Source organism: Actinacidiphila alni (assembly GCF_900112845.1).
In the GTDB taxonomy this organism is placed as follows: domain Bacteria; phylum Actinomycetota; class Actinomycetes; order Streptomycetales; family Streptomycetaceae; genus Actinacidiphila; species Actinacidiphila alni.
In genome coordinates, this window is sequence record NZ_FONG01000010.1 from 1 (window position 1) to 56,946 (window position 56,946).

Consider the following 56,946-nt stretch of genomic DNA (forward strand, 5'->3'; position numbering starts at 1 on the left):
GGCGGCCGTACCGCCCGGGTCCGTACGGCAGTCCTCAGGGCCGCGGGCGACGCGCTCGTCGAGCACGGCTTCGACGCGCTCGACCTCACCGATGTCGCCCGCCGCGCGCAGGTCGGCAAGACCACCGTCTACCGCCGCTGGGGCACTCCCGGCGCTCTCGCCGCCGACCTGCTGGCCGACATGGCGGAGCAGTCCGTTTCGCGCGCCGACACCGGCGCCCTCGGCTCGGACCTCCGGGCCAACGCCCGCCTGGTCGTCACAACGCTCACCGACCCCCGGCAGGGCCGCCTCTTCACCGCGCTGATCGCCGCTTCACTCTGCAACGAACAAGCCGCCCAAGCACTGCACCGCTTCTACGCGGTCCGTATCGAGGAGTGGGCGGGCTGCGTACGGGACGCCGTCTCCCGCGGCGAGGTCCCGGCGGGCACCGACCCGCACGCGGTCATCGCCGCCGTGTCGGGGCCGCTCTACTACACCCTTCTCAACACCGGCGGCACCCTCGACGAGAGGGCGGCCGACCGCGCCGCCGACGCGGCGACGACCGCGGCACGGGCGGGCGTCTGGGCCGCACGCGCTACGGCGTGACCAGGTCGAATTCCTCCCACGGCCCGATCGCGTCACGGTTGGCGATCAGCGGCTGCGCGCCCGCCCCCTCGGCGGTCACGTACTTGTCGTTGACCGACGCCTTGAGCGAGAAGCTGTGGTCCGCGTTCTGGAGGAGCTGGAACGTTTCCCACGACCCGACCGCGGTGCGGTTGGCGACCAGTGGCGAGGCGCCCGCGTTCTCCGCTGTGACGAGCATCCCGTTCGCGTGCGCGCGCAGGGCGATCCGGCCGCCGCCGAGGTCGAGTTCGTCGAACAGTTCCGACATGCCCACTGTGCCCGCCGAGGCGATCAACGAGGACGCGCCGCCGCTCGGAGCCGTCACGAACTTGCTGTTGGCGTGCGACCGCAGAGCGATCCCGTTCCCGCCGGCCGGTCCGTTGTCGAAGAAGGCGGGATTCACCGCGCCGGCGATGGCCTGCAGCCCCGCCTCGTTCGGGTGGAGATGGTCGCCCGCGTCGTAGGCGGGCAGGTAGCGCGTCGGGTTGGCCGGGTCGTGCGTGGCGGTGTCCTGGTCGATCACACCGTCACATCCGCTGGACGCGCCGCGCACGAACGCGTTGATCTGCGCCCGGGCGTCCTCGCCCGCTTGCGACCAGCCGCCCGAGCCCTGGAAGGGGGTGAGCGTCGAACACAGGAAGGAGATCCCGGCCTGGTGCGCGCGGGAGATCAGTTGCTGCAGGCCGGAGATGAGCTGTGCGCCGCTCGGTCGGTTTCCGGCGCCGAGGTCGTTGATCGGGTCGTCGGAGAAGATCACCCAGCGCACCCCGGGCTGTCCCACGACATCCCGGTCGAAGCGGTTGAGGGCGCTCTGCCCGGCACCGTCGCTGAGCAGTTTGTTGCCGCTGATCCCCTGATTGAGCACGCCGACCGCGCGTCCGCTGTCCGCCAGCCGCCTGGCGAGGTCGTTGGGCCAGCGCCGGTTGGAGTCCTGTGAGGACGCGACACCATCGGTGATCGACGCGCCGAGGGTGACCACCGCACCTTTCGCGGCCGGATTCTGCACGTCCACATTGGTCAGAAAGGCGTAACTTCCGCTGGTCGACGCCACATTGATGCTGCCCGAGGCACTCACATCGCCGTTGGCGACGTAGTTCGTCTGCGTGCCTTGCTGGTGGTACGTCGCCGAGCCGGTCGACTGCGGCAGATAGAAACTGACGGCGACGTCCGACAACGCCGGCACCGCGAAGGCCACGCTGTCACTGACCGCGCTACCGCCGGCCGGCACGGTCACGATGCCCTGACCGCCGAACGTGACCGCCCGGTCGGTGCCGACGTTCACCGACGAACCGGCCGTGCGCTGCGCCATGTGCACGTCCGCGACCGTCAGCGGACCCGACCCGAAGACATTGGATATCCGCAGCCGAGCGGCGCTGCCACCGATGCTCGTGCGCACGATCTGCCGAAGCGTCTGCTGGTTGTACGACGGGCCGCCGCTCTGCGGTGACACCGACCACGTACCGGTGAAGCCGTCGGCGGCCGCCGCCTCGGGAGCGTGGGCGCCGGCCGGTGCGACCGGGGTGACGGCGGTCGCACCGGGCGGCGCCGCCAGGAACAGTCCGGCGGCCAGTGCGGCCACGGACGCCAGCACGGCGACGCCTCGCAGCGGACGCGCATGTCGCTCCACAAGAACCTCCTGTGGGTGGGGGGAATCGGACATGTCCTTCCCCGCGACGAACGCTCCAACACCCCGACACCGTACGGGAGTTCCGATGAATCCACCCATCTGGTGGCGCCAGGCAGGAATTCTCGCCGGCCACAGCCCTTTACATCGGACCTATTCCCCGCACCGGGATCACGGTCACCGCGAGCGGCTCACCGCCCCGCGGACGCCGTCATGTGGCTGGTGTGGTACGAATCGGTCGCGGCCGTCGAAGAGGTCGGGATGACATTCGGCCCAATTCGGCGCGAAGGCCGCGCTGATCCCGTCGACCGCGGGGCCCTGGACCCGTATGTGCGTGTCGCGCCATTCCTTTGGCAGCGGTGGTTCTGCTTCAGCGGGGACAGATACAAGGGCTTGCGGAACCAGGCGACCTGCACCCCAGCCCGGCCTCTCGGCCCCGCCTCGCGGGACACCGGCATTCGTATCCGCATTCCCGGGAAACGGCCGCACAAAAGAGGTTTCAAGCCCGCTCGTGGGCGCAGGCGGCTGTCAATAGAAACGTCGTCGGGCATCAGGAGGAAATCACCGTGGGAATTGTCGCCTGGATCTTGATCGGCCTGCTCGCTGGGGCCATTGCGAAAGCGCTCATGCCCGGAAAGGACCCTGGTGGCATCATCATCACGATGCTCATCGGCATTGCCGGCGGTCTCCTCGGCGGCTGGCTCGGGAAGGTCATTTTCGGTGTCGACTCCATCGACGGTTTCTTCGACCTCTCCACCTGGATAGCGGCGATCGTCGGATCCATGATCCTGCTCGCCCTCTACCGTGCCGTGAGCGGACGCAGGGTCCACGCCTGATACCGCGCGAATGCTCGGCGGCTCGTCGCACGACGGTCGCTGCCCACCCTGGGCAGCGACCGTCAACGCGTGTGCTCCGGCGCCCACGGCGTCCTCAACCGTCGCGGTCCCGTTCTTCCTCCAGGGCGGCGAGGCCGCTCTCCCAGCGTTCGCGCCGCTCCCCCGCGGACTGCTCCCACCACGGCGTCCCGCGTTCCCCGAGCGCGTGTTTGGCCGCGTCCACCCGCCGCCGGGCGGCCTTCTCGGCCGTCTGGTCCTGCCGGCGCCGGGCGGCACCCACGGCCCGTCGGGCAGACATCAGATGGTGCCGGAGCCGCGCGGCGGTATCGGCGGGCACCTCGGGATCGGTGGCACGCCACCGTCGGCCGTCGACGATGATGTAGCGCCCGTCGTCCGTCCGTTCCGGTTCCGGCTTCTTCTTCGGCTTCCCGCTGCTCACGGGCTTGTCCCTGCCCATGGGCGTCACCGGGCGCGGACCGACGTCACGTCGTAACGGGCGGCCGCATTCTTCGCCGGTCCACGGCACGTCAACTGCCGGGCGGGCTCGTGGCCGACGGTCACCTCGACGTCGATGACAGCGGGGTACGGGGGCCTGCCGGTGAGCCGGATGTGCCAGCCTTCGTCACTGCGGACGGACGCGCCGACCGCGTAGTCGTGTCTGCCGGCCGGGCCGAATCGCCGCAGAACGGCGATCAGCGCCGCCTGCTGGGGCGGGGCGAGGTTGGTGTAGCCGCGGAGGTGGTCGGGACGGATCCGGTCGGCCAGGTGGTCCTCGAGCACCGAAAGCGAGGTGTCCGCGTCCAGGCCGCCGTAGTACACGCCGTCGGGGACGACGACAAGATTGGGCGCGAAGCGGTCGCCGCCCACATGCGAACATTCCCACACCAGATCGGGCCAACGCTCGGCGAGAGCGGCGGCGACGGGACGTCCGCGTACCGCGCAGCAGGCGTCGTGGGTGCCGTGGGTACATACCAGTGCCACGGGCGGCAGACCGGATGCTCCGCCGGTGGTGAGTGCCTGCGCCACCTGGGCGAGGTCGGTGTCCAGGCACCAGGTGCCCCACTGCTGGAGCAGCGCTCCCGACGCGTCGTGACGCAGGACCGCCCACCGGCTCTCGGCCCCGGGCCGGCGGCGTCCGGTACGCCGGACCAGGAGGATCCGCGCCCGGGCCCGCTGGGCGGCCGCGTAGACGACGGCTTTCGTCGCGGGATCCAGCGCGAGGCCGTCGAAACCGTTGACGGGCCATCCCTGCCGGTACTCGATCAGGATCCAGACGGTTCCGTACGGCGCGGTTCCGGCGAGCTGGTCATTCCTGATCCTGGCCGCGTCGGCGCAGAAGAAGCGCCCGCCGCCGGTCATTGGTCCGCCGGTACCAGCACACCCGCCCGGAGCAGCCGTTCGGCCAGCGGGACGCCGAGGTCGCCGCCTGTGCAGCGCCGTTCCCCGAGAAGCCGGGACACGGCCGCCACGTCCGCCTCCGGGAAATCGAGCCATCCCACCCTCGTGAACAGCCGCGTTCCCTCCCACCGCGGTTCCAGAGCCTCCCGGAGCCGCAGCGGGGACGCTGCTCCCAGACGCCGCAGCGCGCTCAGCTGTGCGAGCGGGCCGAGGGGGGCGGCCCGCCGCTGGCCGCGACGGGCCAGGTGGTACAGCGGCCGCGGGTCCGCCTGGGTGACGGCCGCCAGCAGGCGGGCGCGGATGTCGTCCAGTTCGGCGTCGAGCTGCCGCGCTCCCAGCGGGAGGCTGCGGCGCGCGGCCGGGTCCTGCTGGAGCGTGGCGAGGGCCGCCCGGGTGAGCTGTTCGGCGAGCGCGTAGCGCGTCCAGGTGTGGACTCCCAGAGTCACGTGGATCGACACCTCGCCCTGGGCCTGTGCGGAGTGCAACCAGCCGCGGGGCAGATACAGCACGTCACCCGGTTCCAGGAGCGCGTCGAGGTGGGGCGGGTTCTCTGACGCCGCCGCGGCGACCGCCCCGCGGTGATCGGTCCAGGGCTGGTCCCGCAGCGGATCGGGCAGTACCGGTTCGTGGACGGTCCACCGTTTGGATCCCTCGATCTGGATCACGAAGACGTCGTGCACGTCGTAGTGGGCGTCGAAGCCGCGATTCTGCGGCGGTGTCACATACGCGTTGGCCTGCACGGGGTGGCCCAGTTCGTCGCCGAGGCCGGTCACCAGGTCCGCGATGGGCTCCCATGTGCGGTGCAGCGCTTGCAGGACGAGCGTGGCTCCGTCGGCGAAGTCGCGCCACAGCGCGGTGTCGTCCAGCTGATCGCCGATGGTGGCTCCGACCCCTGCGGGGGAAGTGAAGGAGGCTTCGGGAAGCGTCTCGCCGTCTTTCGCCACGCGCAGGAACGGCGTCCGCAGACCCCGGCGCGAGACCAGTTCGTCGACCGCCGCCGCGGAGAACAGGTCGGAGAAGTCGCTCGCGCCACGCGTCAGCAAGGCCGTGCGGCTCCATACGTCTCGGGCGAACGCGTCACTGCTCATTCGGATCAGACGGGACTCCAGCGGGCCGGCACGAAAGGCGCCGGCCCGCTGGGTTTCAGGTACTGCGGTCAAGACTGGTCCGCCCCGCCATCGGCGCCACCGTCGTGCACACCCGGCGTACCCGCGGCACCACCATCAGCAGGACCCTCCGCCCCACCGTCGGCGCCACCATCGTGCACACCCGGCGTACCCGCGGCACCACCGTCAGCAGGACCCTCGTTCTCGGGATGCGTCATCATTCCTCCTGATTTCGATTCACGGCTCTGCTTTTCGGATTCTGCTACCGCGCACCAATCGGCGCATGTGGGCAGCTGTCCCGTTGGCGCGGCCGCACCCGTCCGGGGGCGTCAGGCTTTGCGCTGCATGCTGGTACGCGCGCGATTCGCCTGCTCGTCGGCTTTGGGGTCGGTTTCTTCGGCCTTGGCGCGGACGCCTTCCTCGATGCGCTCGCCCAGGGCCTGATCGATGTTCTTCCAGTAGTCGAACGCCCGGCGGAGCACCGGTTCGGTCACACCGTTGAGCAGATGCCCGACGACATTGTCGGCAAGGCGGTCTCGCGCGTCGTCGTCGAGGACATCGCGGACCATTGTTCCCGCCTGGCCCCAATCGTCGTCCTCCGCGTGATCGACGTAGGCGGCACGGGTGATCTCGCCGTCGACGTACCACCCGGAAACCGTCCCGTGATCGCGGGTGTTCGCTGCCGGGCCACCCTTGGAATTGGGCGCGTAGACCGGATCGTGCGTGGTGCGATACGCCATGGCGCCGTCTTTGGAGTAGCTATGCACGGGCACGACCGGGGCGTTCACCGGGAGCTGCTGGTAATTCGCGCCGATCCGGTAGCGGTGCGCGTCCGCGTAGGCGAACAGCCGTCCCAGAAGCATGCGGTCGGGGCTGGGACCGATACCGGGTACGAAATTGTTCGGCTGGAAGGCCGCCTGCTCGATTTCCGCGTGGTTGTCCGTGGGGTTGCGGTCGAGCGTCATGGTCCCGACTTCGATCAGCGGGTAGTCGCTGTGCGGCCACACCTTCGTCAGATCGAACGGGTTGAAGCGGTAGTCGGCCGCGTCCTGGTAGGGCATGACCTGGACGTACAGCGTCCAGCTCGGAAATTCCCCGTCGCGGATGTGTTCGAACAGATCGCGGGTGTGGTAGTCGGTGTCGACGGCGCACATCTGGTCGCCCTCGTCCTGGGTGAAGAACTCAACACCCTGATCGGTCTTGAAGTGATACTTCACCCAGTACCGAACGCCGTCGGTGTTGGTCCACATATAGGTGTGGGAGCTGTAGCCGTTCATGTGCCGCCAGGAGCGCGGGATGCCGCGGTCGCCCATCAGCCACGTGACCTGGTGCGCCGACTCCGGCGAGAGCGTCCAGAAGTCCCACTGCATGTCGTGGTCGCGCAGATTGTTGTCGGCGCGCCGCTTCTGCGACCGTATGAAGTGCTGGAACTTCATCGGGTCCTTCACGAAGAACACCGGCGTGTTGTTGCCGACCATGTCGTAGTTGCCTTCGCTGCTGTAGAACTTCACCGCGAAGCCGCGCGGATCGCGCCATGTGTCCGGGCTGCCCCGCTCACCGGCGACGGTGGAGAACCGGATGACCAGGTCCGTCGTGACGTTCGGCTGGAACAGCGCCGCCTTGGTGAATCTGCTGACGTCATTGGTCACCTCGAACCGGCCGAACGCTCCGCTGCCTTTCGCATGCGGCTGCCGTTCGGGAATGCGCTCCCGGTTGAATTGAGCCATTTGTTCGATCAGGTAGGAGTCTTGGAGGAGGACAGGTCCCCCGGCTCCAGCCGTCAGCGAGTGCTCGTCACTTTCGACCGGCGCGCCCGAATCGCTCGTTGTGGCGTTGGTCTCGTCCGTCATCACTTTCCTTTCCAGACGGCTTCCCGGATGGCGGTACGGTCCGCGGTCGACACCACGCCGGCGCCCGGACCACGTCGGTCCGGAAGCACCGGCTGGACCGGCTCTCCGGACTCACCCGTTCCACGTCCCGCATGACCGTAAAACGGCTCATCAATCCGAAGTCGCCCCGGCACATCACTACAGATTCGGTCGGCTGTCGCGCCCATTTCAACCGTGTTCGATTTTCCCTCTCCCCGTGCTTACCATTCGGGCGCGCTTCTCCGGCAAGCCGGATGCGCGGCCGTCATCCCCCGGAAGCTGTGCGCGCCAGCGACTCACGTCGCCGGTGGCGACATGGCCCTGGTAGTCCTTGACCTGGTCCGGGGTCAGGCCGGAGAGCTTGCCGATCGCCTCGGTGGCGGTGCCCACCACCGCGGATTCGGTCGCCGCGCCCGCCAGGATGCCGGAGGCGGTGCCCACGTCCAGGTCGAACGCCTTCGCGAGCCCGTAGGCGATGCAGATGACCGTGACCATCTCGATCAGGGACAGCACCCCGAAGGTGAGGCCCCTGCGGTTGAAGTTGGCGAAGAACTGCGGACCCGCCATGTAGCCCAGGGCGAAGATGAACAGCGCGAGGAAGACGGTCTTGACGTCGTCTGCCACGGTGATCTTCTGGGTGCCGAGCAGCAGCGACACGATCAGCGTGCCGCAGATGCCGCCCAGAGTGATCGGCCCGACGCGGAGTTTGCCGACGAGGTAGCCGGCGGCCAGGCACAGGAACAAGGCCAGTTCCGGATGGTCGCGGAGAACACCCATCTCACACCCGCCCAACAAAAACGCATGAAAAACTCTTGTCGGACATAAGCGACGAGGTAACGGTGGAGGTGCGCGTCGCCGCACACCTCCGCCTCGCGTTCGCGCGTTTCGGCGCGGTCCTCGGGCCAGCCGATGACCGCCACCGGGCCGTCCCACAGCGCGTACCAGAGATTGCCGGGCAGAGATCGGAATCAGCTTCCAGCCCGCGGAGTTGACCGTCCGCGCCCACGAGGCGGTGATATCGGGCTGCGCGCACTCCCGGTTCCTGCCGCCGCACACGCCAGGACGGGACCCGCCTGGTCGGCGCCGCGTTCGGCGCCGACGGCGGCTACCGTACGCGGCGGACGGTGGCGCGTACCGGTGCCCGTAGCGCGTCGACGGCGATACGGGCGGCCGTACCGATGACGGAGTCGGCGGCCGGGAGCACGTGGGCCGTGTCCGCGGCGCGGGTGAAGACCGCGACCGCGTATCGGCCGCCGTCGGGGTACTCCACGACGCCGACCTCGGCGCGCAGCGTCGGCAACGTACCGGTCTTGCCCGCGAGACCGACGTCGTCGAAGGGGAATCCCGAGGCCAGGCGGTGCGGCCATACCTGGAGTGACATCAGGCGGCGCATGGCCTCACCGTGCTCCGGTGAACACAATTCGTCGTGCCAGAGCGCTCCGAGCAGGCGCGTCAGCTCACGGGGGGTGCTGCGGTTGCTGCGTGCCGGGTCGAGCGCGCGGAGGCGGGAGACGACAGCCGGGTCGGCGAGTGCTCCCGCCCCGGCGGGGCCCGCGTCGTCCCGCATGCCGGCCTGGGCCGCCGCGAAGTTCTCCACCGCCAGGGTGCGTTCGAGACCGAGCAGCCGGGTGGTGCGGTTGACCTCGTCGAGCCCGACGCGTTCGAGCAGCAGGTCGGCGGCGGCATTGTCGCTCACGGCCATCATCAGGTACGCGAGGTCGCGCGCCGACATGCGGACGTCGTCGAGCATGGCCGACAGGCCGGTCGACCCGACGGTACGGCCGGCGGCCCGGCAGTCGATCCGCTCGGTCAGCCTCAACCGGCCCTCGGCGGCGAGGCGATGGGCCGTGAGGAGCACGCAGACCTTGTGGACGCTCGCCGTGCAGACCAATTGGTCGGGCTCGTAGCCGATCTCGGGGAAGGGTGCCTCGCCGCTCGGATCGGGTGGGCCGGCCGCACCGGGCGACGGGCGGAGCGTGCGGGCGTGCAGGACGCCGCTGACTCCGGCGTCGGCGAAGGCGGACCCGAGCCGGTCCTGGATCTCGGTCACAGCCAGAACTCCGCGGTGGGACGGAGATGCGGGGTACGGGCCGGGGTGTCGGGATGTGCCCCGGCCGTGTCGCGCAGCGCGGCGCCGATCGCCTCGACGAAGGAGCCGACAGTGGCGCCGTCGCGGCCGGCCGGCCAGGCCACCGCGTACCGGCGGGCCAGCGGCGCTCCGACCAGCGGTCGCCACACAGGGCCGGCCTGCGGGGCGGCGCCTGCACCATCCGGTCCGCCTCCGCGCTCCGCTGCTTCCCGGTCTGTTCTCGGCGCGAAGGCGACGGCCCTGCCGGAAAGCACGAGTCCGTGGACGAAGCTCTCTCCCTGCCCGTGCCGTACGGCGTCCGGCACATAGCCTTCCCGGGCGCAGGAGTTGAGCAGGCCGTCGTATCGCGCGGGTTCGGCGGCCCGGGGGAAGAGGACCAGGTCGTACCCGGCGAGCGCGCACAGCGGCACCTCGTCGAGCGCGGCGGCGTCCGCATCGGGCGGCAGCAGTACACCCAGCTCGCGCCGCAGCACCGGACCGAGCTCGAGCCCCGATGCCTCGCACGGCAGATGAACCAGCCCGGCGTCGAGCTCGCCCGCCCGCAATCCCGCCAACTGCTCAGCCGTCGCCAGTTCGTGCAGCTCCAGCTCGACGCCCGTGTGCCGGCCCCGGAAACCGGCCAGCAGCGCGGCGACCGTGGGTCCCGCGAGGTCGGGCGGCAGCGCGGCACGCAGCAGGTCGCTGCGCCCGTCCCGGATCCTGCGGGCGCAGGCTTGCAGCGCTTGGGAACGTTCCAGCAGCGCCCTCACCTCCGGCAGGAGCAGCACCCCGGCGTTCGTCAGGCTCACCCGACGGCTCGACCGGTCGAACAGCCTGAGCCCGAATTCGCCCTCCAGCCGCTGAATGCGCTGTGACAACGGTGGCTGAGCCATGCCGAGGCGCGCCGCGGCCCTGCCGAAATGTGACTCTTCGGCAACAGCCACGAAGCACTCGAGATGCCGGATCATGTCCACGAGCAGGAATCATACTCGAACCACTATTGATCATGGACCGATATCCATATTGGACAGGACGGGTGAGCCGCTGATCTGCTCACTGCCATGAGACGCCCTCAGAAGCAGCCGCCGTCGTCGCCGTCCTGGTCCGCTCAGCAGTCCGTCGTGACCTCCGTGCCACCGATCGGACGCCTGCACCGGGCCGCCGCGCCACGCCGCCGCACGGCGGTCAGGACGGCCGCCGCGCTGGCCGTGGTCCTGGCGCTCGCCGCGGGCGGATCGCGATGGGCGGGCATCGGTCCGCTCGCCGGTCACACGTCCACGTCCTCCGACGCGCCAGCCGCGGACCCGGCCGCGGTGGCGCAGGCGCGGGCCTTTCTCGCGGACTGGTCGCGGAACCGCTACGCCGCGGCAGCCGCCCGCACCACCGCCCCCTCCGAGGCCGACCGGATTCTGGACAGTTTCACCTCAGGCCTCGACATCGAGCGGCCGCGCCTGTCCACCGGTCCGGCACAAGCGGGCAAGGACGGCGCCGTCGACGTCCCGTTCACCGCGCACATGCCGGTCAAGGGGCTCGGCACGTGGACATACTCCTCCGAACTGCCACTGCGCCGGGACACGTCAGGCACCTGGACGATCGACTGGGCGCTCTCGGTGGTCCACCCCCACCTGACCACCACGGCCAAGTTCAGCCTCGTCCGAGAGGACGGCCCGGCAGCGCCGAGGGTCAACGACCGTACGGGCAAACCGCTCACCGCCGACGACCACCCGGCGCTGGCACCGGTCCTCGAACGGTTCGCCGCCGCGGACGGCCCGGCAGGCCCGCGCGGCGCCGTCGAACTCGTCGACCGCGTCACTGGCGAGATCAAGGGCACCGAGGTACGTTTTGGCCCGGATCCCTCCGGCGAAGCGGTGGCGACCACGCTCGACGGCTCCTGGCAGTCGGCCGCGGAGAACGCTCTGCGCCACGACGCGGGGGGCAAGAACGCCTCTCTGGTCGTCCTGCGCGTCGACAACGGCGCGATCCTTGCCCTCGCCAACTCCCCCGCCGACGGCTTCAACCGCGCCGTGTCCGGTACGTACGCGCCCGGCTCCACGTGGAAGCTCGTCACCAGCAGTGCCCTGCTGCTCAAGAACGCCGTCACCCCGGCCACCGTCGTCGACTGTCCCCGGTACCTCACCGTGGGCAAGCAGTTCCACAATGTGGAAACCTCCGAATTCCATGGAGCCACCTTCGCCAAGGACTTCGCGGAATCCTGCAACACCGCCTTCATCAGCCTGCGCGACCGGCTCGGCAGCACCGAACTCGGCGACGTCGCCCGTACCTACTTCGGCGTGGGGCAGGACTGGCACATCGGCGTCCCGTCCTACGACGGCTCAGTTCCGGCCCCGAAGGACGAAACCGAGAAAGCCGCTTCGATGATCGGCCAGGCACGTCTCCAGGCGAATCCCCTGATCATGGCCTCCGTCACCGCCACCGCCGCCTCCGGCCACTTCCACCAGCCCCACCTCGTCCCCGGCACCCCCGACACCACCAGCACCCGCCCCCTTCCGGCCCGCATCACCACGGCCCTGCGCTCGATGATGCGCACCACCGTCACCGGCGGAACCGCGCGCCTCCTCGCCGACCTCCCGGGCTCCGTCGGCGCGAAGACCGGCACCGCCGAGGTCTCCGACACCGCTCCCAACAACGGCTGGCTCGTCGTCCACCGCGGCAACATCGCCATCGCCTGTGTCGTCGAGGCCGGCGTGACGGGCGGCGGCTCCGCGGGACCGATCGTCCACGACATCCTCCGGGCCATGCCGGACGATCCGTCCTGACGGCGTGCGCCGGGACGGGAACAGAGACAGGCCGACCGCGGGACATCCGAAGCGGTGCACGCATTGCACGGTCGGCACGACAGCGCCGGCCAACGACACGCACACCCCTGCCCGGCATGCTGACAGTCGAACGAGGAGTCACCATGGCAGGCAGTGGATCAACCGCCGGACGGGTGCTGCGGAGCTGTGAACCCGGATTCGGGCGTGCTCTTGTTCCTCGGAAGGGTCAAGGGAGATCCCAACTCCAAGATCGGCTAGAGCCGTCGCCCCTGCCCGGCGGCCCGACGCAGCGCGTGCCGACTTTCCCCCGCTTCTCAGTGGATGACGTCGAACACGTTCTTCTGCAGGCCGTTGGCGTACGCCTCGTGCTCGACCAGCCTCAGCTTCTGGGTGTCCTTGTCCGTGGCGCTGAACAGCCGCTTGCCCGCCCCGAGCAGGAGCGGGAAGACGAGCAGGTGGTAGCGGTCGATCAACCCAGCGTCCGACAGATGCTGGTTGAGCGCGGCACTGCCGTGGACGATGATCGGGCCGCCCTCGGTCTCCTTCAGCGCGGCGACGTCGTCCAGGGAGCGCAGGATCGTGGTCTCGCCCCAGTCCGCCACCAGATCGTCGTCGGTGAGGGTGGTGGAGACGACGTATTTCGGCATCGCCTTGTAGTCCGCGAACTCCGCCATGCCCGGCCACACCGGGCTGAACGCCTCGTAGCTGGTCCGGCCCATCAGCATCGCCGAAGCCTCCTCCTGCTCGCGGCCCTTGATCTCGAAGGCCTCGGGCAGGAATTCGACGTCCTTGAAGGTCCATCCGGCGTTCCGGTATCCGGGCTCACCGCCGGGGGCCTCCACAACGCCGTCGAGCGAAACGAAGGCCGTGCTGATCAGGGTACGCATCGCGGTTCCTCACTGTCGTGAATCCGGCACTCGGCAGGTCACACCGGTGGACGCGCCGACCGCGCCTGCGGCTGCTGTGCCAACCGTCATCTACGACCGCCGATCGTGCCGGAACTCATCGGCCGTCGCCCGGTCCTCTCACGGGAAACGGGGGAAAGCAGCGGGAGACGGACCCCGATCCGGTCGATCGCCCCTCGGTCCGCCGGGTCCGGACGCCGGAGGCGCTACAGCTGACGCAGTTCGTCAGCCGACCGCTCGGTGGCGTCGACGATGTCGTCCTCGGTGCCTCCTGCGGCCAGCACAGCGGCGCTCTCCGCCTTGACGTCAGCCGCTGCCGCCTCACGGGCTTCCTCGGCGTCGGCCAGGCGCTGAGCGGCAAGTTCAAGTTTCGCGGTGTTCACGCCGCCGAGTATTCCATCTCCGCCCCGACCTGACGCCCACTCACCTGTCCCCCGTTCGGGCGGATCGTCACGTACGCGCCTTGGCTGCGGCAGGAGGGTGCGGCGGGCCTCAGCCGAAGGTGTCGCAGCCGGACACGGTGCCCTTCGTGTAACCGGTGGAGAACCATTGCTGCCGCTGGGCCGAGGAGCCGTGCGTCCAGGTGTCCGGGGAGACACGCCCTTGGTACTGCTTCTGGATGCGGTCGTCACCGACGGCCGCGGCGGCGTCCAGGCCGAGATCGATGTCGCTCCGCGTCAGATCGGTGATGAGCGGTTTTCCGCTCGCCGGGTCGGGCGTGGTCGTGGCGTGATGGGCCCAGACACCGGCGTAGCAGTCGGCCTGGAGCTCCAGTTTCACCGAGCCGCTGTCCCGGCCCTGTCCCGATCCCTTGGAGATGGTGCCGCTGAGGTCCTGGATGTGGTGACCGTATTCGTGCGCGATGACGTACGCCTCGGCGAACGGACCCCCCTTCGCGCCGAACTTGCTGCGGAGGTCGTCGAAGAACCCCAGATCGAGATAGACCTTGTCGTCGGCGGAGCAGTAGAACGGACCGACGTCCGATGTCGCGTTGCCGCAGCCGGTGTTCACGCTGCCGCTGAACAGCCAGGTCGGGGCGGACGTGTAGCGCTTGCCCGCGGCTTCCTCGGTCTGCTTCCAGAACGCCTGGACGCTGTCGACGACTGCCACGATCCGGCAGTCCTCCTTGGTGTTGGCGTCGGCGCCCGTGCGGCATTCCGCCGCCAGATCCGCGGCGCTCGTTCCGGAGCTCTCACCGGTGCGTGACGATGTGGAGGTGTCGGAACCGCTGAGCAGGCCCGGATCGACTCCGAAGACCACTGAGGCAATCACGACGAGGAGTCCGACCACTCCCCCGCCGACGGTCTTCCCGCCGCCGGGGATTCCGCCCGAGCCGCCTCCCCTGTTGTCCTGCACCCCCGAGGTGTCCAGAGCGGCGTCGTCGTCGAACTGCATCGGCAGAGTCTCCCTCGTGCACGCGTTGCTGTTCCGCTGCTTCGCGGCGAACCGGATTCCTCCCGCGCCGTACCGCTCGCGTACCCCCGCGAAAGCCGGCCATCCACGCCGGGCGGTGCGACGCGCGGTGCGCCCGGCGGTCGGCGCACCGGGCGTGATCTTCGGGTTACGGTGGCCGGCATGAGTGCCGCGCGGTCACAGGACAAGGGCGACGCCGTCATTCGGTTGGTGGGAGCGTCCGTCAACAATCTCCGGAACGTTTCGCTGGACCTGCCGAAGCGCGCTCTGACCGTCGTGACAGGGCTGTCCGGCTCGGGGAAGTCGTCGCTGGTGCTCGAAACGATCGCCGCGGAGGCGCAGCGACTGGTGAACGACACCTATCCGTCGTTCGTGCGCAACCGGCTGCCGCACATGCCGGCGCCCGAGGTCCAGTCGACGAGCGGACTCACGTTCACCGCCATCGTCGATCAGCGGCGCTTCACCGGGAACTCGCGGTCGACGGTGTCCACGGCGTCGGACCTGGCTCCGCTGCTCAGGCTGATGTTCTCGCGGATCGGCGAGCCGTCCGCCGGGTATTCGCCCGCCTATTCCTTCAACGACCCGGCGGGGATGTGCCCCGAATGCGAAGGTCTCGGCACCGTCGTCGACATCGATGTGAACGAGCTGATCGACCCGGAGAAGAGCATCGACGAAGGGCCCGTGCGGTTCAGTCAGTTCCGGCCGGGGGTGTACCGCTGGAAGCGGTTTGCCTATTCGGGTCTTTTCGACCGCGGGAAACCGCTCAAGGATTTCACCGAGGAGGAGATCCGGCTCTTCCTGTACGCCGACAAGCTCAAGCTACCGAATCCCGATCCCCGTTTCCCGAAGACCGCTCGCTTCGACGGTGTCGTCACCCGGATGCGCGATGTGTACGTGAAGAACCGTCCGAGCAAGATGTCCCCGCTGGTCCATGCGGAGTTGGAGCGCCTCACCACTCGCCGGCTGTGTCCGGAGTGCGACGGTGCCCGGGTGAATGCCGCCGCGCGTGGCAGCCTCATCGGTGGCACCTCCATCGTGGACTGGTCGGCGATGTCCGTAAACAGGCTGCGCGAACACCTGGAATCGGTGAAGGACCCGCGGGTGGCCCCGGCGCTCGCCGGCATCCGCCACACCTTGGACGCCCTGCTGTCGGTCGGGCTGGGTTATCTCACGCTGGACCGCGAGTCGTCGACGCTCTCCGGAGGCGAGGCGCAGCGGGTGAAGATCGTCAGGCATCTGGGCAGTTCCCTCACCGACATCACCTATGTCTTCGACGAGCCCTCGGCCGGACTCCACCCCGCCGACGTGGAACGCCTCAACGAGCTTCTGCTGCGGCTTCGTGACGCCGGCAACACCGTTCTGGTCGTGGAGCATCATCCGGAGGTGATCCGCGTCGCCGACCATGTGGTCGACATGGGGCCCGGCGCGGGATCCGACGGCGGTCTCGTCCGGTTCGAGGGGACGCCGGAGGCGTTGCTCACGAGCGGCACCGTCACCGGTCAACTGCTGTCCACCCCACTGGAGTTGCGGCGTACCGTCCGCAAGCCGCGCGGACTGGTGCGGGTGGTGGCCGCGTCGGCGCACAATCTCGACGGCTTCGATGTCGATGTCCCGGTCGGGGTGCTGACCGCTGTCACCGGAGTCGCGGGATCGGGCAAGAGCTCGTTCGCCACCGGAGAACTGCCGCGGCAGCACCGTGACTTCACCGTGGTCGGCCAGGATCCGCTCCACGGTGGCGTGCGGTCGATGTCCCTGAGCGTGCTGGGCGTCGCCGACGGGGTGCGCCGTGCCTTCGCGGCGGCGTCGGGCCTCGGCCCTGAGTGGTTCAGCTTCAATTCCAAGGGTGCCTGCCCCAGTTGCCGGGGCAAGGGCTACATCACGACCGAACTCGCGTTCCTGGACGACGTGGCCACCCCGTGCGACGCGTGCGGCGGGGAGCGGTTCAACCCCACGACCCTCGAGGCGACGCTCGCCGGTCGCACCATCGCCGATGTGCTGCGGTCGACGGCACGCACCGTCGTGGAGGTCTTCACCGACCGTCCCGACGTCGCGGACCCGATCAGGTGGCTGGAGCGCGTCGGTCTCGGGTACACGCCCGTGGGCCAGTCCCTCGACACACTCTCCGGCGGGGAGAAGCAGCGGCTCCTGCTGGCCCGTCACCTCTCGGCGTCACGCGGCTTCGGTGAGGAGCGCATCGTCCTCGACGAACCGACGGCCGGCCTGCACCCCAGCGACGTCGAGCGACTGGACACGCTCTTCGACGAACTGGTCGACGCGGGGGCGACCTTGGTGGTCGTCGAGCACAATCTCCGGGTCATCGCCCACGCCGACCATGTGATCGACATCGGCCCGGGCGCCGGCGAGAACGGCGGCTCTCTGCTCTTCACCGGGTCACCGTCCCGGTTGACCCGCCACGGGAAGTCCCTCACCGGCAAGGCGTTGGCACGGGCGGTCAGCGGCTGAGCAGGAGCGACGGCGCCGGGTGCGCCGTGCGTCGACCGGAGCAGCCGGTCGGGCCGTCATTTCTGGCGTTTGCCTGGTTTGAGCACCGCGGTATCCCGGGATCCGGGTGCGCGAAGAGGCGGGACCGGCTGGGCTGTGCCTACTGCAAGGGATGACGCCGAACCGAGCAACGGTGCGGCCACTACCCGAGGAGGTGGGCACCATGACGGACAACACCGTGGAGTCCGACGCCCCACTGCCGTACGTCAACGTCGCCGGCAGCCCGTACAGCATCGACATCTCCATGACCCCGGCCACCGTCAACGCGCTGGCCAACGGCCGGTACCAGCTGTTCATGTTCAAGGCGGTGCAGAGCGCCGTCGGTGGCGGAATGCCGACCGTGTGGTCGGCCACCAGCCGTTACTCGGCCCTGACGAAGGTGAACTGGACCGAGCAGTACTACGCCTACGCCTCGACGCAGGAGATCCGCAACGGCGTCAACTTCCTGGGGAGCGACACCGCTCAGATCAACCTCGGACAGTACCTGGACGTCGCCGCGAACGCCCTGGTGTCGGTGAGCAACGGCGGCACCCCGCAGGGCATCACCTCGCGGAACCTGACCACCACGCCGTTCACGACGGGCCTGGCCCAGCCCGGGCCCGGCAGCACCGAGCCGGCGCCGATCTGTGCCTTTCCGCTGTACGGCAAGAACATGGACCTGATGATCCCGCTGCAGAAGGTGGCGCTGGTCTTCGCCGCGGCCCCGCTGGAGCAGGGCATGGTCATCGAGAGCTCCATCGGGCCGGCCGTCCTGGTCGATCTCACGCTGCGGAACTCGGCCTCCTTGCAGTACGACGTCAACAAGGGCTGGTCCTGGAGCGGAAACGTCGCCTCCGACATCCCGGCGGACCAGTTCGTCCAGACCCTGATCGTGCCCACCGCCGACAGCGCGGAGAGCCCGGCATCGGCGTTCGCCACCGAGCCGGTGCGGTCGGTCGGCATCTGGACACCGTCTCCGTCGCGCTGGTATGTGCCGCTCAACCTCATCGCGACGGCGTCCTCGGGCTACACCGACGCCAATTCGCTGGCCTGCCGGCTGACGCCCACCGCGCCCAACGCGGCACCGGTGGTCAGGGACGGCATCTACCTGGCCACCTACCGCAACGACGACAACACCTCGGAGACATGGCAGGTCCGGTGCACCTACGTGCCCGGGTCGCCGGACAACCCGTACGACTTCGCCAAGATCCAGCGGGCCGACGACCTCTGACGGCGTCACATGGTGGTCCGCCGTGTACGAGTGCGGCGGACCACCACCGACAGGCCAGGACGAGAAGCTGCCGCACGGAACTCGCCGCGGCGGCAGCGAACTGCGGGGAGGCACCATGGGTACATCGGCGGCAGTGGGGGCGTCGCACACCATTGACCTCCGCCTCCCGGCCGCAACCGTACGGGCGCTCACCGCGGGCGGCTTCCGGCTCTGCCTGATGCACGCCGTCCGTTGCGACACCGCGGACGGTGTGCCCCTGGTCTGGGCCACGACCTCGGCCTACGCGCCGACCACTGAACTCACCTGGTCCGCAGTGCCGTACGGATACGCCGCCACCGGCCGCAGGACCGATGGGTCGCCGGGCGGCGCCCGGGACGTGCGGCAGGTCGCGCCCGGCCAGGTCCTCGACGTCGCCGCGAACGCTCTGACCAGCATCGACCCGCTTCCAGGTGACCCCCGCCTGGTCACGGTGCGGAGCACTGGACCCACCGCGATGGCCTGCGGAGCCGCCGAGGTGCCGCCGGACGGCGCGGAGGTTCCGGCGCCCTATTGCTGCTTCCCGCTGTATGCCGGCACTTTCGTGTTCCTCGCCCCGGTGCCGCGGGTGGCGCTGGCTTTCACAGCCCTGCCTCTTGCCGCGGGCACGGCCGTAAACCACCTGCCGGGCCCCGCCGTGCTGGCCGACGTCGGCGGGATCGGCCCGGTCTCGCTCATGTTCGACATCGACAAGGGTTGGTCGTGGAGTGACCCGAGGGTCGGCACGGTGCCACTGAACGGACTGTCGCGCGCACTGATCCTTCCGTCCGGATAGACCGTGGTACGGCCACCCCGCGGCCACGCCGGGTGCGGCGGCCGTCGCCCCCCCAGGCCCACCATCACCACCGCGCAAGGAGGACACCTCCATGACACACCGGAGCCCGCACGGCACCCGCACAGGAAACCTCCCTCCGGCCGTCCCGGCCGCACCGGACGCTCCCGCCGGACCACCGGTCGGGCCGACCACCCGGCAGGCGCGGCGGCGCGCGACGGAGCGGGAAGCCGACCCGTTCGACCCGATGTGGGTCGACACCGAATTGCGCGCGTTCGCAGACCGGGCCCTGCGCGTGGCCGTGCCCGCCACCGGCTCGCGTGACTCGGCGCAAGCGACGAGGGCCCCGACCGGATGGGACCGGACCGGCCGCGGTGAGGCGACCGCACCGCCGCCCGGAACCTCGCACTGCGTCAACGACGAACTGCTGGAAGCTCTGTGGCCGTGGGCCTTGCGCACGGCGCACGCCCAGGTGGCCCGCCTGCCACCGGGGGCCGATCGGGACGCGGTCCATGGCGAGATCCTCTGGGAGGTCTTCCAGGCGGTCCGTCGCATCGACTGGCGCCGCTACGACGTGTGGCCCGCGCTCCTCAAGGCCCGGATGCGCGCGGCCTGGAGCACGGCCGCCCGCGCACAGGACACACTCACCCGGGGCGAGCGGCAGGCGCGCAGCGCGTATCTGGCCCGGTCCGAGGCGGAAACGCAGCGCCTGGGCCGGACGCTGACCTCCACCGAGCGCGACGCGATCGCCAAGTCCTTGCGCCCGTCGGGCGGAACGGCACCTGTGGTGCTCGGCCGCCGGATGCTGTCGGCGGCGGCCGACCCGGACGGGTCGGCCGCCGTCCTCCGCGCGGCCGCCGCCTCGGCGGCGGACGACGACCCCGCCGCCGCGCACCAACGCGCCTGGCTGCGCAGCGCGGTCCGCACCTGGGTGGCACACGACCTCCCGGCGGAGCTGCGCAACGAGGTCACCTCCCTCCTCGAACGCGACGAGGCCGACCACATCCGCCAGGCCCTTCTGCGCCGCCTCAGCCCGTACGCCACCGCTCTGCACCAACGTGTGGGCGAGTGAACCGTCTTACGGGGGGCACGCCGTCGAACCCGTCTGGCACGGCCCGGCGCGGATTACTCCGTCCGCGTGCATTGTCCCGACCCCGGCGGTGAAACACGGCAACCGCAGGATTGGCCCCCGCCACCCGGAAGCACCACGAAAACATGATCGACACCACCCGCGCACTGTTCGACCGAGCCTGGACGCCGACGCTGGTCACCGATCCCGCCGGGCTCGTGCGGGACGCCAATCCCGCCACTGCCCGCCTCGTCGGCCGTACCGTCGACGTCCTCGCCGGAATGCGCCTGGAGCAGCTGTTGGCGCCCGGAGCCTGCGGGCTGCTCGCCGCTCGTCGCACCGCACGGCCGGACGGTTACGCCGACGCGATCGCCTCGGTGCGCCGACCCGACGGCCGCCGCGTGCCCGTGCACGCCGTGACCTGGCCCGCGGGACCGCCTGGTGACGAGATGATCTGCTGCTTACTCCCCGTGGCCGCGCCCCCGGTCGTGCGCTCCGGCGATTCCGAACGGCCGGCGCTGACCGGCCCCGAGGCCCGCATCGTCGAAGGTGTGGCATTCGGGCTGACCAATGTCGAACTGAGCCGGGTGCTCCATCTGTCGCGGCAAGGTCTCGATTACCACATCGACCGGTTGCGCCGAAAGCTCACCGCTCGCAGCCGCGCCGCACTCGTCGCCCGCGCCTACGTCACCGGCGTACTCGATCCCGCCGCGTGGCCCCCGCGCGCCCGCGTTCCCGAGCAGAGCCCCGTCCGCCTGCCCTGAGGCCGCAGGGCGGTGGGACGCGGTGCGGACGCCGGCGCGGGCATGGTCTAGTACACGCTCACCCCGTACATGGACAGTGCCTCCACGACCGGCTGGTAGTACGTACGGCCACCCGTCGCGCAGGTGCCGCTGCTGCCGACGATCAGGCCGAGGGCCAGCGTGCCGGAGTAGGCGGGGCCGCCCGCGTCACCGGATTCGGAGCAGGCGTTGGAGACGAAGAGGCCGCTGACCGTGCCTTCGGGGTAGGTGACCGTCTGGTTCAAGGCGAGCACCGTGCCGCAGTGCACGCCGCTGACCCGGCCGACATGGCAGACGGCCCGGCCGACGACGGGCTGGGCCGCGCCCGTGATGTCCACCGATCGTCCGTCGTGCAGGTCCAGTTCACCCGGGAAGGAGACGGTCGTACTCGTCCAGCGGACCAGGGCGAAGTCGTTGGTGGGAAAGCTCACGGCCGAGGTGGTGCCCACCGGGACCGTGAGCGCCGCGTCCGCGTACCAGGTGGTGTGTCCGCTGACGCAGTGACCGGCCAGCAGGCCGTAGAGGGAACTGCCGGCGCGCACGTTGAAGCCGACCGTGCACGTGGCCGAATCGCTGTAGATCACGTCACCACCGCGCACGGCCGTGGTCGGTGCGGCCGCCGACGCGCCGCCGGCACTCACGGTGAGGCCGATCAGCGCGGCGAGGACGGCCGGCAGGGACCGGAGCACGCGACGGACAGAAGTGGGGGGAGTTCGCACGAGGCTCTCCTCGGGCCGGGGACCGGTGAGGGCATTGTGCGGGCGGACGCGGCTGCCCGGAAAGGGCTGACGTCGGCGGTGGGGCCGCGAGCACCGTGTTCCGGCCACGCCGGAGGCCCTGGCCGCCCGTGCGCCTACGTCAGCGGCGGGCACTCCGCGAGTCGCCGAAGAAGATGCGGTAGGCGATGAGCAGGACGAGTGCGCCGCCGATGGCCGCCAGCCAGGTGGAGCCGTCGAAGAAATGGTGCGGCACGGGGCGGTCGAGCAGCTTCGCGGACAGCCAGCCGCCGAGGAAGGCGCCCGCGACGCCGATGAGGGTGGTGCCCACGAGTCCGCCCGGGTCACGGCCCGGGAGCAGAATCTTGGCGGCGGCGCCGGCGAGCAGTCCGAGGATGATCCAACCGATGAGTCCCATGACGGCCTTCTGCCCCGATGATTGCGGACCAGGCACCGACTTTCCCGAGTCGTTACGGCTTCGCCGTGCCGTCACCGCCTCCCCGACCGTTACCGCTTCCCCGCGTCCAGTGCCGTCGCCTCTTCCAGGGTCGGGTAGACCGCCATCGCCATGTTCATTCCCACCAGGGAGAGCAGCCGCTCGATCGCCGGCTGGGGTGCGGCGATCCGAAGTTCGGTCAGGTGGCTGGCCTCCAGCAGGACCCGCAGGAAACTGGAGTCGCCAAAGGTGATCCGGGAGGCGTCCAGGACGACCACGGGGCCCGACTTCGCGGCCTGGAGCAGCCGTTCACGCAGCGGCTCCAGATTCTCCACATCCAGCTCCCCGGCCGGGTCCACTACCGCGATGCCGCCGGTCGTCCCGGTCGCGGGCACATCCTTGTTGATCGTCATGCGGAGAGTCTGCCCACGCTCGGGGCGATATGCCAAGATCACGGTGCCTGTCGCGGCGGCCCCGCGATCCGGCCGCTCCGGTGTGCGTCCGTGGAATTCCCGGGGGTAACCGATCCTCTGGGAGATTTCTGAACACCGGTGCTGTCGAAGGGATGTGACGGCGTGTCGGACACGGGAGGCACGGCCCGGCGGAACGCGGGAAGCACGGTCCGGAGCGGCAAGGGCAGACTCACCGACCGATGGTGGGTCATGGGGCTGCTGATGCTGGTCCTCTACACCGGCATGCGGATGCTCATCAACGGCGCCAGTCTGTGGGGCGCGCTGATCGCCGGCGCGTTCTACGCGGGATGGATGACGTGGTGGCTGATGCGGCGGCGGCGCAGGGACGGCCGCGCTGTCGGGGTCGAGGCGGACGAACTGCCCGGCCTGGAGCGGCGCATGCGGCACGGTGATGTGCCGACGGACCCGCGCGAGCGCCAGGTCATGCGGGGGCTGGCCCGGCGCCGGCTGGCCCAGATGAACCGGCGGCCCGCCGTGTGGGCCTTCGTGGCGATGGCCCTCGTGGTCGCCGCGCTCACCGTCCTCATGGCGGTCGCCGGCGATGTGACGCAGGCGCTGGTGACCGGGATCGGCGGGGCCGCGTTCCTGGTGTGGATGTATGCGATGCGCCGCCGCAATCTCGCCCGGCTCACCCGCGCGGAGAGCCGGCTCACGGCCGGGGAACGCGGTGGACCCCGGTCCGGCCAGGGCCGCTTCGCGGCATGAGCCCGGCGCCGCGGGCCGTCAGGAGCAGTGGACGTCGAGTGCCGTGAGGTAGGTGCAGTCGACTGTTTCGGTGTTGTTGGACGGATCCGGATCGGTCGCGGAGGCGGCGGTGATCGTGGCGGTGGCCCGGATCGTGAAGGCCACGGTGACCGGATTGATCGGCAGGGTCACCACACGGGACTGCGTCGCCCCCGCGGCGACCGGGCCGACCGGGCAGACGGCGCTGCCGGGATTGACCGTGCAGCCTCCCCCGGACGCCGGGGTGAGCACATCGGCGACACGGACGATCACCTGGCCGGCGGTCAGGGGGTCGGGGCCGTTGTTGTGCACGCTCACGGTGTAGACGAGTGACGGCGCCAGCAGGTCGAAGTGCGGCGTCGCGGTCAAGGTCACCGCGGCGTCCGCGGTGCCGGCGGCGGCGTGGGCGGTGGTGGCGGCCAGCGACGCGACACTCGCGACGCAGAGCGGCAGGACCGCCAGGCGGATGAGGGTCGCTCGGCGACGGGCAGGACGGATCATGCTTCTCCTCGGCAGGCGCACGGGACGGACGGCGGCCCCGCCGCGACGGGAGTACACGGCGGGGCCTGTGCCGCGCTTCGCGTCAGGGGTGCGCGATGCGGCGCTCATACGGTGACGGGCACCCGGCGTCCCGCACAACGGCGCATAACCAGCCAGACGCGATCCACCGGACGCGTCCTAGAAGTGCTCCTCGTCCTGGACCCGGACGGTGACGAGGCCGGAAATTCCGGTGATGTCGAGCAACGGGACCAGGATGCCGGGTGCGACGAGTTCGATCCGGTCGGCATGTGAGAACAGGACGCTCAGTCCTGCGCTGTCGAGGTAGTCGACGGCCGTCAAATCGACGACGACCTTTCCGCCGGCCTCGGCGATGGCTTCGTGGAGACCGCGGGCGTTGGTCATGTCGATCTCGCCGGTGACCGTCAGCACGGCGGTACCGTCGGCGCGGTGGCCCGGGGTGAGGGTGAGCGGCGTCATCAGGCAATCCTCGCCTGCATGTCGACAACCGTGCCGACAGGTCCAGGGGTGACGGTCACCCGTTGCATCAGGGCACGCATCAGTATCAGGCCCCGCCCGCGGTGCGGGTTGGCGGCCGGCTCGGGCGGTCGCCAACGGCCGGTGTCGACGACGGACACGTGCAGCTTGTCGACCCGGGCCTCGGCACGCAACTGGACGGTGTCGCTCGATGTGCGGTGGCCGTGTTCGACGGCGTTGGCGCATGCCTCGCCCGCCGCCACCAGGATGTTCTGCGCGATGTGCCGCGGCAGCTCGCACTGGGCGAGCCAGCCGCGCAGCGCCTTGCGCACCGGGGCGAGCTGGGACGATTCGGCGGGGAACGTGATGTCCAGCGGTGCCGGATGACGGTAGACCAGCAGGGCCACGTCGTCGTCGTAGCCGCCGTCTGGGGCGAGCCGGTCCATCACGTGGCTCGCGAGTTCGTCGACGGCCGCGTCGCGGCCGTCCTGCACGGCGGCGGCCGTCTGCCCGATACCCACGTCCAGGCTGCGACGCCGCCGTTCCACCAACCCGTCGGTGTACAGCAGCAGCGTCGACCGGGCCGGCATCACATAGCGGCCCTCGGGCCGCGGCGCACCCGGCCGGACCGCCAGCGGAGTGGCGCGCCCCTCCTCCAGGAGCCTGGTCGTTCCGTCCGGCTCGACCAGGATTCCCGGCGGGTGCCCCGCGCTGGAGTACACCAGTTGGCCGGATTCCGAGTCCAGGACACCGCAGAAGACGGTGGTGCAGGCCGCCCCCTGGATGCCCGCCGCGAAGTGGTCGAGCGCGGTCAGGACCTCGGCCGGGACGGCGTTCTGGAGCAGCAGGGCACGGCAGGCGCTGCGCAGTTGTCCCATGACAGCGGCGGCCTCCAGACCCCGTCCCACGCAGTCGCCGACGACGATGCCGATCCGCCCGTCCGGCAGCGGGACCGTGTCGTACCAGTCCCCGCCCACCTCCAGCGGCTGTGTGGCGGGTTCGTACCGGACGGCGAAGCCGGTGGGCAGGTGGGAGGGGCCGAGGATCGCCCGTTGCAGGGCGATCGCCGTCTCGCGCTGCTGGTCGATCTGGTGCACGCGCGCCAGCCCCTGGGCCAGGTGACCGGCCAGCAGCGAGAGCAGCAGCTCGTCCTCGCCGGTGAAGGGGCGCCGCTCCCCGAGATCGAGCCAGAGCACCATCGGACCGTCGGGGTGCTCCAGGACGATGGCCGTTCCGGAGTACGCGCCGACCGGTGAGAGCTTCGGGTGCGTACCGAGACCGACGAGAGCGTCGCGCAGGCCGGCGGGCAGCTCCTGCCACCGGGAACCGTCGGTGGCGGTCAGGACGGGAGCGGCCTCGTCACCGAGCACCACCGCGAGCACGCATGCCGCGTGCCACAGGTCGTGCAACTCCTCCAACGCGCCGGACAGCGCCTCGGGCAGGCCGGAGGCCCGGGACAGCAGTGTGCTCAGGGACGCCAGGGCGCTCTCGCGCTGGATGGCGTAGTGCTCGGCGGTGACGTCCCTGAGCGTGCCGACGATCAGCCGGCGTCCGGTGTCGGGCTCGTCGACCTGGTTGAACGTGACCGCCACCCACAGCCGGTGACCGTCGCGGTGGTTGACCGGAACGGTGTAGGAGCCCTTCTCGGACCGCAGCAGCCGGCCGAACGCGTTGCCGACCTCCTGATGGGCCTCGGGCTCGGCCGCCGGGTCGGGCCACCACGGGTGGACCGGCCGGTACGGCAGTCCTTCCGGTTCGTAGCCGAGGATCTCGGTGAACGCGGTGTTGATCTCGATGACGGCGCCGTCCTCGTCGCAGACGAAGAATGCCTCCTGCAAGGAGTCGACAAGGGCGCTGTGCCAGCGGGCGTGGTGATCGCGCAGCCGGGCCAATTGGATATTGGCCCGGACCCTCGCCAGCAGTTCCGCAGCGGCGAACGGCTTGACGAGGTAGTCGTCCGCGCCGGACCGCAAACCCTCGATCGATGCTTCCTGCCCGGCTCTGGCCGACAGCAGCACGACGGGTACGGACACCGTCCGCGGATCGGACCGCAGCGCGGCCACCAGGCCAAGACCGTCCAGGCCCGGCATCATCACGTCGCTGACCACCAGGTCCGGCGGATCCGCGCGCACCGACTCCAGCGCGCCGGTCCCGTCCACGACGGTCGTGACCCGATATCCCGCCCCGGTCATCAGACGCGCCAGGTATTCGCGCATGTCCGCGTTGTCGTCGACGACCAGGACGCGCGCATCGGTCGGCGGTCGGTCGGCGGCCACGGGATCGGAGCTCTCGACGGTCGGCAACGCCGCTTCCGCCCCGGCCGGAAGCGGCGGGAGCCAGTGCAGCGCCTCCTCCACGTACGGGGCGGCCGTCGTGGACACCACGCCCCTGGTCCGCGCACCGACGGCGGCGTCGGCCGGGAGGTGGGCGGTGCCGAAGGGAAGCGTGATGGTGAATGTCGTGCCGACGCCTTCCGCGCTGCTCGCGCCGATGGTGCCACCGTGCAGCTCGACCAGCTCACGCACGAGGGCCAGACCGATGCCGCTGCCCTCGTGGGAACGGGAGCGCGCGTTCTCGATGCGGTGGAAGCGGTCGAACAGCCGGGGCCTTTCCTGCTCGGACACACCCACCCCGGTGTCGGCCACCGTGACGACCGCGCGTCCGCTCTCTTCCCGTACGCGCACCGTGATGGAACCGTCGAAGGTGAACTTCACGGCGTTGCTGAGCAGGTTGAGCATCACCTTCTCCCACATGGCGGGATCGACGTGGACCGGTCGCGAAAGCGGCGGACAGTCGACGTCGTAGCCGAGTCCGGCCCGGTCGACGGCCGAACGGAAGACACTCGCCAGTTCGGCGGTGGCCCGGGCCAGGTCGACCGGCTCGTAGTGGGCCTGTGCCCGACCGGCCTCGATGCGGGAGAAGTCGAGGAGGCTGTTGACCAGCTTGCCGAGCCGCACGCCGTTGCGGCGGATGACGTCCAGCTCTTCGAGGATCAGCGGGTCGGCGTCCTCCAGCCGGTGCCGCAGCTCTTCCACCGGGCCCATGATGAGGGTCAAAGGGGTACGGAATTCGTGGCTGATGTTGGAGAAGAACGCGGTCTTGGCGCGGTCGAGTTCGGCCAGTTCGTCCGCCCGGCGCTGCTGGGCCTGGTAGCTGCGCGCGGACACCGTGCCCGCCGCCACGTGTCCGGCCACCAATTCGACGAATCCCCGGTAGCTCTCGTCCGGCGTCCGGAAGCGGTTGAGGCCGACGACGAGGAAGCCGTGCGGGGCGACTCCCTGCTGCTGGAGCGGGACGAGCAGCGCCTGGAGCGGCGGAAGGGACCAATCCCCGCGCCGAGGACCGGCATGAGGGGTGGTGTCGAGGTCGATGAGGACCGGCTCCGTTGCGGACACCGGCCACGGCGCTGCTTGTCCGGTGGCCGGCAGGAACGCCGGGGCCAGCGCGTGTCCCGGGGCGATGCCTGTCGAGCACGCCAGCCGTGCCGTGCCGTCGTCCTCGTGGAGGTAGGTCAGGGTGAACGGGAGGTCCCGCGGATTGCGGTCCATCTGCCGCGCCGAGAAATCCAGCATCTGCTGCTCGGTGCGCACGACGCTGGGGTCGGATCCGAGGTCGCGCAGCGTCGCCATCCGACGTTCGCCGATGACGCGCTCGGTCTCCTCGCTCACCACGCACAGCATCCCGACGACCTGCCCGTCGTCGTCGTGGAGAGGACTGTAGGAGAAGGTGTGGTAGGTCTCCTCGGTGTATCCGGACCGTTCCAGGAACAGCAGCAGCGCCTCGTCCCAGGTCGCCCGGCCGGTCGTCATGACGCCCTCGATACGGGGACCGATGTCGCTCCAGATCTCCGCCCACACCTCTCGGGCGGGTCGCCCCAGCGCCCACGGATACTTCCGGCCCAACGTGCCCGTACGGTACGCGCTGTTGCAGAAGAACGTCAGCTCGGGACCCCACGCCATCCACATCGAGAACCGGGACGACAGCAGGATGCTGACCGCTGTGCGCAGGCTCTGCGGCCAGCCGTCCGGCGGGCCCAGCGGCGTGGCCGACCAGTCGACCCGTGCCAGATCCCCGCCGATCCCGTCGTCGGCTGCGAACACATCGGTGCCGATCGCCGCGGCATCCGGCCCGTCGTCCGCGTCCTGCGCCTTCATCGCCCGGCACACCTTCCTCCGTACGGACCCGCCGATCGACCGCCCGGCCGGAGTGCCGAGGCCACCGGCGGCTGCTGCCAGCGGCCTGTTACCCCGCTTGGCATCGCTTATCACCACAACACCGCGGTCGCGCGGGCTTTCCGTTTCCGCCACCGCCGGTGACGATGGCATTCTGGAGGGCAGAACCGTCCCGCCCCCCGTGCCGGCGCAACCGCCGCCGTACGTCGTCGGGTCCGCGGGAGAAGCCTTCCCCCCAGCTCTCGCCCGGAGGAGAACCGGTGTCCGACCACACGCTGACCGTCAGCAGCCAGCCGCATGCGCTCGGCGCCACCGTGATCGGCGTCCGCGGTGAACTGGACCAGCACACCGCGCCTCAGCTCCACGACGCGCTCGCGGACGCTCCCTTCACGCCGGGCGGCCGCGTCATCCTCGATCTGGCGGCACTGCACTACTGCGACTCGACGGGCATCACCGCGCTGATCGCGGCCTATCAGCTGGCCGACCGGTCCGGGGCGCGGCTGACGCTCGCCGGACCACGCGAGGACCTGATGCGCCTGTTCAGCGTCCTGGGGATCGACCAGCTCTTCGTCGTACAGCCCACGGTCGAGGAGGCCGTCGCCTCCGAGGGCCACCACTAGGGCGTGTCCGCGGCCGGCTGAAGAGGTCTCGGAGAAAAGTTGCCGCGCGACAACATTCTTTCGCCGTACGAGGTATGCGGGCACATCCGCCGGGCACGCGTCGTCGCATGGCGGCCCTGCCGGGCACCGGTGGCGCCGCCGCCCTCCCGTTGGGAACGGGAGACCACGACACCGACGAAGGAGCCGCGACATGAGCGACAACATCTGGGGCTACCAGGAGACCTCCGGCCACGCCGCCGGCGCCGACCTGATCGGCTACAAGGTCGAGGCCACCGACGGCCACATCGGCAAGGTCGACAAGCACTCCGACGAGGTGGACTCCGCGTACCTCGTGGTCGACACCGGTGTATGGATCTTCGGCAAGCACGTCCTTCTCCCGGCGGGCACCGTCCAGTCGATCGACGCCGACGAGCAGAAGATCTTCGTCAACCTGACGAAGGAGCAGATCAAGGAATCCCCCGAGTTCGACAAGGACAAGCACGTCGGCGACACCGGGTACCACCAGCAGGTGGGCGAGTACTACAACAGGAACCGCAGCGCCTGACACAACGGCGACGCGCGAACTCGACAGGGCTGCCCCGGGGTACGAACAGGGCAGCCCTTCCCATGTCCCCGCTCACGACCGCGACCGGGACCGCGACCGGGACCGAACGCGGGTGTTCCGTCCTGGCGTCACAGATGCCGTTGCAGCTCCGTCGCGCGCAGGACGTCCAGGTCGTGTGATCCGTAGATGGTCTCGGCCTGGGGGAGGTTGTCGCGCAGCAGTTGTTCGGCCTCCTCGGGGCGGCCCGCTTCGGCGAGCCGTTCCGCGTAGAGCACGCGGGCCTTGATGGTGAGCGGGTGCGAAGTTCCCAGGAGCCGTTCGCGGCCGTCGACGGCATCGCGCATGAGGGCGAGGGCGGACTCGTACTCGCCGGCCAGCGACTGGGCCCAGCTCAGGACGAGTTGCGCGGAGTGGACCGTCGGGTGGCCTTCCCCGTAGAGGCGGACACGTGCGCGCAGGGCGCGCCGCGCGGCGGCGACCTTTGCCTCCGCGGACGCGTCGGTGCGCAGCAGGCCGTAGGCGTAATTGCTGTAGGCGACGGCGGTGACGACGTGATCGGTGCCAAGGCTGCGCTCGGCGTCGGCGATGGTGGCGGGCCCGTCACGCAGGAAGGTCCGGGTGCGGCCGGAATGGGCCAGCAGTTCCAGCGCGTACGCCCGGCTGCGCAGAGTCTCGACGTGGTCGTTGCCGAGGGTGCGTCGCTGTCCGTCGATGGCGCGCCTGATCCAGTCGAGGGACTCCTCGGCGTGGCCCATCAGGTAGAGCGTGATGCTCAGCGCCGCGGCGGTTTCCAGGGTGTCACGGTGCCGCGCTCCGAGGGTGTCGGAGCGGCGCGCGTGCACGCGCCGCAGTATCCCCTCGGCTTCCGGATAGGCGCCGAGCCTGCGGAGGAAGTCGCCGTGGTGGTGACGGGCGGCCAAAGTGGCCGGGTCGCCGGGTCCCTGCAGGCGCTCCGATTTCTCGCCTGCCAGCGTGGCGAGCTCGACAGCCGCCCGGTAGTCACCAGCCTCACAGACGAGTTGGGCGGCCCGGACGCCCAGTGCGACAGCCGGGCCGACGGTCGACGCGTCGGTGTGCCGCAGAAGGGCCGCGGTGTGCGGAAGGAGTAGCCGCAGCCGCCTGACGTCGGCGGGCGAGAACCCTGCGGGGAGGGCGGCGTCCAGCAAGTGGACGGCGGCTCCCATGTACCGCGGCCGTTCGATCGCCTCGATGCTGGTGTGAACACTCTCGAGCACGAGTCCGTGCACCTGGAGGCAGGGCGTCGGCGCGGCTCCTGCGGACGGTTCGGCGTCGATGTGCGTCGAGACCAGCGAATTGTCGATCAGAGCGCGCAGGGCCGGTTCGGCCTTGCGCCAGAATTCGTCGTCCGTCGCGGTCTGCGCCCGTGGGCCGGTCCCGGCGCCCGGGCCCCGCGCGCGGTCGCCCGACAAGGTGGCGCGCGGCAGCGGTGCCTGGCTCCAGCAGGACAGCAGGCGCATCAGCGTCGTGGCCTCCGGCAGCCCGCGGGCACTGAGCGCGTCGAGAGTGATCTGCCAGGTCCAGGACAGGCGTTGGCGCAACTCCCCCTCGGCGATCGGAGCGCCGACGTCCTCGGCCGGCGGCAGTTCCGCTCCCTGGTCCGCCAGGACCGTACCGTCGTGTTCGAACCGGGCGCGGTAGTCGTTCAGCGACCATGTCTCCAGCGCCTGGCGCTCCAGATAGCTGCCGGCGAGCCGCAGTGCCAGCGGGAGCCTGCCGAGACGGTTCGCCAGGTCGAGCGCGTCCTGGGACGTGCCGCGGCCGGGAGCGAAGTCCGTGATGATCCGCGCCGCGTCCTCGGCGGGCAGCACATCGAGGCGGTGGAGGATCGTCTGCTGCCACTGCGGTGCGCGTGCCCGGCGCGTCGTCACCAGGATCGCGCCCGTGGTGGTGGGGCGCAGCCATCCGTCGAGGGTCTCGGGGTTGTCGGCCTTGTCGAGGACGAGGAACCAGCCTTCCGCGCGGGAGAGGTACTTCCACACCAGGTCGGCTGCCGCCAGGCGCCCTTCCTGCGCTCCTCGCAACTCTTCCTCGTCGGCGCCGAGTTCGGCGGCGGCGGTCAGCATTCCGCGGCGCAGATCGGTTCGGTCGGCCGCCACCACCCACAAAGCGGTCAGCCCCTCGGCTTCGACGGCGCGGAACACCTCGGCCGCCAGTGCCGTCTTGCCGCTCCCGCCCATGCCGTGCAGGACGTGGGGCGGCCCGGGCAGGTGGACGGCCGCCGTCAGTTCGGCCAGTTGCTCCTCCCGCCCGCGGAAGATCCGGGGAGGGCTTTCGACCCGCGGTGTGCGCACGGACTCCTGCCACCAGCCGGCCTCCCCCACCGCCGGCCCGGCGTTGTGGTCACCGAACGCGTGGGAGTGGTCGCGGAGGGCCGGATGTGCTGCGGGAAGCGGGGATTGATGCTGCCCGGGGTTCACCGGCAGCAGGCCCTCGCGTGCCGCAGAGGCGGAGTCGGGAGGTATGGACCGGCCGTCCGGCTCGCGGCGCATCCGTTCCGTGATCGCGGCCACTCCGGTCCGGGCCCGCTGCCACAGGGCGGTGACCGTCAGGGTGATCAGTGTCGTACCCGCCGTGACGGCCACGGCGGTGAGTGCAGCATCCATCCTCGCCCCACCGCCCTCAGGACTTTTCACCAACCACACGAGTCTAGACGGAGCTTCGGCATCATGTCGGCGGAACTGGCCGAGATTCGCCCCGTTCTCCCCGTCGGCCGTTTCGTCACCGACGGCACGGTGATATCCCTCTCAGCCGCTTTCGACACCCGGAGGATTTCATGTCAGAGTCTCAATTCGAGGGCGCTTTCTGGTTTAAAGCCACAGGCAGTGGTGACGCCGGATGCGTCGAGGTCGCCATCACTCCGACACTGATCGGCGTGCGCGACACCAAAGACAAGGGGAATGGTCCCATTCTCGGCTTCGAACGGTCGACGTGGAATTCCTTCCTCCGCGACCTCAGCACCGACGAGTTCGTTCCAGAGTGGCTGTCTCTCTGAGGACCGGCTCCCGCGCGGTGGACCTGGCCACCGCGCAGGAGGCCGCTCCCGTCACTCCCCTGCTCGTGGCAACCGGTATCTCCGTCACCGGGGACGGCGCGTTCCAGGTGGCCGCCCCCCTCCTGGCCGCCTCACTCACCCGTGATCCGCTCGCCGTCTCCACGGTGACGGCGGCCTTCTACCTGCCATGGCTGATCGCCGGGCTACCGGCCGGCGCACTGGCCGACCGCTGGCCGCGCCGCCGGGTCATGCTGACGGCCGACGCCGTACGGGCCTGCCTCATCGGGCTGCTCGCCGTCCTGGTGGCGACCGGACACGCAGGGATGCCCGTCCTCGTGGCGGTGGTCCTGCTGACGGGGATCGCCGGCTGCTTCTTCGACGCGTCCTCGCAGGCGGTGATCCCCTTCCTGGCCGGCCGCGACAAGGAGGTGCTGGCCACGGTCAACGGGCGCTACTGGTCCATCGACACCGTCGGCCGCTCGCTGCTGGGGCCGTCGAGCGGCTCCCTCGTCTTCGCCGCGGGCCGGTCGTTCCCCTTCATCGGCGACGCGGTCTCCTTCCTCGTGTCAGCGCTGTGCATCGGCCGCCTGCCGAGAATGCCGGCGGCCGGCGGCCGACAGCCGCTGCGCGCCGCCATCCGTGAGGGTCTCGCGCACTTGCGGAACACCCCGGTGCTGCGCCGACTGGCCGCGACCACAGCGCTGTACAACTTCGCCTACAACCTCGCCATGGCCACCTTCGTCCTCTACCTCACCGGCCCTCTGGATGTCGCCGACTCGGAGTACGGGATTCTCCTGGCGCTCGGCGCCCTCGGCGGCATCGCCACAGGATGGCGAGCGGCTCTCCTCACCCGGAACATGAGCCACTGCCAGACCATGACGCTCGCCACCGCGCTCCAGGCGGTGGCCTGGCTCGGCATCGCCACCGTCCACGAGCCCGCCGCCATCGCCGGCTTCCTGGCACTGATCGGAGCCGCCTCCACCCTCGTCAGCGTCGCCGCGAGTTCCGCCCGCGCGGCCCTGACACCGGACCACCTGCTCGGCCGGGTGGTCTCCGTGTTCCGCATCTTCGGGATAGGAGCCGCCGGGCTCGGCGCGCTCAGCGGCGGCCTCACCGCCCAGCAGACCGGCCTGCGCGCACCGCTGTGGGCCGCCGTCGCACTGCTCGCCCTCTCGGCCGCGGCGCAACGTCCGTGGCGCCGGGTGGCACCCGCCACTTCCTAGGCGGCTCCCGACGGGCCCGAGGTCCCGTCCCGCTGCGGGCAGTCGCGCCGAATCGGCCATTTTCGGAAAGGAGTTCCCCTTCGAGAACATGGAGGAGAAAATGGGATTTCTTTTCCGTCGGGACCGACACGCCCCGTGAGGATCCGTCTCCGCAGTGCGAAGAGAACGCCGCTTCGCATTCGACATATGCGGTGGGAATGTGACGGGATCATCCCGTGCTCCGGTATTCCGACGACCCTACGCGGGGGCGTACTCGGTGCGGTCGAACGCCCGAAAGACGCCGGTGGGCGCGGGCGGTTCACCGAGGGCCGGGACGACTCACCGACTGCTCGCGCGCGCCTCGTCCACGGTGGGGAAGACATTCAGGACGCCGTCCACACCGACCAGTTGGAACAGCCGGTCCAGCGGCGGGTGCAGCCCGACGATGCGCAGGTCGGCGTTCTGATGGGTACGGAGCAGCAGATTGAGGAAGCTGGAGTCCGCGAAGGTGACCGCGCCGACGTCCAGGATCACCGCAGGAGAGGCCGCGATGGCTGCCCGCAGACGGGCTTCGAGCGGTGCCAGGTTTCCGACGTCCAGATCGCCCTCCGCCGTGACGACGTGCGGCGACGTGGGAGCGCTGTCCATTGTCGACATGAAGGAAGTATGCCGAACCGTCGACCGCCGCGGGGTAACAAGTGTGATGCTGTTGACCCGGCGGGCGAGCGGCTGAGCCCGTTCCCGCGGCCGAGGCCCCTGCGGGGCAAGGAAGTCGCCGTGCGCCCGGCGTTGCGGCCGACGACAGGCCGACCGACGGCCGGGCCGCCGTGTCCGGGCTGTTCAGCGCCGCGTCCGGCGCTCCGCCGTGTTATGCATGGGACGGTCGGGATCGGTTCTCCCCCGGAGGAAGGGACACATCGTGCCGCAGAAGACGTGGTTCATCACCGGCGCCTCACGGGGCTTCGGCCGGGAGTGGGCGGTCGCGGCGCTCGACCGCGGTGACCGCGTGGCCGCGACGGCCCGCGACCTCTCCGCACTGGACGACCTCGCCGCCGCATACGGGGACCCGTTCCTGCCCCTGAGGCTCGACGTCACCGATCGCGACGCCGACTTCGCCGCCGTACGTCGGGCCCACGAACACTTCGGGCGTCTCGACGTGGTCGTCAACAATGCCGGTTACGGCCACTTCGGGATGGTCGAGGAGATCACCGAGGCGGAGGCCCGCGCTCAGCTGGAGACCAACCTCTTCGGTGCGCTGTGGGTCACCCAGGCGGCCCTGCCCTTCCTGCGCGAGCAGGGCAGCGGCCACATCCTTCAGGTCTCCTCCATCGGCGGCATCAGCGCATTCCCCCTGGTGGGCATCTACCACGCCTCGAAGTGGGCGCTCGAAGGGATCAGCCAGGCGCTGGCCCAGGAGGTCGCGGGATTCGGCATCAAGGTCACGCTCATCGAACCGGGCGGCTTCGCCACGGACTGGGCGGGTTCCTCGTCGAGGACGTCCGAGCCCTTGCCGGCGTACGCCGAGTACCACACGCGGGTGCAGGAGCAGCGGCGCGCGCGGGTCGGTACACCGGGCGACCCGCGTGCCTCCGCCGCCGCCGTCCTCGACATTGTCGACGCCGAGGAGCCACCGCTGCGGTGCTTCCTCGGTACGTCACCCCTGGGCATCGCCAAGGCCGACTACGAGCAGCGGCTGGCGACCTGGGAGAAGTGGCAGTCCGTCGCGGAGCGCGCCCAGGGCTGACCGGACACGTCACCCGCCGCGTCCGCCCCCGCGCCTTGCCCGGCGCGTGATTACCCATGGTGCCAGGCACGACCGGGTCGACGGGACCGTGAGCCGTACGAGGGCGATGGCCGCGTCTGCGGCCGTGACGGTCCGGCGGGGCTGGGTACGGACTCGTTCGTGTCGGAAGAGGCCCGTGGGCGTGCGTATGAGAGCGCTCTTCCGGGGCACACGGCACTGCGTCGGGACGGATCCCGGCGTGGGAGGGACGGGACGGGATGCTTCGACTTTTCGTGTACGACGGGTGGGGTCGTCGGCTGCGTTGGGCGATGAGGTCGCGGGACCGGCAGCGGTAGGGCGTGTTCCGTGGATGGGTCCGGGCCCGTCCACGGAACTCCGACCCAGTAGATACGCCGCACGCCAAGGACGTCCGAAACGAACCTGACGACCGAGGAGCCGCCATGGCCACGAACGCGTCGGCGAGAGCACGGGGCATCGGCGGTGCGGCTTTCTCGGCCCAGGTGCTGCACCGGCTCGGCCGGCTCGCTCACCGCCGCCGCGCATCGTCTCCGGGGCGCGTGCCGCGGCTGTTTCCCGAACTCCTGCTCCTGGTAGCCGTGGACGCGGTGTACAAGTACGGCCGCAAACTCGCGAACGGCCAGACGTCTGAGGCGTTCGCGCACGCGCGGGCCGTGTGGTCGCTCGAACGCCGCCTGCATGTGCCGAGCGAGCACGCCGTCCAGCAGGTCATGCTGCACAGCGAATCGGTGACGCGGATCGCCAACTACCTCTACGCCACGGTGCATTTCCCGGCCATGCTGCTCTTCCTCGGCTACATGTTCCTGCGGCACCGCGCGCACTACCTGTGGATCCGGCGCGCGCTGGTCGTCCAGACCATGGCCGCCCTGGTGATCCACTGCGCCTATCCTCTGGCTCCCCCGCGGATGCTGTCCGGCACCGGCATGGTCGACACGGCGCAGGTGTACGGGCCTTCGGTGTACGGTGCCACGCCGGACGGGCACTCCATGGCCAACCAGTTCGCGGCGATGCCATCGCTGCACGTCGGCTGGGCGCTGGCGATCGCCGTCGGCCTGATCGCCGCGCACCGCCCCGCCCCGGGCGCGGCCGGGACCGTTCGGTCCCGCCTTCGGTATCTCTGGCTCCTCCATCCGGTACTGACCTGCCTGATCGTCGTCGGGACCGCCAATCACTACTGGCTGGACGGGATCGTCGGCAGCGCCCTGCTGGGCCTGGCACTGGCACTGGTTCCCGGGCCACTGCCCGCCGCGGAGCCCGCGGCCGCCGCTTCACCCGTAGGCCGGACCCGGACACCGCTGGGCACGCGCCCGCCGCGGCCGGGCGGTGCTCAGCTGCGATAGCGGGCCAGGACGCGGTTGCCGTCCCGTACCAATGTGCGGCGCAGGGAATCCAGCCCGATGGCCCCGCTGTAGAACTGCTGGAGCGCGGGCGTGGCGATCTTGTCGGACCATTCGGCATAGCCCCGGACACCCAGTGCGGGAGAGGCGGCCAAGTGGCCGGCCAGCGCGACGCCGGTGCTCCACCCGAGCTTCGCCGTGGACAGCGCCGGGTCGCTCAGGGCCACGGCATCCGTGGGAGGCATCCAGTCCCCTTGGGCGAGCCGCACCATGTGCGGGGTGCTGGTCATGAAGTCGATGAACGCCATCGCCTCCCGACGGTGCTTGCACGCCGCGGACACCGAGAGGGTCTGTGGGCTGACGCCTTGTGCGCGGCCGCCGTCCGGGGCGGACTCGCCGACCGGCAGGGGCAGGACCACCCAGTCGAAGCCCTCGGGCGCCTGCTGCTGGATCTGCTGCCGGTAGGAGAAGTCGAGCGGAAGGATCGCGTAGCGGCCGGCGAAGAATCCGGGCAGTACGTCACCGCCGCCGAGCGCGAGAGCGCCGGCGGGCGCGGTGCCGTCCTGGACGACCTGGCGCCTGACCAGTTCGGCGAAGGCCGAGTCGGCGTTCCCGAACCGCACCTGGCTCGGACCTCCGCCCGGATCCTTGTACAGAACGCGACCGCCGTTGGTGAGCGCCAGGTTGAGTGTCACGCTCACCGGGGATTTCATCGGCCAAGCCGTGCCGTACCGCCGCGCGGCGCCGCCCGCGCGGTGCGACAGACGGCGGCAGACGTCCTCGAACTCCGTCCATGTCCACGCGTCCGCGCTGTCGGTGACCGTCACGCCCGCCTCCTCCAGCAGCCTCCGGTTGGCGATCAGCACGCGTGGCTCCTGAAGGAACGGCACTCCGTACACCGCCCCGCCGAGCCGGGCGGTGTCCCAGGTGCGCTCCGGGATCCGACGCCGGAGGGAGGCCGGGATCAGCGTCGTGAGGTCGGCGAGGTACCCGCCGAAGCCGAAGTCCGTCAGGTCGTTGCCCTCGTCGTGAATGATGTCGGAAGCGGCCCCGCCCTCGAACGAGGTGAGCAGCTGGTCGTGGACGTCGTCCCAACTGCCTTGCACGTAACGGACCTTGATCTGCGACTGCTGTGCGTTCCACTGCTCGACGAGCGCCTTGTTGACCTTCACCGACTCCTCCTGCCACGCCAGCGACAGGAAGTCCAGGCTCGGTGGACCCGACCGGGACGGGGAACCGCAGCCGGACACCGCGACCGTGGTGCTGCCGAGCACGCCCGCCAGCACCGTGCGGCGGCGCATCAGCCCTTCACCGCCCCGCTGAGCATGCCCTGGACCAGGTGCCGCTGAAGGAGCGCGAAGAACAGCAGGCTGGGCAGTGTGGCCAGGACCGAGGCCGCGGCGAGGGGCCCGAGGTCCGCGGCGCCCTCGGCGCCCAGGAAATGGGTCAGGATCACGGACATCGTCTGCTTCTCCGGTGACTTGAGGAGTACCAGGGCGAAGAAGAATTCGTTCCACGCGGTCACGAACGAGAACATCAACGTCGCCACGAGGCCGGGCAGGAGAAGCGGCACGACCACACTGCGCAGCGTCCGGTACCGGCCGCACCCGTCGATCGCGGCGGCCTCCTCCAACGACACGGGCACCGCCCTCACGTATCCCTGGAGCATCCACAGCGCGAACGGCAGCGTCCAGACGACGTACACCAGACCCAGACCCGGCCTGGAGTCGATCAGATGCATGACCTTGAGCACCATGAACAGCGGGATGATGATCAACACCAGCGGGAACGCCTGGCTGACCAGCACCCACACGGTTCCGGCCCGGCCGACCGCCGTACGGAACCGGACCGTCGCGTAGGCCGCGGGCACCGCTATGGCCACCGACACCAGTGCTGCCGCACCGGCCACCGCCACGCTGTTGAGGGCGGCGTGCAACAGCGGCTGCTCGGCGAACGCCTTCCGGAAGTTGTCCAGCGTGGGGTGGTGCGGCAGCCAGGACGGATCCACCGAGCCGAGTTCCCGCGGTGACTTGAAGGCCGTGGAGACCAGCCACAGCAGCGGGAAGGCGAGAAAGGCCAGGTAACACAGCAGGGCGGCGTACTGCGCGGCCCTGCCCCAGCCGCGCCGTCGGCGCGCGCCCCGTGCCGAGGCCGGCATCCGGCGGCCGGTCATCCGTCCTCCCGCGTCAGCCGGTTGCGCAGGAACACGGCGAGCAGGACCGCCACCACGGCCACCATCGCCAGGCCCATGGCGGCGGCGTAGCCGAACTGGCCGTACCGGAACGCCTCCGCGTAGGCGAAGAGCATCGGAAGCTGCGTCTTGCCGCCCGGACCGCCGCCGGTCAGCACGTACACCAGGCCGAAGGAATTGAAGTTCCAGATGAAGTTCAGCGCCATCACGGACAGTGCCACTGGCCGCAGCGCCGGCCAGGTCACGGTGGTGAAGCCGCGCCAGGGCCCCGCGCCGTCCAGGCCGGCCGCCTCGTGAAGCTCCGCGGGGACGTTCTGCAGGCCGGCCAGCAGCACCACGGTCGTCTGCGGCATGCCCGCCCACACGCCCACCACGATCACCGCGGGCAGCGCGAGCGACATGCTGGACAGCCAGTCGGTCGTGCCGTCGGTGAGGCGCAGGTCGCGGAGCGCGTTGTTCAGGACGCCCGCGTCGGGGTTGTACACCAGGCGCCACATGATGCCGATCACGACTTCGGGCATCGCCCACGGCACAAGTGCCAGGGTGCGCGCCAGCCAGCGAAAGCGCAGGTTCCGGTTGAGCAGCAGTGCCAGGCCGAGGGACAGCAGCAGTTGGAGGACGGTCACGCAGACCGCCCACACCAGTCCGATCCGGAAGGACTGCCAGAACAGCGAGTCCAGACGTAACGCGCGGAAGTTGTCCAGGCCGGTGAACGTGGTGGAATGCCGCACGCCGGACTGCGCGTCGGTGAAGGCCAGCGCCGCACCGTACAGCAGCGGACCGACGCTCAGCACGAGCACCGGGATCAACGCGGGCAGCAGCAGGAACCAGGCGTCCCGGTGCGTCGCAGGACCTGACCGGCTCAACCGCAGTCCTCCCGCCGAACCGGTGCCGGGCCGGCGGCGGACGGTCGGACCGCACGCTCACCCCGGGCCCCCTTCTCCGGTGAAGGAGGTGCCGCCATGGTCCCGGCCCGGCACGTCCCTGTCGAGACCCCGGCCGAGCCCGCGACCGGGTTCCGAGGAGCCGCAGACGATCACCGCTGTCGGTGCCGCGCAGGCCCGGACCCCCGCTGGTCGGAACCGGACGCGCTCTCGCGTGGCAGCCGGTGCCCCGCGGCGCCGCCGCAGCGGGGCGGCCGCTCGCGGCCGCGCTCAGTGGTGTCCGTGGGCGCTGTCGGACGCGCCGCCGAACAGGCGCGCCAGCGCGCGGAACGGCAGCGTGACGACGGTCGCGACGGCGCTGCCGATCGACTTGAGTACATCTGCTATTGCCGTGAACATCAGGCGCTTCCTCCTTCGGGGTGCGCCGGGCCGCCCGGTGGCTCCGGGCGGAGCCCGCCCCTACGCGTCCGTCTACCCGCCGGTGCCTTTTCCATGGGAACCGGGCCCGCACCGGTCGGAACCGTCGCGGGAGCGGCCAGTTCGGCCGCGGCCCGGTCGATCAGCGTGTCCAGGACGTCGGGGTAGGCGCTGTCGGTCATCCGTGCGGCGAGCAGTGGAGCCGTCTCGGCGATCCGGGGGTGGGTATCGGACGGAAGGGCCGCGTAGGTGGTCCGCCACATGCGCTCGTCCGCCGCCAGGGCGGCCGGTGGCAGGGCGAGCGAGGCGGCGTCCAGGGCGGCGAAGGCGAGACAGCTGTCGATGAAGACGTGGTAGTGCCTCGCCAGGTCCCGGTCGCGGAAACCCGCACGGTGCAGGATCGACAGCACCGTCTCGTCCACGGTCAGGACGTGCGGGCCACCGCTGACCCGGCTCGCCGTGAGGACGGCCGCCTGCGGGTGGGAGAGGTAGGCGCGGTGAATGCGCAGGCCCAGTGTGCGCAGGTCCTGCCGCCAGTCGCCGGTCGACGTCCAGCCCGCCAGCGCCCGTCCGGTCAGTTCGTCGGCGATGGCCAGGACGAGGGCGTCCATCCCGGCGAAGTACCGGTACAGGGCACTCGGATCGGCACCGAGCGCCAGCCCCAGGCGCCGTGCCGTCAGCCCTTGGGCGCCGTGTTCGGCGAGCATGCGCAGCGCGGTGCGCACGATCAGTTCGTGGCTGAGCACCTCGCCCTGCCGGGTGCGGCGCCGCCGCTGTCTGGCGGCGCCCGCCACCACGTCCTTGGCCATGCCGGGCAGCTTATGCCAACGCCATTGACCTAAGACCCGTCGACACGGTTCCCTCGCGTCACCGGCCACAGGTCACGAAAGGGTGGACCGGACCGGCGGAACGGCAAGGATTGGGGATCGCCATGCGCGTACTTCTCGTCGGAGCGGGAGGCGTCGGAAGCGCCGTCGTACGGATCGCGGCACGACGCGACTTCCTGGACCACATGGTCGTCGCCGATTACGACCCGGCACGCGCCGAAGCCGCCGTGGCGGCGGTGGGCGACGCGGAAGGGCGTGACGCACGCTTCAGCGCCGTGCGGATCGACGCCGCCGACCGGGAGGCGGTGCGGCAGGTGCTGGTCGACGAGCGGTGCGACGTCCTGCTCAACGCCACCGACCCGCGCTTCGTCATGCCGCTCTTCCACGCGGCCGGCGACGCCGGTGTCACCTATCTGGACATGGCGATGTCGCTGTCCGTCCCGCACCAGGCACAGCCCCACGAGATGTGCGGTACGAAGCTGGGCGACGAGCAGTTCGCCCATGCCGAGGAGTGGGAGCGGGCCGGACGGCTGGCGCTGGTCGGCATGGGGGTCGAGCCCGGCCTGTCGGACGTCTTCGCCCGCTACGCGGCGGACCACCTGTTCGACACCATCGACGAGATCGGGGTGCGCGACGGCGCCGATCTGACCGTGGACGGATACGACTTCGCCCCGTCGTTCAGCATCTGGACGACCATCGAGGAGTGTCTCAATCCGCCGGTCGTCTGGGACGCCGAGCGCGGCTGGCACACCACCGCTCCCTTCAGCGAACCCGAGGTCTTCGACTTCCCCGAGGGGATCGGCCCGGTCGAGTGCGTCAACGTCGAGCACGAGGAGGTCCTGCTGATTCCCCGCTGGATCACCGCCCGCCGCGTGACCTTCAAGTACGGCCTCGGCCAGGACTTCATCGACAAGCTCCGCACGTTGCACGCCCTGGGTCTTGACAGCACCCGGCCCGTCACCGTCCCCAGCGACCGCGGACCGGCCCTCGTCAGTCCGCGCGACGTCGTCGCCGCCGTCCTGCCCGACCCGGCCGGCCTCGGCGACCGGATGCACGGCAAGACCTGCGCCGGCACCTGGGTCACCGGCAGCAAGGGCGGCAGGCCGCGCGAGGTGTACCTCTACCACGTCGTCGACAACGACTGGTCGATGCGCGAATACGGCACACAGGCCGTCGTCTGGCAGACGGCGGTCAATCCTGTCGTGGCGCTCGAACTCCTCGCCGCCGGCACCTGGTCGGGCGCGGGCGTCCTCGGACCCGAGGCATTCGACCCGCGCCCCTTCCTGGGGCTCCTCACCGACTACGGGTCGCCTTGGGCGATCCGCGAGCAGGGCCGTGGTCAGGAGCCGATCGGGAAGGCGTAGACATGACCGTCCCGGCTGCCGACATAGAGCATCGTGTCGGTGAGCGCGGGCGAGGAGCGGACGGGGCCTCCGGTGGAAAACGCCCAGCGCACCGATCCGGAGGCGCCGTCGAGCGCGTAGAGCTCGCCGTCGTTGGCGCCGATGTAGACGGTGCCGCGCAGTACGGCGGGTGACGACAGCACCTCGTCGCCGGTCGTGCTCTTCCACCGCTCGGCGCCGGTCGCGGCGTCCAGGGCGTAGGCGGCAGGCCCGTTGCTGCCGACGTAGACGGTGCCGTCGGTGACGAACGGCGTGGAGTCCACGTGGACACCGATCTCGTGGCTCCACAGGCCCTTGCCGGTCTTGGCGTCGACGGCGTGCACATGGGAGTCGTCGCTGCCGACGTAGACGACGCCGGCGACGACGGTCGGCGAGGAGTCGATGTGGTCGCCCGCGGTGTACGTCCAGCGCACTTTGCCGGTGGCCGGGTCGAGGGCGTAGAGCTTGTGGTCGTTGCTGCCGACGTAGACGGTGCCGTCCGCGATGACGGGTGAGGAGTCGACGTTGTCGCCGGTCAGCAGCTTCCAGCGGACCGAACCGCTGGCGGCGTCGATCGCGTAGAAGGAGTTGTCCTCGCTGCCGACGTAGACGGTGCCGTCGGCGACGGCCGGCGAAGAGGCCACCGCGCTGCCGGTCGTCAGCGTCCAGCGCACCGCGCCGGTCGCCGCGTCGAGTGCGTACACCTTGTGGTCGTAACTGCCCACGTACACCGTGCCGTTGGCCACGGCCGGGGAGGAGACGATCTTCGCCCCGGCGAAGCGGCTCCAGCGCACCTTGCCGGACTTCGCGTCGAGGGCGTAGACCTTGCCGTCGTCGCAACCGACGTACAGCACACCTCCCACGACCGTCGGAGAGGAGTCGACCGGCCCGCCGACGGCGCGGGACCACGCCGGCGCCGGGACGGCCACGGGTGCCGTGGATCCGGATGCCGTGGACGACGGCTTCGACGAGCCCTGCGACGAGGCCGACGGCGAGCCGTTCGCGCCGTCGTCCTTGGAGCCGCCGCCGTTCACCGCCGCCAGGATCCCGGCGGCGAGACCGATCGCCACCACCACGCCGACGGCAGCGGCGATCATCCGGCCGCGCCGGCGTCCGCCGCCGGTGGGCTCGAGTACCGGCGCCACCGGCCTGAGTACGGGTGTCGTCGGTCCGTAGGGGCTCGCTGGCACAGATGCCGGCATCGGCGGCGCGCCCAGGTCCGGCGCAGGGCCGAACCCGGCGGGTGTCGAGTGGGGCGAGGAGTCGCTACCGGCCGGTACTCCGTTCGTCACCGGTCCGCCGGGCATGGTGCGGGCGGACCGCTCGATCGCCTCGGTGAGTCCGGCCGGCAGCCAGTCGCCCGTGACCGGGCCGCCGCCGTCCGTCTCCTGGAGCAGGTCGAGCAGCGCTTCCGGGGTGGGGCGGCTCGCCGGATCCTTCGCCAGGCAGGCGGCCACCACCGGCCGCAGTTCGGCCGGCAGTCCGTCGAGCCTCGGCTGCTGGTGGATCACGCGGTACAGCAGCGCGGGTGTCGGCCCGTCCCCGAACGGGCCGCTGCCGGCCGCCGCGAAGGCCAGCACCGCGCCCAGCGAGAACATGTCCGTGGCGCCCGTCACCCGCTCCCCCGCGATCTGCTCGGGCGACATGTAGCCGGGCGAGCCGACCGTGAGGCCGGTGCGGGTCAGATCGGTTCCCTCGGCCGCACGGGAGATGCCGAAGTCGATCACCCGGGGGCCGTCCAGGGCCAGCAGCACGTTCGACGGTTTCAGGTCGCGGTGCACCACGCCCGCCGAGTGGATCACCGCCACCGACTCCGCGAGACCGCCGGCCAGCGCCCGCAGCGACGGGGCGGGCAGCGGCCCGAAGTCGCGCACCGCGCCGGCCAGCGAGGGCCCCGGCACGTATTCAGTGGCGAGCCACGGCGGCTTGCCGAGCGGATCAGCGTCGATGACCGACACCGTGAACGCGCCACCGACGGTCCTGGCCATCTCGACCTCGCGCCGGAACCTGACCACGAACTCCGGGTCGTCGGCCAGCTCGGTGCGCACCACCTTCAGCGCCACCCGGCGCCCGCCGCGCGAACGGGCCAGATACACCCGGCCCATGCCGCCGGTACCGAGCAGCGCGAGCAGGCGATAGCCGGCGACCTGTTGCGGATCGCCGTCTTCCAGCGGTTCCATGACCGTTCCCCCCACCAACCACGACCCGGACGCACGTCGTGCTCCGACACGGTGCGCGCCCATGATGGCCCATTGGAAGCGTTTCGTCAGGCGAAGGCGCGGCAGGTGTCGCAAGGGTGATACGCGCCGCCCGCGACGCGGACGACCCGGCGTGTCGCGAAGATCTCCGCAGTCTGCAACAACGGTGTAACCAGTGGTGACAGGGGCAGGTGTGGCATCGCACGGTGGAATTCACGGCAGGGTCGACCCGCGGCCCGAGGACTGATGGAGGTCCGAAGATGCGCAGCCTGTCCGTACGCACGATGGCGACCGCCGCCGCTCTGGCGACGGCCGCGCTGACGGTGACAGCTTGCTCCGACAGCAGTGACAACTCCGAACCGGCCGGTTCGTCCGTCTCGGTCAGCGCGGCGCCCTCGGACTCGGCATCGGGTTCGTCGTCGGGTGGTTCGTCGGGGACGTCGGCGCCGGACGACGGCGGTACGCAGGGCGCGTCGGGCGGCGGCCCCTCGTCCTCGGCCACCGCTTCCGGCGGCGGGAACGCGCCGGCTGCCTCCGGCGCGTGTGCCAGCGGTCAGCTCTCGGTCGCGCTCAAGGACGCCGAGGTGGGCGCCGGGCAGTACAACGCGGAGATCGTCTTCACCAACACCGGCAGCACGTCGTGCACGATGACCGGTTTCCCGGGCGTGTCCTACGTCAAGAAGGCCGGCGTCCAGGCCGGTCCCGCGGCCGACCGCGACGGCGCCGCGTACGGTCCGGTGACGCTTGCGCCGCACGCCACCGCGTCCGCGCGCCTGCACGACAGCAACGGCCAGGGCGGCTACGACCCCGGCCAGTGCAAACTGACCGACGTCGAGGGGCTGCGGATCTATCCGCCGAACCAGAAGGCGGCGCTGTTCCTGCCGCACAAGACGGAGCACTGCGCCGGTACCGGCATTCATCCGCTGCGGATAGGCGCCGTCCAGCGCTGACGCGACGTCATGTCCCGGTGAGGACCCGTGCGTTGGCGTGAGGCTGTGAGCGCCCCGCCCGCATGGTGGACGACGACGGTCGCGGGGCGCGATGATCGCTAGCCTGCGCGCATCGCGCGGCACCGTGAAGTGCCGGGTCACGGCGGCGAACCGGACCCGGCACGCGGCACGCGTACGGGCAACGGCCCGCCTCCTGACCGCCGTTGGTCTCACCGAGAGGGGCGCATCGCATGTTCACGACCCGGCCGACCCTGCAGGGCACATTCGGAATGGTGGCGTCCACGCACTGGCTGGCGTCACAGAGCGCGATGGCCGTGCTGGAGGACGGCGGGAACGCGTACGACGCCGCTGTCGCCGGCGCGTTCGTGCTGCATGTGGTGGAGCCGCACCTCAACGGCCCGGCCGGTGAGGTGCCGATCATCGTCGCCCCGGCCGGCGGGGACGTCCGGGTGCTGTGCGGTCAGGGCGTCGCGCCCGCCGGGGCCACCGTCGCCCACTACCGTTCGCTCGGCCTCGACCTGGTGCCCGGCACCGGGCCGCTGGCCTCGGCGGTGCCCGGCGCCTTCGACGCCTGGATGACCCTGCTGCGCGATCACGGCACCAAGTACCTGGCGGAGGTGTTGCGGCACGCCATCGGCTATGCCGCGGACGGCCACCCGCCGGTGGAGCGGCTGACGGCGACGGTCGAGACCGTGCGCGAGCTGTTCGAGACGGAGTGGACGTCCTCCGCCGAGCTGTATCTGCCGGGCGGACGGGCGCCGCGCCCCGGTGAGCCGTGGCGCAATCCGGCGCTCGCGGCGACCTGGCGGCGCCTGGTCGCGGAGGCGGAGGCGGCCGGCGGCGACCGGGTCGCGCAGATCGAGGCCGCGCGGCGGATCTGGCGGGAGGGTTTCGTTGCCGAGGCGATCGTGGCCCAGGCGGCGCGCCCCACGATGGACACCAGCGGTGAGCGTCACGTCGGCACGCTGAGCGCGGCCGATCTCGCGGGCTGGTCCGCGACGTACGAGACGCCGGCCACCTACGAGTGGGACGGCTGGACGGTGTGCAAGGCGGGTCCCTGGAGCCAGGGCCCGGCCTTTCTCCAGCAGTTGGCCCTGCTGCCGCCGGTCGCCGCGGAGCTGCCCGCGTACGGGTCGGCCGCATACGTCCATCAACTGGTCGAGGGCACCAAGCTCGCGATGGCCGACCGGGAGGCGTGGTACGGCGACGCGGCCGACGTGCCGCTGGAGGCGCTGCTGTCGGCGCCGTACAACGACGGCAGGCGGGCACTGATCGGTGACCGCTGTTCGCACGAACTGCGGCCCGGCAGCCCCGGGGGACGCGTTCCGCGGCTGAGCCGGCACGCGACGGCGGCGGGCGCGGCCTCCGGAGCGGCCGGACATCTGCCGCCGCCGCTCGTGGCGGGCGCGGGAGAACCCACGGTCGCGCCGACCGGGGCCACCGCCGCTGAGCCGGTCGTCGCCGACGACGGCGGTACGCGCGGCGACACCTGCCACATCGATGTGGTCGACCGCTGGGGCAACATGATCTCGGCGACGCCGAGCGGCGGCTGGCTCCAGTCCAATCCGGTCATTCCCGAGCTGGGCTTTCCGCTCGGCACCCGCCTGCAGATGACCTGGCTGGAGGAGGGCCTGCCCAACTCCCTCTCCCCCGGCCGCAGGCCGCGCACGACGCTCTCGCCGTCCCTCGCGCTGCGCGACGGTGTGCCCGTACTGGCCTTCGGGACGCCCGGCGGTGACCAGCAGGACCAGTGGCAGCTGCACTTCTTTCTCGCCGTGGCGCTGCGCGGCCACGTACGCGGCGGCTACGACCTCCAGGGCTCGGTCGACGCGCCCAACTGGCACACCGACAGCTTCCCCGGCTCCTTCTTCCCGCGTGCCATGGCGCCCGGCAGTCTCACGGTGGAGGGCCGGACGGAGCCGGACGTCGTGGCCGAACTGCGCCGTCGCGGGCACCGGGTGACCGTCGCGGACCCATGGTCGGAGGGGCGGCTGTGCGCCGTCGCCCGCGATCCGCGTACGGGTGTGCTGTCGGCCGCCGCGAATCCGCGGGGCATGCAGGGCTACGCCGTGGGGCGCTGAGCCGCGCGGTACGGCTCGTCCTGGGCGTGCCGGGCATCCGCGGTGCGCTCGGTGACGTGCCGTCCGGCCGGCGGGGAGTCAGTTCATGCCGACGCTCTGCCGGTCCGGCTCGATGAGGAGGGCGACGCGCTCGACGTCGCGCGAGTACGGTCCGCCGATGTACTTCGTCGCGATCCGGTCGACGATCTCCCAGCCCGCGTCGCCCGTCACCCATTCCACGACCCTGCCGCGGACGAGGACCGGTTCGAACGGCTTGTCCGGCGGGGTCAGCGAGATCGCCACCCGCGGATCGCGCCGCAGATTGCGGGCCTTGCGCGAGTCGGGGCCGGTGAGCACGACGATGTGCTCGCCGTGCGTGCCGATCCAGACGGGGACGGTGTGCGGGCCGCCGTCGGGCAGGACGGTGGCGAGGTGGGCGATCGGGGTGCCGTCGAGTACGTCGCGGACGTCGGTGTCGAGCATCGTGGTCATCTCCTGCTGGGTGGGGTCGGTGGGGTGATACGGGGCCGCGCTCAGCGCTCGACCGCGTAGTGGAGGTGGGTGACGCCGGGCGCCGGCACGGATTCGATCAGCCGCAGCCGTACGCGGCCGGGCAGACTCTGGAAGAAGGGCCGGCCGCCGCGCGGGCGGCCGCCACCGCGTCCTCGATGCCGGTGGTGACGAGCGTCTGCCGCTCGGTGATCTCCGGGGCGGGCCGGTGGCTGAGCAGGAACAGCGGGGCCGTCGGGTGCGGGCTGCCGCCGCCGAAGCGGTCGGAGTCCTCGTAGGTGTCGCGTCCGACGACGATCGCGCCGACGCGGGCGGACAGGGAGCCGAAGAGCCGGGCGCCGGCCGGGCTCAGCTTGAAGCCGCCGAATTCCTGGCTCGGGGTGTCGCCGTTGAAGTACCAGTCGAAGAGCTGGGTGCCGTCGCCGAGGCCGCGGCCGGGGCCCGCGCCGCGGCCGGTGATGTATCCGTCGACCGATACCGCGTGGGCGCTGAAGACCTTGCTCATGTCCGCGTTCCTCCTTGGGGTTCCCTGAAGAGACGCCATGACCGTACCAGGTGGCGTTCCCTCAAGAAACCCCGATTGCTAGAGTGCTGTCATGCAGCGCACAAGCTTCAGTGGAATGGCGTGCTCGATCGCCCGCACGCTCGACGTCATAGGGGAGCCCTGGTCGCCCCTGGTCCTGCGTGACGTGTGGGTCGGGCTCAACCGCTTCGACCAGATCCAGGCCGATCTGGGCATCTCCCGCAAGGTGCTCACCGAGCGGCTCGGCCACCTCGTCGAGCAGGGTGTGCTCGAACGGCACCCGTACGACCAGCGCCCGCGCTACGAGTACCGGCTCACACAGAAGGGCACCGAACTGGTCGACCTGCTCATGGTCATGACCCGCTGGGGCGACAAGTGGCTGGCGGGCGAGGCGGGTCCGCCGGTGCTCTACCGGCACCACGCGTGCGGCGAGATCAGCGCCGTCGATCTGCGCTGCGACCGCTGCGGCGAACCGATGCACGCGGGGGACGTCGATCCGCTGCCGGGGGCCGGCGCGGCTGTGTGACCCGCGCGGCGGACGTCGCGCGGTCGGACGGTGGCGTACGGCAGACGTCGCGGTCGGGCGGTGGCGGACGGCGGACGGCCGTACGGTCAGGTCGTCGCGGGGCGGCCGTGCGGGAAGAGCCGTTCGCGGGTGAACCAGCCCACCGCCCCCGAGACGGTGAACAACGCGCACGCGGCGAGCATGCACCACAGGCCGAAGTCGGCGTGGACGGCGTAGGTGTAGTCGCGGCGGCCGGGGTCGGAGCCGCCGATCGCGAAGACCGTGTGGTGGGTCGGCACGGCGGCCCGGCAGATGCCGAGCAGTGCGAGGGTGGCGAGGCCGATCAGCGCGCCGGGCCCCGCGCCCTCCCCCGGCTCCGGATCGGCCTCCGCCGTCCTGCCCCGCCGCCAGTCCGCGAGCGCAGGCACCCGCCACCATCCGCGCAGCGCCCCGAACCAGCGCCCGCCCTCCAGCAGCATGAACACCGGCCCCAGGACGCCCAGCCACTCCACGGAGAAGGCGCCGTAGCTGTGGCCGCCGCTCAGCGACGGCGCCGAGCCGGGCGGGACGGTGCTGAACCAGTGCGTCACCAGTCCGAGGAACGCGGCGACCGCGCCCGCGACGAATCCCCAGGCCCACCAGGGCGGCCGCCGGGTCATCGCGCACCCCCGCGGCCGTCCGTACCCCGCCCCCGCCGAACGTTTCTCGCCATGCGGCACAAGCTACGCGGCACGCGGGTGGCGCGGGCCGGTTGTCCGCCAACGGTGGCGCAGCCGTGACGAACCGGCTCCGGCCCGGGGCGCGTTGCCGTCACCCGTCTCCCCGGAGGATCCCGCCGCCGCGCGCCCGGGCGAGGTGGGCGCAGGCCGCGTAGCAGGCCAGTCCCACGGCGGCTCCGGTGCCGGCGCCGAAGGTGACGGTGGGGAGCGTGTCGAGGACGCGGGCGTGGCGGAGGTCGGCGGTTTCCCAGCGGGCGAGGCGCTGAGCCGCGCCGGCGACGGCGGCGGCGCCGATGAGGGCGAGGGCCGCGGTCCTGGCCCTGATGGACAGTCGCAGCCGCCGGACGGCCCGGGGTTGTTCGGTGCGGGGCGTACGGTCGGCCCGGCGCAGGGCGCGCGGCACGTACCAGGCGAGGACGCCGAGGCCGGCGACGGACGAGGCGTACTGCAGGAGGTGGTAGAGCGGCTCGCTGCCGACCGTACGGTTGAGCACCGGCAGCAGGCGCACGCCCGCGCGGCCGGGGTGGGTGAAGTCGTCCCAGCCGACGTGGGTGGCGGCGCCCGCGACGGCGGAGACCACGAACCAGGCCGCGCCGGCCGGGAGTCGGGGCCGCGACCGCGGCGCCGTCAGCTCGTCGGCGGCCCCCGCCCAGCGACGGGGCAGCAGCGCGACCAGCGGTTCGCGCAGCAGCCAGTGCCAGCCCGCCACCATGGCCGCGGCCAGCGCGACATCGGCGGTGACCACGCCGGGCAGACTGTGCGTGAAGGTGCCGTAGCCGAAGGTCCCGGGCAGCAGCGAGTCGGTGAAGTACGGCACGTCGGGCGCCATGGACCCGGCGACCAGCGCCGAGGCGATCAGCCGCCCGCGACCACGTCCGTCCCGGAACAGCGGGAGCACGGCGGCGGGGTGACTGAAAGTAAGCGGCATACCGCCATCCTTCCCGCCCCACCGCACCCCGGCCACACCGCCCCAGCCTTGGGGGCGCCAGTCGACCGGACGGGCTTCGCCCGGAGGCCCCCGCCCGACGCGCGCCCCGGAGGTACGCCCGGGGCGGGCCGCAGCTCTGCGGACATGCCCCCGCCGCCGGGACACCGTACGGCAGGGGCCGCCCGCGACGGCCGCCGGTGTCGCCCTCTGCCGCTGCCTCAAGGCCCGCTCCCTGGGGGTGGACACCGCGACCCCACCGACACGCCCGGAACAGCCAGACACGCGGCGCCGTACACCCAGGGCTTGCACCCGACCGCCGCCGGTGTCGCCTCCTGCCACTGCCACGAGGCCCGCTCTGCGGATGGGACGCCGCGACCCCACGGCCACGCCCGCAAAACTGCCAGGAATGCGGCGCCGCGACACCGTACGCGCGGGGGCGCACCCGACGGCCGCCGATGCCACCCTCCGCCGCTACATCGAGGCGTGCTCCGCGGGGGTGGACGCCCCGATCACACGGCCGCGCCCGGAACCGCCAGGCACGCGGCGACGCGACACCCTACGCCCGGAGGCGCACCCGACCGCCGCCGATGCAACCCTCTGCCGCTGCCTCAAGGCCCGCTTCGCGGGTGGGCGCCGCGATCCCACGGACACCCGGAACCGCCAGACACGCGACGCCATACGCCCGGCGTCTGCACCCAACCGCCGCCGATGCCACCCTCCGCCGATGCCTCGACGCCCGTTCCGCGGGTGGACACCGATCCCACGGACATACCCGGAACCGCCGGGCACGCGGCGCGGCGACACCGTACGCCCGGGATCGGCACCCGGCCCCCGCCGGTGCCACGCCCTGCCGGTGGCCGTCGCACGTGCCCGCGCACGGCATCCCCGACGGGAGCACCGTCACGGAGACCGACCCGGCTGCCGACCGCGACGCGGACATATCGATGCCGCACCGCGACTTCGCGTCCAACGCCCTGGACCCGTCGTGCGCCACCACCCGCGCGCCGGACGCACCATTCGGCGCCACGAGGAAGCACGCTGCCCGTGCGCGCCACGCGCCCCGAACGTGCCACGCGGCGGAAAGCGGAAACCCGGTGGCCCGCGCGACAGCGCGACGACGCGCCGCGCGTTATTGACGAGTTCATGGCGTATCGCTACCTTCACTGAGCGCGATCCCCGCCGACCCGGCGACGCCGCCGGGGCCGCACGGAGGCGCGCCCAGCCGCACCCAGCCCGTGCACGTCGAGCACCACCCGCAGAACAGGCAGCTTTGACAACGTTGCCAGCTCGGCACGCTCCGACAACGTTGCCATCTCCTGATCGTGACTGACCTCTGTCCGATCGATCCCCCACAGGAGGCGGATCCATGACATCTCAGCCGTTAGAAGGCGCCCAGGGGCGCGACCCGCTCGGCAGACCGCCAGGACGCGGGCGCCTTGCCGCGCTGCTCGGGGCCGGGCTCGGCCTGGTGCTCGCCGGGTCGTTCGCGCTGCCCGCGCAGGCCGCTCCGGCGACCGGGCACGGCGCCGCCCGCAAGGCGGCGGCGCTTGTGACGTCGCCGGCGACGCTGGTCAATCCGTTCATCGGCACGTCGAACGAAGCGGACGACTTTCCCGGCGCCGACGTCCCGTTCGGCATGGTGCAGTGGAGTCCGGACACCCCGTCCCGGCCGTCCGGCGGCGGCTACGAGTACAACGACTCGACGATCACCGGCTTCAGCCTCACCCACATCGCGGGACCCGGCTGCGGCGCGGCCGGTGACGTACCCGTCCTGCCGACGGTGGGCGCGGTCAACAATTCGGCGACCGACAGCTTCTCGCACGCCAACGAGTCGGCGACGGCCGGTTCGTACAAGGTGGCGCTGGACAATCAGGTGACCACCGAGCTGACCGCCACCGCGCGCAGCGGCATGGCCCGCTTCACCTTCCCGTCGAGCACGCAGTCCAATCTGATCTTCAAGCTGACGGGCAGTCAGAACGGTGCCAGCAAGACGCAGTTCAACGTCGTCTCCAGCACCGAGGTGAGCGGTCAGGTCACCAGCGGCCGGTTCTGCGGCGCGGGGAACACGTACACCGTCTACTTCGACATGGTCTTCGACCAACCCTTCACCGGTCAGGGCACGGCGGCCGCCCCGGCGGCCAAGGCCGCGAAGCCGGACGCACTCGCCTCGAAGAACGCGGCAGAGAAGGCCAACAAGCCGCAGCTGCACAGCTCGATGCCCAAGGCGGCCACGCCGTCGAAGGACGCGGCGCCGGACGCCGCCGCCTCGGCCGCGCACGTCACCTTCAACACCACGTCCAACCGGGTGGTGCAGGCGAAGGTCGGCGTCTCGTACGTCTCGACGGCGAACGCGGTGGCCAACCGGGCGGCGGAGAACGCGGGTTGGGACTTCAACGGCACCCGCACGGCCGCCCAGAGCGCCTGGAACTCCGCCCTCGGCAAGGTCCAGATCGCGGGCGGTACGGCCGACCAGCAGACGATCTTCTACACGGCCCTGTACCACTCGCTGCTGCACCCCAACATCATCAGCGACACCAATGGGCAGTACTACGGCTTCGACGGCAAGACGCACACCGTCGACTCCGGCCACCACGCGGCGTACGCCAATTACTCCGGCTGGGACATCTACCGTTCCCAGGCGCAGTTGGAGGCGCTGGTCGCGCCCGATGTCGCCTCGGACACCGCGCAGTCGATGATCGACGACTACGCGCAGACCGGGATCCTGCCCAAGTGGTCGGAGAACAACGGCGAGTCGTACGTGATGGTGGGTGACCCGGCGGACGGCATCATCGCCGACTACTACGCCTTCGGCGCCCACGGTTTCGACACCTCCACCGCGCTGGCCGACATGGTCAAGCAGGCGAGCAGCACCAGTAACGACCGGCCGGGCGGCAATTACCTCGACGCGCCCGGATACATGCCGCACAACGGCAGTTACGGCTGCTGCAACTTCTACGGACCGGTTGCCACGACGCTGGAGTACAACACCGCCGACTTCGCCCTGTCGGCCTTCGCGGGCGCCCTTGGCGACACCGCGAACCAGCAGAAGTACGCGGCCCGCGCCCAGGGTTGGCGCAATACGCTGAACCCGGCGTCCGGTTTCGTCGAGCCGCGCAATGCCGACGGCTCCTGGCCGAACGGCTTCGACCCGACCAGCGGGACGGACATGGTCGAGGCGGACTCGTGGATCTACACCGGCATGGTGCCGTTCAATGTCGCGGGCCTGGCCGACGCCAAGGGCGGCAACGCGGCGATGAACGACTACCTCGACACGGTGCTGCGCAGCTACACCGGTGCCAACGGCTACGCCTGGGTCGGCAACGAGCCCAGCATCGAGCTGCCGTGGGAGTACGACTACACCGGGCAGCCGTACAAGACGCAGGGCACCGTGCGGTCGATCCAGGACGCGATCTGGGCGAACAATCCGCGCGGCCTCGCCGACGGCAATGACGACCTCGGGGCGATGAGCGCCTGGTACGTGTGGTCGGCGCTCGGCATGTTCCCGATGACCCCGGGCACCTCGGACCTGGCGCTCGGCTCGCCGCTGTTCACCCAGGCCGTCGTCACCCTGCCGTCGGGCAAGACGCTGACGATCAACGGCAACGGCGCCGCGGACAACGCGCCGTACGTGCAGTCCGCGACCTGGAACGGCGGTGCGTGGAACAACGCCTACGCGCCGACCACCGCCATCAGCGCGGGCGGCACCCTCTCGTACACGCTGGGCACCTCGGCGAACACCTCCTGGGCCACGTCGGCGTCCGCCGCGCCGCCCTCGTACAGCGGCGGGGTGGCCGCGCCGCCGCGTCCCCGGATCGGCGCCCTCACCTCCGGGGCGGGCCCGAATCTGTGCGCCGACGCCGCGCAGTCCGGCACCGCGGACGGCACGGCGGTGCAGATCTGGGGCTGCGACAGCACCTACGCGCAGGACTGGACGATCGCGGGCGACGGCACGCTGCGGACGCTGGGCAAGTGCCTTGACGTCGACAACGGCGGGACGTCGGACGGCACCAAGGTGCAGCTGTGGGGCTGCAACGCCACCGGGTCGCAGCAGTGGACCGTGCAGGGCGACGGCTCGCTGGTGAATCCGCAGTCCGGCAAGTGCCTGGACGACCCGAGCGGTTCCACGACCAATGGCGCGCGGCTGCAGATCTACACCTGCAACGGCAGCGGGGCGCAGAAGTGGACGCCGCCGGCCGCGCCCGCGGCCCGCACCGGGGCGGTCGTCTCGGGCGTGTCGTCCACGCTGTGCCTGGACGACAAGTCGGCGGGCACGGCCAACGGCACGCCGATCGAGATCTGGACCTGCAACGGTTCGGACGCGCAGAAGGTGACGGTCGCCGCCGACGGCACCCTGCGCGTGGCGGGCGGCTGCCTGGACGCCAACCAGAGCGGTACGACCAATGGCACGCTGATCCAGCTGTGGAACTGCAACGGGACGGGCGCCCAGCAGTGGCGGGCCACCACCTCGGGGCAGCTGATAAACGCGCACGCGGGGCTGTGCCTGGACGACCCGAATTCGTCCACCACCACGGGCACTCAGCTCCAGCTGTACACGTGCAACGGCAGCGCGGCGCAGAAGTGGACGCTGCCGTCCTGACCGTCACGAGCCCTGTGCCACGCGCCCCGGCGGAACGTCTTCGCCGGGGCGCGTGGCGTTAGCATGCGTTTCATGGCGGATGATCAGTCAGGTCCCGAGCCCTTCGGCCTCCGGGCCTCCCGCGCGGAGCTGGACGACCTGCGGGCTCGGCTGCGCGCGACGCGCTGGCCGGACGCGCCGGAGGACGCCGGCTGGTCGCTCGGCACGGACCTCGGTTATCTGCGTGAGCTCGTGACCTACTGGGCGGAGGAGTTCGACTGGCCCGCCCAGGAGGCGGCGCTCGCCCGGCTTCCGCGCTTCCGGGTGCCGCTGGGCGGCCTCGGTATCCACTTCGTGCACGCCAGGGCCGTCGCGCCGGCGGGTCCCGTCCTGCCGCTGGTCCTCAGTCACGGCTGGCCCGACTCCTTCTGGCGCTACTCCAAAGTCGTCCCGCTGCTCACCGATCCGGGCGCGCACGGCGCCGACCCCGCCGACGCCTTCGACGTCGTGGTGCCCGACATGCCCGGCTACGGCTACTCCGACCGCCCGGCCGGGCCGCCGCTGAACTCGATCGCGGTCGCGGGGCTGTGGGCGGAGCTGATGACGGTCCTGGGCCACGACCGGTTCGGCGCGGCGGGCGGGGACATCGGCAGCCATGTCAGCCGCTATCTCGGGCTCGACAACCCCGGGCGGGTGGTGGGCGTGCACCGCACGGACGGCGGGATCCCGGTCTTCGCCGGCGACCCGGCCGAACTCACGCCGGCCGAGACCGCCTGGTTCGAGCAGGCCGCGGCCTGGGGAGCGGCCGAGGGCGCCTACGGCGCGATGCACCGCACCAAACCGCAGACGGCGGCCTTCGGGCTCAACGACTCGCCTGCCGGGCTCGCCGCGTGGATCGTGGAGAAGCTGCGCGCGTGGAGCGACTGCGGCGGCGACATCGAGCGGAGCTTCACCAAGGACGAGATCCTCACCAATGTCACGCTCTACTGGCTGACCGGCACGATCGGCTCGTCGATGCGGATGTACCGGGCGAATTCCGAGATCGCGCCGGAGCAGCTCGCCCGGCGGGTCGACGTGCCGTCCGGCTTCTCGCTCTTCCCCGCCGACATCGTCCGCCCGCCGCGCGCCTGGCTGGAGCGTACGGCGAACACCGTACGGGTCACCGAGCCCGCGCGCGGCGGCCACTTCGCGGCTTTCGAGGAACCGGAGCTGTACGCCCAGGAGTTGCGGGACTTCTTCCGCCCCTACCGGGCAGCCGCGGTGGCCTGACGACGCCTGCGCCGCTCCTGGCGTTCGCCGGACAGGTCTGCCGCGGTCAGGACGGGACGGGGTGG

At 71.0% G+C, this 56,946-nt stretch carries 49 protein-coding genes and 4 pseudogenes (1 of these 53 only partly in view); 21 read left to right on the forward strand and 32 right to left on the reverse strand.

Features of this window, described 5'->3' with window-relative positions:
* Nucleotides 1–585, forward strand: a 585-nt coding sequence (locus BM076_RS17945) for a TetR/AcrR family transcriptional regulator (protein ID WP_093714606.1), incomplete at its 5' end; no start/stop codon positions are given.
* On the opposite strand, the gene BM076_RS17950 is transcribed toward BM076_RS17945, so the two are convergent.
* Both BM076_RS17950 and BM076_RS37540 read right to left on the reverse strand, forming a co-directional pair.
* Entirely contained in the window at nt 575–2,230 is a 1,656-nt protein-coding gene (locus tag BM076_RS17950; protein ID WP_218160078.1) for a GDSL-type esterase/lipase family protein, read from the reverse strand. The genes BM076_RS17945 and BM076_RS17950 overlap by 11 nt on opposite strands.
* Nucleotides 2,231–2,416: 186 nt before the next feature.
* Nucleotides 2,417–2,652 (reverse strand): annotated as a pseudogene (locus BM076_RS37540) (cardiolipin synthase B); the annotation flags it as partial.
* Nucleotides 2,653–2,793: 141 nt separating this feature from the next.
* Here BM076_RS37540 and BM076_RS17960 point away from each other — a divergent pair.
* Nucleotides 2,794–3,063, forward strand: coding sequence for a GlsB/YeaQ/YmgE family stress response membrane protein (locus BM076_RS17960; RefSeq protein WP_093714608.1), 270 nt, complete (start codon nt 2,794–2,796; stop codon nt 3,061–3,063).
* Between the two features lie 94 nt (nt 3,064–3,157).
* On the opposite strand, the gene BM076_RS17965 is transcribed toward BM076_RS17960, so the two are convergent.
* From BM076_RS17965 to BM076_RS17995, 8 genes and pseudogenes are all read right to left on the reverse strand, one after another.
* On the reverse strand, nt 3,158–3,502 hold the full coding sequence (locus BM076_RS17965) for a hypothetical protein (RefSeq protein WP_245796125.1): 345 nt from the start codon (nt 3,500–3,502) through the stop codon (nt 3,158–3,160).
* A gap of 23 nt (nt 3,503–3,525) precedes the next feature.
* On the reverse strand, nt 3,526–4,422 hold the full coding sequence (locus tag BM076_RS17970) for a sucrase ferredoxin (RefSeq protein ID WP_093714610.1): 897 nt from the start codon (nt 4,420–4,422) through the stop codon (nt 3,526–3,528).
* Complete coding sequence (locus BM076_RS17975) at nt 4,419–5,621, reverse strand: cupin domain-containing protein (RefSeq protein ID WP_245796126.1); 1,203 nt, start codon at nt 5,619–5,621, stop codon at nt 4,419–4,421. The genes BM076_RS17970 and BM076_RS17975 overlap by 4 nt, the downstream gene beginning before the upstream one ends.
* Nucleotides 5,622–5,896: 275 nt before the next feature.
* Nucleotides 5,897–7,417 carry a catalase gene (locus BM076_RS17980; protein ID WP_093714612.1) on the reverse strand — a complete coding sequence of 507 codons (1,521 nt, stop codon included), beginning with the start codon at nt 7,415–7,417 and terminating at the stop codon, nt 5,897–5,899.
* 324 nt (nt 7,418–7,741) lie between these two features.
* Nucleotides 7,742–8,212, reverse strand: a pseudogene (locus BM076_RS17985) (aspartate-alanine antiporter-like transporter); the annotation flags it as partial.
* 183 nt (nt 8,213–8,395) lie between these two features.
* Nucleotides 8,396–8,485, reverse strand: a pseudogene (locus BM076_RS37545) (glycoside hydrolase domain-containing protein); the annotation flags it as partial.
* A gap of 55 nt (nt 8,486–8,540) precedes the next feature.
* Nucleotides 8,541–9,491 (reverse strand): serine hydrolase, encoded by a 951-nt coding sequence (locus BM076_RS17990; protein WP_407640678.1) that lies wholly within the window; start codon nt 9,489–9,491, stop codon nt 8,541–8,543.
* The gene (locus BM076_RS17995; protein ID WP_245796127.1) at nt 9,482–10,477 is read right to left on the reverse strand and encodes a LysR family transcriptional regulator; all 996 of its coding nucleotides are present in this window, start codon (nt 10,475–10,477) and stop codon (nt 9,482–9,484) included. Before BM076_RS17995 ends, BM076_RS17990 begins: the two co-directional genes overlap by 10 nt.
* An 87-nt stretch (nt 10,478–10,564) precedes the next feature.
* Between BM076_RS17995 and BM076_RS18000 the strand changes: the two genes are divergently transcribed.
* The gene (locus tag BM076_RS18000; protein WP_093714614.1) at nt 10,565–12,280 is read left to right on the forward strand and encodes a penicillin-binding transpeptidase domain-containing protein; all 1,716 of its coding nucleotides are present in this window, start codon (nt 10,565–10,567) and stop codon (nt 12,278–12,280) included.
* Between the two features lie 314 nt (nt 12,281–12,594).
* Here the strand turns inward: BM076_RS18000 and BM076_RS18005 are convergent, their stop codons facing one another.
* From BM076_RS18005 to ypfJ, 3 genes are all read right to left on the reverse strand, one after another.
* Complete coding sequence (locus tag BM076_RS18005) at nt 12,595–13,167, reverse strand: dihydrofolate reductase family protein (RefSeq protein ID WP_093714615.1); 573 nt, start codon at nt 13,165–13,167, stop codon at nt 12,595–12,597.
* Nucleotides 13,168–13,391: 224 nt separating this feature from the next.
* The gene (locus tag BM076_RS36670; protein ID WP_177246494.1) at nt 13,392–13,568 is read right to left on the reverse strand and encodes a hypothetical protein; all 177 of its coding nucleotides are present in this window, start codon (nt 13,566–13,568) and stop codon (nt 13,392–13,394) included.
* Between the two features lie 109 nt (nt 13,569–13,677).
* Nucleotides 13,678–14,580 (reverse strand): KPN_02809 family neutral zinc metallopeptidase, encoded by a 903-nt coding sequence (gene ypfJ / locus BM076_RS18010; protein ID WP_093714616.1) that lies wholly within the window; start codon nt 14,578–14,580, stop codon nt 13,678–13,680.
* Between the two features lie 180 nt (nt 14,581–14,760).
* On the opposite strand from ypfJ, the gene BM076_RS18015 reads away from it, so the two are divergent.
* From BM076_RS18015 to BM076_RS18035, 5 genes are all read left to right on the forward strand, one after another.
* Complete coding sequence (locus BM076_RS18015; RefSeq protein WP_177246495.1) at nt 14,761–17,061, forward strand: excinuclease ABC subunit UvrA; 2,301 nt, start codon at nt 14,761–14,763, stop codon at nt 17,059–17,061.
* Nucleotides 17,062–17,263: 202 nt separating this feature from the next.
* Complete coding sequence (locus BM076_RS18020; protein ID WP_093714617.1) at nt 17,264–18,310, forward strand: hypothetical protein; 1,047 nt, start codon at nt 17,264–17,266, stop codon at nt 18,308–18,310.
* 115 nt (nt 18,311–18,425) lie between these two features.
* A complete protein-coding gene (locus tag BM076_RS18025; RefSeq protein WP_143120584.1) occupies nt 18,426–19,121 on the forward strand; it encodes a hypothetical protein in 696 nt (231 codons plus the stop codon).
* 91 nt (nt 19,122–19,212) lie between these two features.
* Nucleotides 19,213–20,190 (forward strand): hypothetical protein, encoded by a 978-nt coding sequence (locus tag BM076_RS18030; protein WP_093714619.1) that lies wholly within the window; start codon nt 19,213–19,215, stop codon nt 20,188–20,190.
* 143 nt (nt 20,191–20,333) lie between these two features.
* Nucleotides 20,334–20,951, forward strand: a complete 618-nt coding sequence (locus tag BM076_RS18035) for a LuxR C-terminal-related transcriptional regulator (protein WP_093714620.1) — start codon at nt 20,334–20,336, stop codon at nt 20,949–20,951.
* A 47-nt stretch (nt 20,952–20,998) separates the two neighbouring features.
* Here the strand turns inward: BM076_RS18035 and BM076_RS18040 are convergent, their stop codons facing one another.
* The 3 genes from BM076_RS18040 to BM076_RS18050 all read right to left on the reverse strand — a co-directional run bounded on the left by BM076_RS18040 (nt 20,999) and on the right by BM076_RS18050 (nt 22,534).
* A complete protein-coding gene (locus BM076_RS18040) occupies nt 20,999–21,658 on the reverse strand; it encodes a S1 family peptidase (protein WP_245796128.1) in 660 nt (219 codons plus the stop codon).
* 169 nt (nt 21,659–21,827) lie between these two features.
* Nucleotides 21,828–22,103: a GlsB/YeaQ/YmgE family stress response membrane protein gene (locus BM076_RS18045; RefSeq protein WP_093714622.1), complete on the reverse strand. Its 276-nt coding sequence runs from the start codon at nt 22,101–22,103 to the stop codon at nt 21,828–21,830.
* An 89-nt stretch (nt 22,104–22,192) separates the two neighbouring features.
* On the reverse strand, nt 22,193–22,534 hold the full coding sequence (locus BM076_RS18050; protein ID WP_093714623.1) for an STAS domain-containing protein: 342 nt from the start codon (nt 22,532–22,534) through the stop codon (nt 22,193–22,195).
* 162 nt (nt 22,535–22,696) lie between these two features.
* Between BM076_RS18050 and BM076_RS18055 the strand changes: the two genes are divergently transcribed.
* Nucleotides 22,697–23,299: a hypothetical protein gene (locus tag BM076_RS18055; protein ID WP_143120585.1), complete on the forward strand. Its 603-nt coding sequence runs from the start codon at nt 22,697–22,699 to the stop codon at nt 23,297–23,299.
* A gap of 18 nt (nt 23,300–23,317) precedes the next feature.
* Here the strand turns inward: BM076_RS18055 and BM076_RS18060 are convergent, their stop codons facing one another.
* The 3 genes from BM076_RS18060 to BM076_RS18070 all read right to left on the reverse strand — a co-directional run bounded on the left by BM076_RS18060 (nt 23,318) and on the right by BM076_RS18070 (nt 28,446).
* Nucleotides 23,318–23,818 (reverse strand): DUF11 domain-containing protein, encoded by a 501-nt coding sequence (locus BM076_RS18060; protein ID WP_093714625.1) that lies wholly within the window; start codon nt 23,816–23,818, stop codon nt 23,318–23,320.
* A 177-nt stretch (nt 23,819–23,995) separates the two neighbouring features.
* Nucleotides 23,996–24,295 carry an STAS domain-containing protein gene (locus BM076_RS18065; RefSeq protein ID WP_322935850.1) on the reverse strand — a complete coding sequence of 100 codons (300 nt, stop codon included), beginning with the start codon at nt 24,293–24,295 and terminating at the stop codon, nt 23,996–23,998.
* Nucleotides 24,295–28,446 carry a SpoIIE family protein phosphatase gene (locus BM076_RS18070; protein ID WP_093714626.1) on the reverse strand — a complete coding sequence of 1,384 codons (4,152 nt, stop codon included), beginning with the start codon at nt 28,444–28,446 and terminating at the stop codon, nt 24,295–24,297. Before BM076_RS18070 ends, BM076_RS18065 begins: the two co-directional genes overlap by 1 nt.
* A gap of 278 nt (nt 28,447–28,724) precedes the next feature.
* Between BM076_RS18070 and BM076_RS18075 the strand changes: the two genes are divergently transcribed.
* On the forward strand, nt 28,725–29,084 hold the full coding sequence (locus tag BM076_RS18075; RefSeq protein ID WP_245796129.1) for an STAS domain-containing protein: 360 nt from the start codon (nt 28,725–28,727) through the stop codon (nt 29,082–29,084).
* 190 nt (nt 29,085–29,274) lie between these two features.
* Entirely contained in the window at nt 29,275–29,628 is a 354-nt protein-coding gene (locus tag BM076_RS18080) for a PRC-barrel domain-containing protein (RefSeq protein WP_093714628.1), read from the forward strand.
* A 128-nt stretch (nt 29,629–29,756) separates the two neighbouring features.
* On the opposite strand, the gene BM076_RS18085 is transcribed toward BM076_RS18080, so the two are convergent.
* Nucleotides 29,757–32,252, reverse strand: coding sequence for a tetratricopeptide repeat protein (locus BM076_RS18085; RefSeq protein ID WP_093714629.1), 2,496 nt, complete (start codon nt 32,250–32,252; stop codon nt 29,757–29,759).
* Nucleotides 32,253–32,422: 170 nt separating this feature from the next.
* On the opposite strand from BM076_RS18085, the gene BM076_RS18090 reads away from it, so the two are divergent.
* Both BM076_RS18090 and BM076_RS18095 read left to right on the forward strand, forming a co-directional pair.
* Nucleotides 32,423–32,641 (forward strand): DUF397 domain-containing protein, encoded by a 219-nt coding sequence (locus BM076_RS18090; RefSeq protein WP_093714630.1) that lies wholly within the window; start codon nt 32,423–32,425, stop codon nt 32,639–32,641.
* On the forward strand, nt 32,626–33,864 hold the full coding sequence (locus tag BM076_RS18095; RefSeq protein WP_177246496.1) for an MFS transporter: 1,239 nt from the start codon (nt 32,626–32,628) through the stop codon (nt 33,862–33,864). Before BM076_RS18090 ends, BM076_RS18095 begins: the two co-directional genes overlap by 16 nt.
* Nucleotides 33,865–34,182: 318 nt before the next feature.
* On the opposite strand, the gene BM076_RS18100 is transcribed toward BM076_RS18095, so the two are convergent.
* Entirely contained in the window at nt 34,183–34,500 is a 318-nt protein-coding gene (locus BM076_RS18100) for an STAS domain-containing protein (protein WP_093714632.1), read from the reverse strand.
* A gap of 262 nt (nt 34,501–34,762) precedes the next feature.
* Here BM076_RS18100 and BM076_RS18105 point away from each other — a divergent pair, with 262 nt between their 5' ends.
* Both BM076_RS18105 and BM076_RS18110 read left to right on the forward strand, forming a co-directional pair.
* Complete coding sequence (locus tag BM076_RS18105; protein ID WP_407640673.1) at nt 34,763–35,587, forward strand: SDR family oxidoreductase; 825 nt, start codon at nt 34,763–34,765, stop codon at nt 35,585–35,587.
* Nucleotides 35,588–36,027: 440 nt separating this feature from the next.
* On the forward strand, nt 36,028–36,945 hold the full coding sequence (locus tag BM076_RS18110; RefSeq protein ID WP_093714634.1) for a phosphatase PAP2 family protein: 918 nt from the start codon (nt 36,028–36,030) through the stop codon (nt 36,943–36,945).
* Here the strand turns inward: BM076_RS18110 and BM076_RS18115 are convergent.
* The 5 genes and pseudogenes from BM076_RS18115 to BM076_RS18130 form a co-directional block, all read right to left on the reverse strand.
* Nucleotides 36,933–38,243, reverse strand: coding sequence for an ABC transporter substrate-binding protein (locus BM076_RS18115; RefSeq protein ID WP_093714635.1), 1,311 nt, complete (start codon nt 38,241–38,243; stop codon nt 36,933–36,935). The two genes, BM076_RS18110 and BM076_RS18115, sit on opposite strands and share 13 nt — an antisense overlap.
* Nucleotides 38,243–39,115: a carbohydrate ABC transporter permease gene (locus BM076_RS18120; protein WP_407640674.1), complete on the reverse strand. Its 873-nt coding sequence runs from the start codon at nt 39,113–39,115 to the stop codon at nt 38,243–38,245. Before BM076_RS18120 ends, BM076_RS18115 begins: the two co-directional genes overlap by 1 nt.
* The gene (locus tag BM076_RS18125) at nt 39,112–40,005 is read right to left on the reverse strand and encodes a carbohydrate ABC transporter permease (protein ID WP_093714636.1); all 894 of its coding nucleotides are present in this window, start codon (nt 40,003–40,005) and stop codon (nt 39,112–39,114) included. Before BM076_RS18125 ends, BM076_RS18120 begins: the two co-directional genes overlap by 4 nt.
* Before the next feature lie 282 nt (nt 40,006–40,287).
* On the reverse strand, nt 40,288–40,416 hold the full coding sequence (locus BM076_RS38025; protein WP_265737100.1) for an LPFR motif small protein: 129 nt from the start codon (nt 40,414–40,416) through the stop codon (nt 40,288–40,290).
* Between the two features lie 137 nt (nt 40,417–40,553).
* Nucleotides 40,554–41,243, reverse strand: a pseudogene (locus BM076_RS18130) (TetR/AcrR family transcriptional regulator); the annotation flags it as partial.
* A gap of 122 nt (nt 41,244–41,365) precedes the next feature.
* Between BM076_RS18130 and BM076_RS18135 the strand changes: the two are divergent.
* A complete protein-coding gene (locus BM076_RS18135; protein ID WP_093714638.1) occupies nt 41,366–42,625 on the forward strand; it encodes a saccharopine dehydrogenase family protein in 1,260 nt (419 codons plus the stop codon).
* Here the strand turns inward: BM076_RS18135 and BM076_RS18140 are convergent.
* Nucleotides 42,601–44,823 (reverse strand): outer membrane protein assembly factor BamB family protein, encoded by a 2,223-nt coding sequence (locus tag BM076_RS18140; protein WP_177246497.1) that lies wholly within the window; start codon nt 44,821–44,823, stop codon nt 42,601–42,603. The genes BM076_RS18135 and BM076_RS18140 overlap by 25 nt on opposite strands.
* 278 nt (nt 44,824–45,101) lie before the next feature.
* On the opposite strand from BM076_RS18140, the gene BM076_RS18145 reads away from it, so the two are divergent.
* Complete coding sequence (locus BM076_RS18145) at nt 45,102–45,791, forward strand: DUF4232 domain-containing protein (protein WP_093714640.1); 690 nt, start codon at nt 45,102–45,104, stop codon at nt 45,789–45,791.
* A 230-nt stretch (nt 45,792–46,021) separates the two neighbouring features.
* Complete coding sequence (locus BM076_RS18150) at nt 46,022–47,872, forward strand: gamma-glutamyltransferase family protein (protein WP_093714641.1); 1,851 nt, start codon at nt 46,022–46,024, stop codon at nt 47,870–47,872.
* 78 nt (nt 47,873–47,950) lie between these two features.
* Here BM076_RS18150 and BM076_RS18155 read toward each other — a convergent pair whose 3' ends face one another.
* Nucleotides 47,951–48,343: a PPOX class F420-dependent oxidoreductase gene (locus BM076_RS18155; protein ID WP_218160079.1), complete on the reverse strand. Its 393-nt coding sequence runs from the start codon at nt 48,341–48,343 to the stop codon at nt 47,951–47,953.
* Between the two features lie 97 nt (nt 48,344–48,440).
* Nucleotides 48,441–48,866: a hypothetical protein gene (locus BM076_RS18160; protein ID WP_218160080.1), complete on the reverse strand. Its 426-nt coding sequence runs from the start codon at nt 48,864–48,866 to the stop codon at nt 48,441–48,443.
* A 91-nt stretch (nt 48,867–48,957) separates the two neighbouring features.
* On the opposite strand from BM076_RS18160, the gene BM076_RS18165 reads away from it, so the two are divergent.
* Nucleotides 48,958–49,410: a winged helix-turn-helix transcriptional regulator gene (locus BM076_RS18165; protein WP_093714642.1), complete on the forward strand. Its 453-nt coding sequence runs from the start codon at nt 48,958–48,960 to the stop codon at nt 49,408–49,410.
* 86 nt (nt 49,411–49,496) lie between these two features.
* On the opposite strand, the gene BM076_RS18170 is transcribed toward BM076_RS18165, so the two are convergent.
* Together BM076_RS18170 and BM076_RS18175 are read right to left on the reverse strand one after the other, a co-directional pair.
* On the reverse strand, nt 49,497–50,048 hold the full coding sequence (locus BM076_RS18170; RefSeq protein WP_093714643.1) for a hypothetical protein: 552 nt from the start codon (nt 50,046–50,048) through the stop codon (nt 49,497–49,499).
* A 151-nt stretch (nt 50,049–50,199) separates the two neighbouring features.
* Nucleotides 50,200–51,036, reverse strand: a complete 837-nt coding sequence (locus BM076_RS18175) for a DUF4184 family protein (protein ID WP_093714644.1) — start codon at nt 51,034–51,036, stop codon at nt 50,200–50,202.
* 1,366 nt (nt 51,037–52,402) lie between these two features.
* Here BM076_RS18175 and BM076_RS18180 point away from each other — a divergent pair.
* Both BM076_RS18180 and BM076_RS18185 read left to right on the forward strand, forming a co-directional pair.
* Nucleotides 52,403–55,633 carry a lectin gene (locus BM076_RS18180; protein WP_093714645.1) on the forward strand — a complete coding sequence of 1,077 codons (3,231 nt, stop codon included), beginning with the start codon at nt 52,403–52,405 and terminating at the stop codon, nt 55,631–55,633.
* Between the two features lie 72 nt (nt 55,634–55,705).
* Nucleotides 55,706–56,881 carry an epoxide hydrolase family protein gene (locus BM076_RS18185; protein WP_093714816.1) on the forward strand — a complete coding sequence of 392 codons (1,176 nt, stop codon included), beginning with the start codon at nt 55,706–55,708 and terminating at the stop codon, nt 56,879–56,881.
* 46 nt (nt 56,882–56,927) lie between these two features.
* Here BM076_RS18185 and BM076_RS18190 read toward each other — a convergent pair whose 3' ends face one another.
* On the reverse strand, nt 56,928–56,946 hold the 3' portion of the coding sequence (locus BM076_RS18190; protein WP_093714646.1) for a hypothetical protein. It continues 224 nt past the right edge of the window; 19 of the gene's 243 nt are visible here — the last part of the coding sequence; the start codon falls outside the window, past its right edge; it ends in the stop codon at nt 56,928–56,930.

What these genes read in the sequence shown, in the direction of transcription:
- BM076_RS18085 (WP_093714629.1), bottom strand. Translation starts at nt 32,252, where the DNA reads ATGGATGCTGCACTCACCGCCGTGGCCGTCACGGCGGGTACGACACTG.
- BM076_RS18120 (WP_407640674.1), bottom strand. Translation starts at nt 39,115, where the DNA reads ATGACCGGCCGCCGGATGCCGGCCTCGGCACGGGGCGCGCGCCGACGG.
- BM076_RS18135 (WP_093714638.1), top strand. Translation starts at nt 41,366, where the DNA reads ATGCGCGTACTTCTCGTCGGAGCGGGAGGCGTCGGAAGCGCCGTCGTA.
- ypfJ (WP_093714616.1), bottom strand. Translation starts at nt 14,580, where the DNA reads ATGCAGTTCGACGACGACGCCGCTCTGGACACCTCGGGGGTGCAGGAC.
- BM076_RS18170 (WP_093714643.1), bottom strand. Translation starts at nt 50,048, where the DNA reads ATGACCCGGCGGCCGCCCTGGTGGGCCTGGGGATTCGTCGCGGGCGCG.
- BM076_RS18000 (WP_093714614.1), top strand. Translation starts at nt 10,565, where the DNA reads ATGAGACGCCCTCAGAAGCAGCCGCCGTCGTCGCCGTCCTGGTCCGCT.
- BM076_RS18060 (WP_093714625.1), bottom strand. Translation starts at nt 23,818, where the DNA reads ATGATCCGTCCTGCCCGTCGCCGAGCGACCCTCATCCGCCTGGCGGTC.
- BM076_RS18165 (WP_093714642.1), top strand. Translation starts at nt 48,958, where the DNA reads ATGCAGCGCACAAGCTTCAGTGGAATGGCGTGCTCGATCGCCCGCACG.
- BM076_RS18070 (WP_093714626.1), bottom strand. Translation starts at nt 28,446, where the DNA reads ATGAAGGCGCAGGACGCGGACGACGGGCCGGATGCCGCGGCGATCGGC.
- BM076_RS18030 (WP_093714619.1), top strand. Translation starts at nt 19,213, where the DNA reads ATGACACACCGGAGCCCGCACGGCACCCGCACAGGAAACCTCCCTCCG.
- BM076_RS18035 (WP_093714620.1), top strand. Translation starts at nt 20,334, where the DNA reads ATGATCGACACCACCCGCGCACTGTTCGACCGAGCCTGGACGCCGACG.
- BM076_RS17970 (WP_093714610.1), bottom strand. Translation starts at nt 4,422, where the DNA reads ATGACCGGCGGCGGGCGCTTCTTCTGCGCCGACGCGGCCAGGATCAGG.
- BM076_RS18160 (WP_218160080.1), bottom strand. Translation starts at nt 48,866, where the DNA reads ATGAGCAAGGTCTTCAGCGCCCACGCGGTATCGGTCGACGGATACATC.
- BM076_RS18155 (WP_218160079.1), bottom strand. Translation starts at nt 48,343, where the DNA reads ATGACCACGATGCTCGACACCGACGTCCGCGACGTACTCGACGGCACC.
- BM076_RS18005 (WP_093714615.1), bottom strand. Translation starts at nt 13,167, where the DNA reads ATGCGTACCCTGATCAGCACGGCCTTCGTTTCGCTCGACGGCGTTGTG.
- BM076_RS18145 (WP_093714640.1), top strand. Translation starts at nt 45,102, where the DNA reads ATGCGCAGCCTGTCCGTACGCACGATGGCGACCGCCGCCGCTCTGGCG.
- BM076_RS18150 (WP_093714641.1), top strand. Translation starts at nt 46,022, where the DNA reads ATGTTCACGACCCGGCCGACCCTGCAGGGCACATTCGGAATGGTGGCG.
- BM076_RS18025 (WP_143120584.1), top strand. Translation starts at nt 18,426, where the DNA reads ATGGGTACATCGGCGGCAGTGGGGGCGTCGCACACCATTGACCTCCGC.
- BM076_RS18175 (WP_093714644.1), bottom strand. Translation starts at nt 51,036, where the DNA reads ATGCCGCTTACTTTCAGTCACCCCGCCGCCGTGCTCCCGCTGTTCCGG.
- BM076_RS18100 (WP_093714632.1), bottom strand. Translation starts at nt 34,500, where the DNA reads ATGTCGACAATGGACAGCGCTCCCACGTCGCCGCACGTCGTCACGGCG.
- BM076_RS38025 (WP_265737100.1), bottom strand. Translation starts at nt 40,416, where the DNA reads ATGTTCACGGCAATAGCAGATGTACTCAAGTCGATCGGCAGCGCCGTC.
- BM076_RS17980 (WP_093714612.1), bottom strand. Translation starts at nt 7,417, where the DNA reads ATGACGGACGAGACCAACGCCACAACGAGCGATTCGGGCGCGCCGGTC.
- BM076_RS18185 (WP_093714816.1), top strand. Translation starts at nt 55,706, where the DNA reads ATGGCGGATGATCAGTCAGGTCCCGAGCCCTTCGGCCTCCGGGCCTCC.
- BM076_RS18090 (WP_093714630.1), top strand. Translation starts at nt 32,423, where the DNA reads ATGTCAGAGTCTCAATTCGAGGGCGCTTTCTGGTTTAAAGCCACAGGC.
- BM076_RS18180 (WP_093714645.1), top strand. Translation starts at nt 52,403, where the DNA reads ATGACATCTCAGCCGTTAGAAGGCGCCCAGGGGCGCGACCCGCTCGGC.
- BM076_RS18050 (WP_093714623.1), bottom strand. Translation starts at nt 22,534, where the DNA reads ATGACGATCAACAAGGATGTGCCCGCGACCGGGACGACCGGCGGCATC.
- BM076_RS18080 (WP_093714628.1), top strand. Translation starts at nt 29,275, where the DNA reads ATGAGCGACAACATCTGGGGCTACCAGGAGACCTCCGGCCACGCCGCC.
- BM076_RS18020 (WP_093714617.1), top strand. Translation starts at nt 17,264, where the DNA reads ATGACGGACAACACCGTGGAGTCCGACGCCCCACTGCCGTACGTCAAC.
- BM076_RS18140 (WP_177246497.1), bottom strand. Translation starts at nt 44,823, where the DNA reads ATGGAACCGCTGGAAGACGGCGATCCGCAACAGGTCGCCGGCTATCGC.
- BM076_RS18110 (WP_093714634.1), top strand. Translation starts at nt 36,028, where the DNA reads ATGGCCACGAACGCGTCGGCGAGAGCACGGGGCATCGGCGGTGCGGCT.
- BM076_RS18015 (WP_177246495.1), top strand. Translation starts at nt 14,761, where the DNA reads ATGAGTGCCGCGCGGTCACAGGACAAGGGCGACGCCGTCATTCGGTTG.
- BM076_RS18045 (WP_093714622.1), bottom strand. Translation starts at nt 22,103, where the DNA reads ATGGGACTCATCGGTTGGATCATCCTCGGACTGCTCGCCGGCGCCGCC.
- BM076_RS18065 (WP_322935850.1), bottom strand. Translation starts at nt 24,295, where the DNA reads ATGACGCCGCTCACCCTCACCCCGGGCCACCGCGCCGACGGTACCGCC.
- BM076_RS18115 (WP_093714635.1), bottom strand. Translation starts at nt 38,243, where the DNA reads ATGCGCCGCCGCACGGTGCTGGCGGGCGTGCTCGGCAGCACCACGGTC.